Here is a 56,519-nt window from a genome sequence, read left to right on the forward strand (position 1 = left end):
AGTTTGAGAGAATAAAACCATGCAGTCGATCCGAAACGGCAAGACGCCGTCGTCCTCGTCCACGCCCGGCCGCGGCATCAGCCGCCGGATGGGCAATACGGGCATCGTCGTGATGCTCATTGTCTTCCTGGTGGCAGTCGTTTTCGCCGCCAACCAAAATGACGTTATCGGCTGGCTCGTGGTCATTGTGTCCCTGGGCTGGCTGTTCCTTGCTACGTTCGTGGTCTTCTCCGTTCGGAGCGCCACACGCAAGGCCACCGCAAAGCTCGCCGGTGCCGCCGCTGACCTTGCGCCCCGGGGCGGGGTGCAGGTTGTCGACGAAAGCACCACCGTCCGCGATAAGAAGCTGGACCACAGCTTCAAGATCATCCAGGTCCAGGCGAAGGTCATCGCCCAGAACCTGGACGCGGACCGGGAGATGGTGGACCGCGCCCTGGAAACCATCGAAATCACCGCGCACAACGGCCGTGGCATGATCAAGAAGGACGACGGCGGTTCCGTTGAAGGCACCGTAGTCGACTAGTTCCCGTTCGCCGCCCGGGACCGGCATAAGGTGTTCCGGGCCCGGTTTCGGGATGAACAGCTACTGAGGAGTATGCTTATTCGCGTGAGTTCGGCATCAACAGCGACTATGGACAGTTCCGGGAAACCACTGCGCATTGCGTCCGTGAACGTCAACGGCATCCGTGCCGCCTACAAGCGGGGCATGGCCGATTGGCTTGAAGCACGCGATGTGGACATCCTGTGCCTGCAGGAGGTCCGCGCGCCCGACGCCATCCTGAAGGACCTGCTCGGCGATACCTGGCATGTCCAGCATGCCGAAAGCCTCGAGGCCAAGGGCCGTGCCGGCGTCGCCATCGCCTCCCGCACCGAACCGGTGGCCGTCCGCGAACACATTGGCGACGAATACTTCGCGCGCTCCGGCCGCTGGGTGGAAGCCGACTTCAAGGTTTCCGTGGCGGGCGAGGAAAAGATCCTCACCGTCGTCAGCGCCTACGTCCACTCCGGTGAGGTGGATACGCCCAAGCAGGTGGACAAGTACCGCTTCCTCGACACCATGGCCGCCCGGCTGCCCGCGCTGGCCCAGACGAGCGACTTCGTGCTGGTGGTGGGGGACCTGAACGTGGGCCACACGCCCCTGGACATCAAGAACTGGAAGGGCAACGTCAAGCGGGCAGGCTTCCTGCCCGAGGAACGCGCCTACTTTGACCGCTTCTTCGGCGAGGAAATCGGCTACACCGATGTCCACCGCTCGCTGGCGGGCGAAGTCAACGGTCCGTACACCTGGTGGTCCTGGCGCGGACAGGCGTTCGACAACGACTCCGGCTGGCGGATCGATTACCACATGGCCACCCCGGAGCTGGCGGCACGGGCCGTCAACGCCGTCGTCGACCGTGCCCCCACGTACGACTCCCGCTTCTCAGACCACGCTCCAGTAGTGATCGACTACCAGTTCTAAGGGATTCCTTCCATGACATCTGAGTCTTCCAGCAGCCGGCGGCGCATTCTCTCGGGCATGCAGCCGTCCGCTGATTCCCTGCATCTGGGCAACTACCTCGGCGCCCTGGTGAACTGGGTCCGGCTCCAGGACGAGTACGACGCCTACTTCTTCATCCCGGACCTGCATGCCATTACGGTGCCCCAGGATCCGGAGGACCTGCGCAAGCGCACCCGCGTCACGGCGGCCCAGTACATTGCCGGCGGCGTCGACGTCGACAAAGCCACTCTGTTCGTGCAGTCCCAGGTGCCCGAGCACGCCCAGCTGGCATGGGTGCTGAACTGCCTCACCGGATTCGGTGAAGCCTCCCGCATGACGCAGTTCAAGGACAAGCAGCAGCGCTTCGGCTCGGATTCGGCCAGCGTCGGGCTGTTTACCTACCCGATCCTCCAGGTGGCCGACATCCTGCTCTACCAGCCGCACGGCGTGCCCGTGGGCGAAGACCAGCGGCAGCACGTAGAGCTGAGCCGGGACCTCGCCAAGCGGTTCAACTCGCGTTTCGGCGACACCTTCGTGGTACCCGAGGTGTTTATCCAAAAAGCGGCTGCCAAGATCTACGACCTGCAGAACCCGTCGGCCAAAATGTCCAAGTCCGCCGCGTCGCCGGCAGGGCTGATCAACCTCCTCGATGAGGACAAGGTCATAGCCAAGCGCATCAAGTCCGCCGTGACCGATGACGGCAGCGAAATCCGGTTCGACCGGGACACCAAGCCCGGGGTTTCGAACCTGCTGTCCATCTACTCCCTGATCAGCGGACGCAGCGTGGAAACCCTGGAGAAGGAGTACGAGGGGAAGATGTACGGACACCTGAAGGTGGACCTCGCCGAGGTGGTCACCGAACATATCCGGCCGATCCGCGAACGTGCCCTGCACCTGCTGGATGATCCGGCCGAGCTGGACCGGCTGCTGGCAGTGGGTGCGGCCAAGGCCCGGGAATCAGCCTCGGTCACGCTGGCGGACGTGTACAACAAGGTCGGCTTCCTGCCGCTGGGCAGCGTTACCGCCTAGGCCCATGAGAATCTCCGAATCCCTCGACCAGCCCATGGCCGGCGCACTGAACGGCAGCCACTCTCCCCAATGCACTGCGCGGTGCGTGGGTATAGTCATTGCGGTTCCGGAGCCCATGGCAAGCGAGCTGAAGGACGCACGTGCGTCCTTCGGCGATCCCATGGCGGCGTTGGTTCCGGCCCACATCACCTTGGTGACCACCACGGAGACCGACGACTGGGACGCCACGCTCCGCCACGTGCGCAGGGTCGCCGCGGCCCAGGAGCCGTTCCGGGTGACGCTGGAGGGAACCGCATCCTTCCGCCCGGTTTCGCCCGTGGTCTACCTGAACGTGGACGAAGGCTTTGATGAGTGCACGGCGCTGCACAAGGAACTCCAGAGCGGCCCGCTGGCCCGGGACCTGGCCTTCCCGTTCCACCCGCACGTCACCGTGGCACACGACGTCAGCGAGCAGAGCATGGACGAAGCAGTCAGCCGGCTCTGCAGCTATTCCGCCGGTTTTACGGTCGACTGTGTGGGTCTTTACGAACACGACGCCACCGGGCTGTGGAAACTGCATGAGCACGTCCGGCTCGGCGCCGGGAAGCAGCCGTCTTAGGAGTCTTCATTAGGAGTCTTCGTCCAGGTCCAGGTAGGTACCGGCCCACGCCGCGATGATCGCCGCTGCCCTGGAGGTCTGAGCCCGTTCGACCATCAGGTGGTCGCTGCCCTCCAGCGAGATGAAATTCCGCGGATGCCGTGCGGTCCGGAAAATTTCGCTCGCGTTGTCGATTCCCACTGTGTTGTCGGTGGGGGAATGCATCACCAAAAGGGGCAGGTGCAGCCCCCTGATGCTGTCCGTGAGGTCATGGCTGTTCAGGTCCTCGATGAGGTGCCGCCGGATCTCGAGTTCGCCGCCGCCAAGATCCACAGAGGCTGAGCCCTGTTCGGCGATGCGGTCCAGCTCCGATTCGAAGAGGTGCACCACATGGGAGGGGCGGAAGGGCGCGGCGATGGTCACCACTGCGTCCAGCCCGGGAACCCGGGAAGCCGCAGCCAGGACGGCGGCGCCGCCGAGCGAGTGGCCGATCAGCAGGGAGACGGGGCGGTGGGTATCCGCCATGAAACCGCACGCGCTGAGGACGTCGGCCACTTTGGTGCTGAAACTGCCGTCCTCCCACTTGCCGGTCGAACCGCCCAGCCCCGCTGCGTCATAGCGCAGCACACCAATGCCATGGCTGGCCAGCGCCTTGGAAATCCGGGACGCGGCGGCACTGTTCTTCCCCAGGGTGAAGCCGTGGCAAAAGACGGCCCAGGCCCGGGCTCCGCCGTCGGGAACATCAACGGTTCCCGCGAGGGTGGTCCCGTTGACCCCGGGAAATGACACAGATTCAAACGAAGGCATAACGCAACTCTATCGGGAACGCAAAAGGCGCCCGCCGGCGGTGGAAACCGCGGCGGGCGCCTTAGGTCGTGCGGGGGGACTGCTAGAGGGAGCGGGCCAGGATGGCCTGCTTGACCTCTGAAATGGCCTTGGTGACCTGGATGCCGCGGGGGCATGCTTCCGAGCAGTTGAAGGTGGTGCGGCAGCGCCACACGCCTTCCTTGTCGTTCAGGATCTCCAGGCGCATGTCACCGGCATCGTCACGTGAATCAAAGATGAAACGGTGCGCGTTGACGATTGCCGCCGGGCCGAAGTACTGGCCGTCGGTCCAGAACACCGGGCACGAGGACGTGCATGCGGCGCACAGGATGCACTTGGTGGTGTCGTCGAAACGCTCACGGTCCTCGGCGGACTGCAGGCGTTCCTTCGTGGGTTCGTGGCCCTTGGTGACCAGGAACGGCATGATTTCACGGTAGGACTGGAAGAACGGCTCCATGTCCACGATCAGGTCCTTTTCCACCGGCAGGCCCTTGATGGGCTCGACGAGGATGGGCTTGGACGTGTCCAGGTCCTTCAGCAGGGTCTTGCAGGCCAGGCGGTTACGGCCGTTGATGCGCATGGCATCGGAGCCGCAGACACCGTGGGCGCAGGACCGGCGGAACGAAACCGAGCCGTCGTGCTCCCACTTGACCTTGTGCAGGGCGTCCAGCACGCGGTCGGTGCCGTACATGGTCAGCTTCCACTCGTCCCAGTAGGCTTCGTCGGAAACCTCGGGGTTGTAGCGGCGGACCTTCAGAGTGATCTCGAACGAGGGGATTTCTCCGCCGATTGATTCGGGGAGGTCAACCTTCGAGGCCGGCTCGGCGATTTCGGTTGTCATTAGTACTTCCTCACCATCGGCTCGTAGCGCGTGAAAATGACCGGCTTGGTGTCCAGCCGAATGCCGGCGGTGTGCTCGGTATTCTCGGCTTCGTCGACCTTGTAGGCCATCGAGTGCTTCATGAAGTTTTCGTCATCGCGCTCCGGGAAGTCCTCGCGGAAGTGTCCGCCGCGGGATTCGGTGCGGTGAAGGGCGGCAACGCTCATGACTTTTGCCAGTTCCAGGAGGAAGCCAAGCTCCACGGCCTCAAGGAGGTCGAGGTTGAACCGCTTGCCCTTATCCTGGACGCTGATTTTCTGGTACCGCTCCTCGAAGGAAGCGATGTCCGCCAGGACCTGCTGGATGGTGTCCGCGGTGCGGAACACCTGCATGTTCAGGTCCATGGTGTTCTGCAGGTCCCGGCGGATTTCGGAAACCCGCTCGGTGCCTTCGGAATTGCGGACGTGGTCCAGCAGGTTGACCGTGTCCAGCTCGGCGTTCTCCGGCAGGTCCACGAAGTCCGCGGTCAGGGCGTACTCGGCGGCGTAGATGCCGGCCCGCTTGCCGAAGACGTTGATGTCCAGCAGGGAGTTGGTGCCCAGCCGGTTGGAGCCGTGTACGGATACGCAGGCTACTTCGCCGGCCGCGTACAGTCCGGGGATCACCGTGTCGTTGTCCTGGAGTACCTCGGCCTTGATGTTGGTCGGGATCCCGCCCATCACGTAGTGGGCCGTCGGGAACACCGGCACCGGCTCGGTGTAGGGCTCCACGCCGAGGTAGGTACGGGCGAACTCGGTGATGTCCGGAAGCTTCGCATCGATGTGCGCCGGTTCCAGGTGCGTCAGGTCCAGCAGGACGTAGTCCTTGTTCGGGCCGCAGCCGCGTCCCTCGCGTACCTCGTTGGCCATGGAACGGGCCACAATGTCACGCGGCGCCAGGTCCTTGATGGTGGGGGCATAGCGCTCCATGAAGCGTTCGCCCTCCGAGTTGCGGAGGATGGCACCTTCGCCGCGGGCGGCCTCCGACAGGAGGATGCCCAGCCCGGCCAGGCCGGTCGGGTGGAACTGGATGAACTCCATGTCCTCCAGGGGAATCCCCCGGCGGAAGGCGATGCCCATGCCGTCGCCGGTCAGGGTGTGTGCGTTGGACGTGGTCTTGTAGACCTTGCCGGCACCGCCGGAGGCGAACACCACGGACTTGGCCTGGAAGATGTGCAGTTCGCCGGTGGCCAGGTCATAGGAAATGACACCCGCAACCCGCTTCTGGCCGTCGAGGTCGACAACGGTGATGAGGTCCAGCACGTAGTACTCGTTGTAGAACTCGACGTTGTGCTTGACGCAGTTTTGGTACAGCGTCTGCAGGATCATGTGGCCGGTGCGGTCCGCGGCGTAGCAGGCGCGGCGAACCGGGGCCTTGCCGTGGTCACGGGTGTGCCCACCGAAACGGCGCTGGTCGATGCGGCCTTCAGGCGTCCGGTTGAACGGCAGGCCCATCTTCTCCAGGTCCAGCACGGCGTCGATGGCTTCCTTGGCCATAACCTCGGCTGCGTCCTGGTCCACGAGGTAGTCACCGCCCTTGACGGTGTCGAAGGTGTGCCATTCCCAGTTGTCTTCTTCGACGTTGGCCAGTGCTGCGCACATGCCGCCCTGCGCAGCACCCGTGTGGGAGCGGGTGGGGTACAGCTTGGTCAGTACCGCCGTACGCGCGCGCTGACCTGATTCGATGGCGGCACGCATACCGGCGCCGCCGGCGCCGACGATGACGACGTCGTACTTATGGACCTGCATAGCAGATGCTCTTTCTGTTGAAACTACTAGAAATTCGCGGGCGTACCCGTGGTTGTCCTGCGGCTGCCTTAGCTGCAGAACTCCTGGAGTGTTTGCCCCGCCGCGTCCGGAAGGCAGGGGTCAAAGGTGAAGATCACCAGGGTGCCGAGCACGATGATTACGAAGGTCGCGACGTAGAGGACGGTCTTGAGCCACATACGCGTGGCCTTCTTGTCTCCGTAGTCGTTAATGATGGTGCGGACGCCGTTGGTGCCGTGAAGCATGGCCAGCCACAGCATAACGAGGTCCCAGACCTGCCACAGGGGGCTGGCCCACTTGCCGGCAACAAAGCCGAAGTCGACTGCGTGGATGCCGTCGCCCAGAACCAGGTTCATAAACAGGTGGGTGAAGATCAGGACAACCAGGATCACGCCGGAGACGCGCATAAACAGCCAGGCGAGCATCTCAAAGTTGCCGCGGCCGGAGGAGTTGCGCGTGTACCGCGGGGCGATGCGTCCGGAACGGGGTGCTTCGAGGGCATGCGCTTCGTTAGTGGATGTGCTCATTGGTTATTAACCCCCGAAGACGTTGGGCAGGTGGCGAATGGAGAAGCCGATAACCGTAACGGCCCACAGGGCAACAACGCCCCAGAGCATCTGGCGCTGGTACTTGGGCCCCTTCTTCCAGAAGTCGATCAGGACTACACGCAGGCCGTTGAAGGCGTGGAACACAATCGCCGCAACGAGACCAAGCTCGCCGAGGCCCATAATCGGGTTCTTGTAGGATTCGATCACCACGTTGTAGGCCTCAGGCGAAACTCGCACCAATGAGGTATCCAGAACATGGACCAAAAGGAAGAAGAAGATCGCCACGCCGGTGATGCGGTGCACAACCCACGACCATTGGCCCTCACGGCCACGGTAGAGAGTGCCTGCTGGTAACTTCGACACTGAATTTTCCTCCCTGCATCGCAGCGGCGTTAGCGCGTGTTCCACGCAGTGATGACGCCGGTGCGACAGCGATATAAGCTCTACCATAATCTAGGCCGACGTGACCCGGCTTTCAATTTAGGTTGCCCTATGGTGTGACGCTGATTACATTGAACCGGCGTCGAAAAGCGTGTAGCGGCGGGTACCTCCTGAAGTACGGCCTGCGACTGGGCTAATCTTGGCTGTGATGAGTATTGAAAAGCCACAAGCCGCCACTGAGTCCGCTGTTCTTGACCGTTTTTACGGGGTCATCCCGGCGGGCGGTGTCGGCACGCGTCTTTGGCCCCTCTCCCGTGCGGCTGCACCCAAATTCCTCCACGACCTGACCGGTTCGGGTTCCACCCTGATCCGTGCCACCTACGAGCGCCTGAGTCCGCTCAGCGGGGACCGCGTCATGGTGGTTACCGGCGCCGTGCACCGGCAGGCGGTGCGGCAGCAGCTGCCCGAGATCTCCAACAAGAACCTGGTCCTGGAACTCGAGCCGAAGGATTCGGCCGCAGCGATCGGCCTTGCCGCGGCGATCCTCTATAAGCGGGATCCGCGGATCATCATGGGGTCCTTCGCAGCGGACCAGGTGATTGCACCGGTCGAGGTTTTCCAGGCAGCCGTCCGGGAAGCCGTCCACACTGCGGCGCAGGGCTACGTCGTCACCATCGGGATCGAGCCCACCCATCCCTCCACCGGTTTCGGCTACATCCGCGCCGGCGATCAGCTCCGGGTTGCCGGCGCTCCGAGCGCCCGCTCCGTGGTCGAGTTCGTGGAGAAGCCCTCTGCCGAGGTTGCGCAGACATACCTGGACAGCGGCAGCTACAGCTGGAACGCCGGCATGTTCGTGGCGCCGGTGGATTTGATGCTCAAGCACCTGGAAGCCAATGAGCCGGTGCTCTACTCCGGGCTGATGGAAATCGCCGATGCCTGGGACACCACGAGGCGCCGGGAAGTGGTGCGGAGGATCTGGCCCACCCTGCCCAAGATCGCCATTGACTATGCGGTGGCGGAACCGGCAGCGGCGGCGGGCGACGTCGCAATGATCCCCGGTGCCTTCAGCTGGGACGACGTAGGGGACTTTGCCGCGATCGGCCGCCTCAACCCGGCGGCCGAAAACAGCGACCTGACGGTGATGGGCGAAGGGGCACGCGTTTACTCGGAGAACGCGAGCGGAATCGTCGTTTCCGATACCAAGCGCGTCATCGCGCTGATCGGCATCGAGGACGTCGTCATCGTGGATACCCCGGACGCCCTGCTTGTGACCACGAAGGAACATGCGCAGGAAGTGAAGAAGGCCGTTGAACACCTGAAGGCCAGCGGCGACACGGACGTCCTCTAGCCCGGCCGCAAAGACCCGTCACGGGGCGTCGTTTCCGGCGGTGCACATTCCCGCATTAGCCGCGGAATTGGCTAACCTTGAGGTTGTGCAGACTATCCCATTGAGCAATTCTCCGATCCCTTCCCTACGGGGGAGCGTGGCGCCGCTTCTGGGTGGGCTGATTGAGTTCCGGCGGGACCTGCACGCCCATCCCGAGCTCTCGCATAAGGAATTCCGCACTACCGACCGCATTGTCGAAGCTTTGGAGCATGCGGGCCTGGCCCCCAAGCGCCTGGAGAACACCGGTGCCGTGGTGGATATCGGCGACGGGCCCATCCGACTCGCCGTCCGCGCTGACATCGATGCCCTTCCGGTGCTTGAGGAGACCGGGCTGCCGTACGCCTCGGAGCACACCGGCATAGCCCATGCCTGCGGCCACGACATCCACACCACGGTGATGCTGGGCGTGGCCAGGGTGCTTGCCGGGTTCGACGCCGCCGGCGAGCTGGGCGGCCGGGTGCGCGTGATCTTCCAGCCGGCCGAGGAAGTAATGCCCGGCGGTGCGCTCTCGGTGATCGAGCAGGGCGCGCTGGACGGCGTCCCGCGCATCCTGGCCCTGCACTGCGACCCCCGGGTGGACGTGGGGCAGGTGGGCACCCGCATCGGCGCCATCACCTCGGCGTCGGACACCATCCGGATTGAACTCACCGGGCGCGGCGGGCACACCTCCCGGCCGCACCTCACCGAGGACCTGGTCTTCGCGCTGGCCGAGATTGCCGTCAGCGTCCCGGCAGTGCTCTCCCGCCGGATCGACGTGCGCAGCGGCGTCTCAGTGGTGTGGGGGCAGATGCACGCGGGCTCCGCACCCAATGCCATTCCCGGACACGGGTTCATGGCCGGGACCATGCGATGCCTCGACGCGGAGGCCTGGCATGCCGCCGGCGAGCTGCTGGACAAGGTGGTCCGCGAAATCGCGGCGCCGTTCGGCGTCGACGTCCACCTGGAACACACGCGCGGCGTTCCGCCGGTAATTAACGCCGACGCCGAGATCAGCCTGATCGAGGCAGCGGCCCGCGCGGAACTGGGCGAAGACGCCGTCGTACTGGCCCCGCAGTCGATGGGCGGGGAAGACTTCGCCTGGATGACGCAGGCGGTTCCGGGAGCCCTGATGCGGCTGGGCACCCGCTCCCCGGGCGGCGAGACCTTCGACCTGCACCGCGGGGACTACAACCCCGACGAGCGGGCCATCAGCTGCGGCGTCAGCGTGATGGCCGCGGCTGCCCTGCGGGCTGCACGGGGCCTGCGGCACTAAAGCTGCGAGCCCCCGTTTCCGCCCGCCGGGCAGCGTAACCTGACGACACAATAGGGGCATCCGGTGCACCCGGAATCGTGACCGGACCATAGCAGTCCGCACCCTGTCCGAGGTGTCCCTTTGATAACAACATGTAAACAATGTTCCACCAGCACCGAATTTGGATTTGGTGTTGCCTTCGACACACTATGGTTATGTTGCTGCGGTCCAACGACGGACGGAGCGCTGCGCCGAGCGCTGCACCTTAGAGGGCACCGTACGGCGAATCCCATTTCTTTTCTGGAGGAACATTGAAGAATTACCCGCGCAGCTTTAAGCGCAATGCAGGCGTCTCCGCCGCCATGCTCGGCGTATCTGCTCTCCTGCTTTCCGGCTGCGGTGCTGCACCGGAAGAGGAAGAAGGCGGCGACGCAGCAGCGACTGACTTCACCGGTTGCATCGTCTCCGACGCCGGCGGCTGGGATGACCGCTCCTTCAACCAGTCCAGCTACGAGGGCCTGATGGCTGCCAAGGATGCGCTGGGCATTGAGACCCGCGATGCTGAGTCCCAGGCTCCCACTGACTTCACCAACAACGTTGACAGCATGGTCCAGGCCGGCTGCGACCTGACGGTTACGGTGGGCTTCCTGCTCTCCGACGCCACGAAGGCCGCCGCTGCGGCAAACCCCGACGTGAACTTCGCCATCGTCGATGACAACGCCATCGAGGCCGACAACGTCAAGCCGATCATCTACGACACGGCCCAGGCCGCGTTCCTTGCCGGCTACGTCGCCGCAGGTTCCTCCGAGACCGGCACCGTTGCCACCTACGGCGGCATGAACCTCCCCACCGTCACCATCTTCATGGACGGCTTCGCCCAGGGTGTTGAGCACTTCAACAAGGAGAACGGCGCCGACGTCAAGGTCCTCGGCACAGACTCCTTCGTCGACAGCTTCGACAACCGCGCAGCAGGCAAGACGCTGACCCAGAACTTCATCAACGAAGGCGCCGACGTCATCATGCCGGTTGCCGGTCCGGTGGGCCTGGGCACCATGGAGGCCGTGGTCGAGGCCAACGAGGGCGGCAAGAACGTCCGCGCCGTCTGGGTTGACTCCGACGGCTACGAAACCGCCGGCATCGGCGAGGAGTTCATCCTGACCTCCGTCATGAAGCTGATGGGCGACGCGGTGGAAGAGGTTGTCACCGAGTCCGCCGACGGCAACTTCAGCGCAGAACCGTACGTGGGCACCCTGGAGAACGGCGGCGTTGACCTGGCGCCGTTCCACGACCAGGAGGCCAACGTCCCGGACGAGGTCAAGACCGCGGTCGAGGACCTCAAGAAAAAGATCATCTCCGGTGAGATCACGATCGAATCCGAGTCCAGCCCGAAGCAGTAGCAGCGGGCCTAACTGCCCCCAGACAACCGCCATGTCCCGCAGTTGCGACTGCGGAACATGGCGGTTTGTCTGTGCCGGACAGCCCTACCTCCCACACAGCACTTTCAAGAACAGATTGGTTGGGGTTTTGTGAAACTCGAGCTTCAAGGCATCACCAAGCGATTCGGTTCGCTGGTGGCCAACGACCACATCGACCTGGTGGTCGAGCCGGGGCAGGTACATAGCCTGCTCGGCGAGAACGGCGCCGGTAAATCGACGCTGATGAATGTCCTCTACGGCCTCTATGAGCCGACCGAGGGAACGATCCTGATTGACGGACGGCCGGTAACCTTCAGCGGCCCCTCGGATGCCATGGCCGCCGGCATCGGCATGGTCCACCAGCACTTCATGCTGGTGCCGGTCTTTACCGTGGCCGAGAACGTGGCCCTGGGCAATGAGAAAACCAGGTTCGCAGGCATGCTGAACCTGGACGACACCCGCCGCCGGATCCGGGAGATCTCGGACCAGTACGGGTTCGACGTTGACCCCGATGCCCTCGTGGAAGACCTGCCCGTTGGCGTCCAGCAGCGAGTGGAAATCATCAAGGCTTTGATCCGGGACGCCGAGGTCCTGATTCTCGACGAACCGACAGCGGTGCTGACCCCGCGCGAAACAGACGAGCTGCTGGGCATCATGCGTCAGCTCACCAGTGACGGCAAAGGCATTGTCTTCATCTCGCACAAGCTGCGCGAGGTCAAGGCCGTTTCCGATGTCATCACGGTCATCCGCCGCGGCAAGGTAGTGGGCTCCGCCGAGCCCAGCGCCGGCACCACCGAACTGGCGGCCCTGATGGTGGGCCGTTCGGTCAGCCTGAGCCTGAACAAGGCTCCCGCCGTCCCGGCCGAGGAGACCTTCCGGGTGGAGAACCTGACGGTTGTCTCCGGCAGCGGCCAGCCGGTGGTTAACGGCCTGAGCTTCGGCATTGCCAAGGGCGAGATCCTGGCCGTCGCCGGTGTCCAGGGCAACGGCCAGACCGAGCTCACCGAAGCCGTCATGGGCCTGCAGGAACACGTAACCGGCTCCGTCATGCTCGACGGCAGGGAACTGGTGGGCCTGAAGACCCACAAGATCATCGACGCCGGCGTCGGCTTCGTGCCCGAGGACCGCAACGTGGACGGACTGGTCGGTACCTTCTCGGTGGCCGAAAACCTGGTCCTCAACCGCTATGACGAGCCGCCGTTTGCGCGCGGCCTGTCGATGAAACCGGCCATGGTCGGTGCCAACGCCGAGGAAAAGATCGCCGAGTTCGATATCCGCACGCAGACTGCGGCCACCCCGGCCGGCACCTTGTCCGGCGGTAACCAGCAGAAGGTGGTTATGGCCCGGGAACTGTCCCGGCCGCTCTCGCTGTTCATCGCCAGCCAGCCCACCCGCGGCGTGGACGTCGGCTCAATCGAATTCCTGCACCGGCGCATCATCGCCGAACGGGACGCCGGCACGCCGGTCATGATCGTGTCCACCGAACTGGACGAGGTCCTGGAACTTGGAGACCGCATTGCCGTGCTCTACGGCGGCCGCCTGATGGGCATCGTGCCCGGCGGCACATCGCGGAATGTGCTGGGCCTGATGATGGCCGGCATGACCGCAGACGAGGCGCTGGCCCGCGAGGCCGCGCCCGAGGAAATCCAACTTGAGGGAGGGGCGCAGTGAGCCCGGAAAAGTCCACCGCTGGTGGGCCAGCACCAGACCGCAAGACTTCGGCTGCCGATGAGGCACGCCTCGAAGTAGCTGCGGAAACCGCCGGAGGGCAGCTGGCACCGCCCGCTGCCGCCGTCGGCAGCACCGTAACGCCTGACCCGGGCAGCCACCGTGGCATCCTCGAACGGATCGTTACCGGAAACGGCCTGGTATCGGTTCTCGCCGTACTGATGGCCCTCGTTGTCGGCGGGGTGCTGATTGCCCTGACCAACGAGGAAGCCACCGAAGCGGCAGGGTACCTGTTCAACCGGCCCGGCGATTTCTTCGCCGCAGCCTGGAACGCCGCAGCCGGAGCGTACTACTCGCTCTTCCAGGGCTCGATCATTAACCTGGAGGCCGAGTCCTTCACCCGCGCGGTCTACCCCCTCACCCAGACACTGACCACCGCCACACCGCTGATCTGCGCCGGCCTCGGCGTGGCACTGGCGTTCCGTGCCGGCCTGTTCAACATCGGTGCGCAGGGCCAGATCATCATGGGTGCCACGCTCGCGGCCTGGGTCGGCTTCACCTGGCAGCTGCCCGCAGCGCTTCATATCCTCCTGGTAATCATTGCCGGCCTGCTCGGCGGAGCCATCTGGGGCGGTATTGCCGGCCTGCTGAAGGCCCGCACGGGCGCCCATGAGGTGATCGTGACGATCATGCTCAACTATGTGGCCATCCAGCTGGTGGCCTTCATGCTGACCACACCCGGTTTCCAGCGTGAAGGCAACAACAACCCGATCAGTCCGCTGCTGGCCGAAAGCGCAATGTTCCCCAAGCTGCTGGGCGACGGCTTCCGCCTGCACTGGGGCTTCATCCTGGCGATCGTTGCCACGGTGTTCGTCTGGTGGCTGCTCAACCGCTCCACCGTCGGCTTCGAACTGCGTGCCGTGGGCGCGAACCCCGACGCCGCCCGGAACGCCGGCATCAGCACCACGAAGGGCTACGTGGTGGTTATGCTCATCGCCGGCGCCCTGTCCGGACTCGCGGGCGTGTCCCAGGTTTCCGGGACCGAGCGCGTGCTGACCACCGACGTGGCTGCCAGCTTCGGCTTTGACGCCATCACGGTGGCACTGCTGGGCCGTTCGACTCCGTGGGGAACCTTCGCTGCCGGCCTGCTCTTCGGCGCCTTCCGCGCCGGAAGCGTCGCCATGCAGACCAACACCGGGACCAGCATCGACATTGTCCTGGTGGTCCAGTCCCTGATCGTGCTGTTCATCGCGGCGCCGCCGCTGGTGCGTTCGCTGTTCAGGATCCCGCCGCCCGGAGCCTTCCGCTCCGCCCGCAAGCCCGCCGCAGCCGCCGGAGGAGCAGCATGAGCACCGCAACCACCACCGCCCCCGCGCTGACCCCGGCGCCCGCCGCCCTTGTGCGCAGCTGGAAGACCCCCATACTGCTGGGCGTGCTCGCCCTGCTGTCACTGGTGTTCTTCGCCCTCGGGGCTCCGGCCACCGAGGTCACCTTCCGCCTGACCGATCCCGAGGCGGCCATTACGCTGCCGGACCTGGTCTTCTCCGCCAAGGCCTTCGGCTGGGCCGGTGCCATTGTGCTCGTCCTGGCTGCTGCCTGGGCTTTTGTCCTGGTCCGTTCGGGGCGGCGCGTGCCGCTCTGGCTCCCGGTGATTTTCGGCGTCGTATTCGTGGCGGCGTTCCTTTCGTGGTCGGTCGGCAGCGCCGGCACGCCCAACATTGCCCTCTACGGCCTGCTGGCCGGCAGCATCACCCTGGCCGTTCCGCTGATCTTCGGTTCGCTCTCGGGCGTCCTGTGTGAACGCGTCGGTGTGGTCAACATCGCCATCGAGGGCCAGCTCCTCTTCGGCGCCTTTGCCGCAGCCGTGGCCGGCACCGTATCCGGCAGTGCCTTTGTCGGTTTGCTGGCAGCAGCCGTTGCCGGTGTACTCGTCTCCCTGGTGCTGGCTATCTTCAGCATCAAGTACGTGGTCAACCAGGTCATTGTGGGCGTTGTGCTGAACGTGCTGGTGTCCGGCCTCACCGGTTTCCTCTTCTCCACCGTGCTCAGCGCGAACCCGTCCGAATTGAACTCGGCGCCGCGCCTGCCGAACATCCGGATCCCGTTCCTGGCGGACATCCCGATCATCGGGCCGATCCTGTTTGACCAGTCGCTGATCGGCTACCTGATGTACTTCGCTGTTGCCGCCGTCTACTTCGGGCTGTTCCACACCCGTTGGGGCCTGCGGACCCGTGCGGTGGGAGAACACCCCAAGGCGGCCGACACCCTGGGCGTCAACGTCAACCGGACCCGGTTCACCAACGTGCTGCTCGCCGGTGCAGTGGCCGGCGTCGGCGGCTCGTTCTTCACCCTCGTATCGGTCTCCAGCTTCGGCCAGGACATGACCGGCGGCCAGGGCTACATTGCCCTCGCGGCCCTCATCCTGGGCCGCTGGAACCCGCTCGGCGCCGCAGCGGCGGCACTGCTGTTCGGCCTGGCCACGAACCTGCAGTACGTGCTGGGCCTGCTGGGCACCCCCGTGCCCAGCCAGTTCCTGTCGATGCTGCCCTACGTGGTGACGATCTTCGCGGTGGCCGGAGTGGTGGGCAAGTCCCGCGGCCCGGCAGCCAGCGGCGTGCCGTACATCAAGGGATAGCTCTCAGGGGGACCTGCTGCCGGGAAACCGGCGGCAGGTCCCTCGTGGTTTCCGGTCCGACCGGACCGGGCACCGGAATTGGAAGGAAGACATGACACAGACGACCCCCGGCCAGGTGGACTGGGACCAGCTCCTGGACACCGCCCGCGCGGCCCTGGCCCACGCCTACGTGCCCTACTCGAAGTATCCGGTAGGCGCCGCCGCACTGACCGACGACGGCCGGATAGTTTCCGGCTGCAACATCGAAAACGCCTCCTACGGGCTGACCCTGTGCGCCGAGTGCTCCATGATCAGCCAGCTGCGCATGACCGGAGGCGGCCGCCTGGCCGCCTTCGCCTGCGTGGACGGATCCGGGAACGTGCTGATGCCGTGCGGCCGCTGCCGCCAGCTGCTGTACGAATTCCGGGCACCCGGGATGCAGTTGATGACCGTAAGCGGCATCCGGAGCATGGACGAAGTCCTGCCCGATGCCTTTGGACCGCAGCACCTTGAAGGACAGGACAACCAATGAGCGCTGAAAAGTTCGACGCCGTAGACATCATCGGCATCAAGCGGGACCGGGGCACCTTGACCCCGGAACAGATTGACTGGACCATCGACGCCTACACCCGCGGAGCAATCGCGGACGAGCAGATGGCCGCGCTGAACATGGCCATCCTGCTCAACGGGATGAGCCGGGCGGAAATCTCCCGCTGGACCCACGCCATGATCAATTCGGGGGAGCGGATGGACTTCTCCTCCCTTGGCAAGCCGACCTCGGACAAGCACTCCACCGGGGGCGTGGGAGACAAGATCACCCTCCCGCTGGCACCCCTGGTAGCCGTCTTCGGCGTCGCTGTCCCGCAGCTCTCCGGCCGGGGACTGGGCCACACCGGCGGAACGCTGGACAAGCTCGAAGCCATTCCCGGCTGGCAGGCGGCACTGACCAACGACGCGCTGATGGCCCAGCTGCGCGACGTCGGCGCCGTCATCTGTGCCGCCGGTGCAGGCCTGGCCCCGGCGGACAAGAAGCTGTACTCGCTGCGCGACGTCACGGGAACTGTGGAAGCCATTCCGCTGATCGCCTCCTCGATCATGAGCAAGAAGATCGCCGAAGGCACCGGCTCGCTGGTGCTGGACGTCAAGGTCGGAAGCGGCGCGTTCATGAAGGACGAGGCCCGTGCCCGCGAACTGGCGGAAACCATGGTGGCCCTGGGCAAGGACGCCGGCGTGAACACGGTGGCGCTGCTGACGGACATGTCCACTCCGCTGGGCCTGACGGCCGGCAACGCCATTGAGGTGCAGGAGTCCGTGGACGTCCTCGCCGGCGGCGGACCCGAGGACGTCGTCGAGCTCACGCTGGCCCTGGCCCGCGAGATGCTGACGGCCGCCGGTCAGCCCGACGCCGATCCCGAAGCGGCCCTGAAGGACGGCCGGGCGATGGACGTCTGGCGCCGGATGATCTCGGCCCAGGGCGGCGATCCGGATGCTGCGCTTCCGGTGGCTAAGGAATCCGAGACCATCTACGCGCCCGCCGACGGCGTGCTGGTGGAACTCGATGCCCTCTCCGTAGGCGTTGCAGCCTGGCGCCTTGGCGCCGGCCGTGCCCGCAAGGAAGACGCCGTCCAGGCCGGTGCGGGCGTAGTGATGCACGCCAAGCCCGGAGCCACTGTCCGGGCCGGAGAGCCGCTGATGACGCTGCTCACCGATACCCCCGAGAAGTTCGACCGTGCCCGGGAAGCACTGGCGGACGCCGTCGTTGTTGCTCCTGAAGGATCGCGTCCGGCGCGGAAGCTGATCATCGACCGGATCAGCTAGGGGGTCGGGGCTTCCGGGCTCCGGCGCCCCCGGGGTGCCGAGACCCCGGGTGCCGGGCCCTTTGGGCCCCGGAACGGCGGCAACGAAATTTCCGTGCTCGCAGAACTCGCAGGAAATATTAAAGCCGCCTTCCTCCGGGGCCCTCCGGGGCCCTCCGGGTCCGGCGCGCCTGCACCGCCATCCGGGGACCGGCGGTACCGGATCCCCTCGGTGGTGGGGTGCCTCCTCCAGGCCCCGGAGTGGCGGTGGGCCGGGCACAAGGGCATCGCCGGGGGCGTGGCATGCTTGTAAAGGACCGGATAGCTAAATTCAAGGAGCGGCAGCTGTTGGACGTTCTCAGTGCCACGGTGGACGGCATAAACAACTTCATCCTCTCCACAGCGGGGTCGCCGTGGGTCTACATCGGGCTCCTTGCCTGCTGCCTCATCGATGGCTTCTTCCCGCCGGTGCCCAGCGAATCCCTGGTGGTGGCACTGGCCTCGCTGGCGCTCAGCGGCGCCGGCGTGAATATCTGGCTGATCATTCCGGCCGCAGCCCTGGGCGCTTTCCTCGGGGACAACCTGGCTTATCTGCTGGGCCGGTGGATCGGAACCGAACGGTTCCGCTGGATGCGCACGCCGAAGATGCGCCGGTCCTTCGCATGGGCCCGCCATGAACTCGACAAACGCTCCATGTCACTGATCCTCGTGGCCCGGTTCATCCCGGTCGGCCGCGTGGTCGTGAACCTCACCGCCGGGGCCACGGGGTTCCCGCGGCGGCGGTTCATCTCCCTGACCGCGATCTCCGGAATTGTCTGGGCGGCCTACAGCGTGGCCATCGGCGCCATAGCCGGTGCCTGGTTCAGTGAACACCACCTGCTCGGCGTGGTGGTGGGCGTGATAGGCGCCCTGGTCCTGGGCCTGGTCATTGACCGCGTCATCACCATGGTCCGCGGGACCGGGCCGGGAGCGAAACACTACGCAGCGGACGACATGCCGAACGCCGACGACGACGAGAGCTCGCAGAAGGTCGCCTGAAACACCGTAGAGTTGCCGTGTGACTGAGCCTACAAACCTCCCCGAAAACTCTTCCCTCAACGTACGGAGCCTGCCGAAGGTGTCGCTGCACGACCACCTCGACGGCGGCCTTCGTCCGGCCACGATCGTTGAGCTGGCTGCCGCCGTCGGCCATACCCTGCCGAGCACCGACCCCGCCGGGCTGGCGGAGTGGTTCCGCGAATCGGCGGACTCCGGTTCGCTACCCCGCTACCTCGAAACCTTCGACCACACCATCGCGGTCATGCAGACACGTGAGTCCCTGATCCGCGTGGCCCGCGAATTCGTCGAAGACCTTGCAGCGGACGGGGTGGTCTACGCGGAGGTCCGCTGGGCTCCCGAACAGCATGTACGGGCCGGGCTGAGCCTGGACGAAGCCGTGGAAGCCGTCCAGGCAGGTATCGAAGAAGGAGTGGCGAACACGGAGGCCGCGGGCAGCTTCATCCAGGTGGGCCAGCTCATCACGGCCATGCGGCACGCCGACCGGGCCATGGAAATTGCGGAACTGGCCGTGCGGCACCGCGACTCCGGGGCCGTGGGCTTCGATATTGCCGGTCCGGAAGACGGTTTCCCGCCCTCGCGGTTCAAGGACGCCTTCACCTACCTCGCCGAAAACCAGTTCCCGGCCACGGTCCATGCCGGCGAGGCAGCCGGAATCGAGAGCATCGTGGACGCCCTGGTCCACGGCCGGGCACTGCGCCTGGGCCACGGGGTGCGCATCGCCGAGGATATCGACGTCGAATTCGAAGACAGCGGCACGCAGGACGAGCCGGAAGTCGGCATCGTGAGCATGGGCCGGGTGGCGAGCTGGGTCCGGGACCGCGGTATTGCCCTGGAAGTCTGCCCGTCATCGAACCTGCAGACCGGTGCCGTTGCCTCATTCGGAGAGGATATTGAGACCCATCCGATCGACCTGCTCTACCAGACCGGCTTCGCCGTCACCGTCAACACGGACAACCGGCTGATGAGCTCGGTGACCCTCACCGGCGAGTTCGAGCTGCTGATGGACACCTTCGACTACGACCTCGACGACGTCCTGGAACTGACGATGAACGCCGTCAACGCAGCATTCCTGCCGCTGGACGAGCGTGCAGCCCTGTCCGCGTATGTCACCGAGGGATTCAACCGCGCCCGTGGCTGAAATACCCCTGCCGGAGAACCTCGGCGAGCGGTTCACCCGCCTCGCCGAGGTTATCGGCGCTCTTCGGGAGCGTTGCCCCTGGACCCGCGCACTGACCCACGAGTCCCTGCTCGAGTACCTCGTGGAGGAAACCTACGAGCTCGTTGAAGCGGTGGAAGCCGGAACGTCCGGGCCCGGGCGTGCAGCGGAACTCCGCGGCGAGCTCGGAGACGTGCTGCTGCAGGTGCTGCTCCACGCCCGCCTGCAGCAGGAAGCCGGCAGCTTTTCCGTGGCTGACGTGATCGAGTCCCTCACCGCCAAGATGATCCGCCGCAACCCGCATGTGTTCCGCCCCGACGGGAGCCTTCGGGAAGACGGCGAAGAGTCCGGCATCGCGGCGATTGAACAGGCCTGGGACGAGGCGAAGAAAGCCGAGACACCCACCCGGACCTCGGCGTTCGAGGGAATTCCGGCCGGCCTGCCGGCGCTGCTCCTGGCCGCCAAAACACTGACCCGTGCCCGCCGCGCCGGCCGCCGGCTGCCTCCGCCCCCGCCCGGCGGCGCGGAATTCGCCGATGAAACCGAGCTCGGGGACGCACTGTTTTCGCTGGTCCGCCGCGCCTCCGACCAGGGGCTCGACGCCGAGGCGGCCCTGCGAGCGGCAGTCCGCCGGTACACGGCCGATGACGCCGGGACCTGATTGCAGCGCCGCCGCGCAGCACGGGCAGATCCGCCCAATCCCCGTGAAACAGGTCACTGGACCTTACTCGCAGCCGCGATTCTATTAGGCTAAGAGGCAGACACTGGAACCTGCTGTCCCAGCAGGACTGCGGTTTTCTCCCCATTCGTTCCAATGAACAGGAGCAATTCAATGGCCATCATCGATGCCATCCATGCCCGCGAGATCCTTGATTCCCGCGGCAACCCCACCATCGAGGTGGAGGTACTGCTCGACGACGACACGTTCGGCCGCGCAGCTGTTCCCTCCGGCGCTTCCACCGGCGCTTTCGAAGCCAACGAACGCCGCGACGGCGAGAAGAACCGCTACCAGGGCAAGGGCGTGCTGCAGGCCGTCGAAGCCGTGATCGAACAGATCCAGCCGGCCCTGCTCGGATACGACGCAGCCGACCAGCGTGCCATCGACCAGGCCATGATTGACTTGGACGGCACCGAGAACAAGTCCGGCCTGGGCGCCAACGCCATCCTCGGCGTCTCCCTCGCCGTCGCCCGCGCCGCAGCCGAATCCGCTGCACTGCCGCTGTACCGCTACCTCGGCGGTCCCAACGCGCACATCCTGCCCGTGCCGCTGATGAACATCCTGAACGGCGGCTCGCACGCCGATTCCGACGTCGACATCCAGGAATTCATGATTGTTCCCCTGGGGGCGCAGACCTACTCCGAGGGCCTGCGCTGGGGCGTTGAGGTCTACCACAACCTCAAGTCCGTGCTGAAGGAAAAGAACCTGTCCACCGGCCTCGGCGACGAAGGCGGCTTCGCTCCGAACCTGCCCTCCAACCGTGCCGCACTGGACCTGATCATCGAAGCCATCGAGCGTGCCGGCTACGTGCCGGGCAACGACATTGCCCTGGCACTGGACGTGGCAGCCTCCGAGTTCTTCAAGGACGGGTCCTACCTGTTCGAAGGACAGAACCGGACCGCTGCCGAAATGTCCGCGTACTACGAGGAACTGGTCCGCGACTACCCGCTGGTTTCCATCGAGGATCCGCTGGACGAGGAGGACTGGGACGGCTGGAAGACCCTGACCGCCTCCATCGGCGACAAGGTGCAGATTGTGGGCGATGACCTCTTCGTCACCAACCCCACCCGCCTGGAAACCGGCATTAAGAACAACTCGGCGAACTCGCTGCTGGTGAAGGTCAACCAGATCGGCACCCTGACCGAAACCCTGGACGCCATCACCATGGCCCAGCGTGCCGGCTACACCACCATCACGTCCCACCGCTCGGGCGAGACCGAAGACACCACCATCGCCGACATCTGCGTTGCCACCAACGCCGGCCAGATCAAGACCGGCGCTCCGGCCCGTTCCGAGCGGGTAGCCAAGTACAACCAGCTGCTGCGCATCGAAGAGGAACTGGACGACGCCGCACGCTACGCCGGACGCAGCGCCTTCCCGCGCTTCAACAACTCCAAGTAGCCGTACCGACGCAACGCCTGCGGCTCCCGTTTGGGGCCTTCAGGCGTTGCGGAACAGGCTCCGAACACCGCGGGTGGGTAACCTCAGAGGAGGGGACCCGCCCGCGGTCGTTTCTGTTACCGCCGGCATTTCGCCGGCACGGCTTTCTCCAGCTCAAATACAGCTCAAATACAGCACAGATACAGACAGGAAGCGCATGCCAACCCGACGCCCGAAGGTGCCCAGGCCAGCGGCCCCAGTGAACCCTGTCGGGGCGAGCGGCGGCGGGAAACCTCCCGCGGCGAAGCCGGCATCGGGAAAAACTGCAGCCTCGAAACCCGTCACGGGAAAGCCCGCAGCCGCGTCGAAACCGGCAGTGTCGAAACCGGCAGCGGCCAAACCGGCAGTGTCGAAACCCGCAGCCGCCAAACCGGCAGCGTCGAAACCCGCAGCCGCCAAGAAACCCGCAGCCGCCAAGAAGCCCGCAGCCGCCAAGGCCGCCGCCCAGCCGGCGACCCCGCGCTCCCGGAAGTTGTCAGCGTCGGATGCGCGCGCAGCAGTGCGTGCCCAGCTTTCCGGCGGAATCCGCCGCCAGTCCGAACCGGCACCGGAACACAAGGCCCCCGCAGCGGTGCCGGAGGTTGAAGCTGTGGACGAACTGCGTCCGGTACCGGCCAAGGCGTTCTCCGGCCGGTTGCTGGTGCTGGCGATGGTGATGGTCGCCATCACCGTCCTGCTTGCCCCGTCGGTGCGGACCTACCTCCAGCAGCGCTCGGATATCGCGGCGGCAAAGGCGGAAATCGCCGAGGCCGAAGCAACGCAGGCCGAACTCGAAGTCCAGCTGGGCCGCTGGGAGGACCCGGCCTACATCAAACAGCAGGCAAGGGACCGTATTTTCCTGGTGATGCCGGGGGAGAAACGCTACCTGGTCAAGGGCGACAACGGTGTGGAAGAAGCCGAGCAGCTTGCAGCTGAAGAGGAGTCCGACGACCTGCAGTGGGTCGATTCGCTCTGGGACTCGGTCAAGAAATCCGCCACGGCACAGTAATCTGGAGGCTGATAGAAGAAGCAGCCCGGGGCCCTTACCGGCCCCCACGGAAGGAACCTCCTGCATGACCCAGGACCAGCTCGCCCCCACCCAGGAAGACCTGGAAACCCTGAGCCGGCAGCTTGGCCGCCCGGTGCGCGACGTCGTCGAAATCGGCGCCCGCTGCGTCTGCGGCAACCCGTTGGTAGCCACCACGGCCCCCCGGCTGAGCAACGGCATACCTTTCCCCACCACGTATTACCTGACGCACCCGGTCATCACGGCCGCGGTATCCCGGCTGGAAGCCGCAGGGATGATGACTGACATGACCCGTCGGCTGGAGGAAGACCCCGAGCTGGCGGAGCGGTACCGCAGTGCCCATGAGCACTACCTCCGGGTCCGCGACGAAATCGGGGAGCGCACCGGCACCGGGCCGGTACCGGAAATTGACGGGGTTTCCGCCGGCGGGATGCCTAACCGCGTCAAATGCCTGCACGTGCTGGTCGGCCACTCCTTGGCGGCCGGACCCGGGGTCAATCCGCTGGGCGACGAAGCGCTGGCCGCGATTGAGCAGTGGTGGACAACCGACCGCTGCTACTGCGAAGGTGCTTGGGATACCGCGGCACCGGCTCCGGCACGCGACCTTAGCCGCCACACCAAAACGCAGGGCCTAAGCCCGGAAGAGCTCGAGAGCAAGAAGGCCGCCCGCCGGCAGGCAACGGACGCCGCAACCAACGAGGGGGAACTGTGACAGGCCAGGAAGACAGCCGCACTCCAGGGAAGCGGGTTGCAGCCATCGACTGCGGCACCAACTCCATCAGGCTCCTCATTGCGGATATCACCCGGGACGATCACGGTGCAGCGCAGCTGACCGACGTCGTGCGCCTGATGCGGGTGAACCGGCTGGGGCAGGGCGTGGATGCCAGCGGGCGGCTGGCCCCGGAAGCACTGGAACGTACCTTTGCCGCCGCCGAGGAGTATGCGGCCCTCATCCGCGAGCACGGTGCGTCACGCGTCCGGTTCGTAGCCACTTCCGCCAGCCGCGATGCGGAAAACCGGCAGGAGTTCGTTGACGGAATCCGCGAACGCCTCGGCGTTGAACCAGAAGTCATCAGCGGAGACGAAGAAGCGGCTCTTTCCTTCGCCGGCGCGGCAAGCGTATTCGCAGGCGGGAACGGCGCCAAAACGCTCGTAGTGGACCTGGGCGGCGGCAGCACCGAATTCGTCCTCGGTGACGGCTCCGGTGTCCTTGCGGCCAAGAGCACCGACATGGGCTGCGTGCGCTTTACCGAACGGCACCTGCTCTCGGATCCGCCCACCGAAGCGGAAATCGCCGCGGCGAGGGCGGACATCCTGGACATGATTGCCTCCGCACTGGCCACCGTGCCGCTGGCCGAAACCGACCGGCTGGTGGGTGTGGCCGGGACCATCACCACGGTCACCGCCGCAGCCCTGGACCTGCGCGAGTACTCCCCGGACGCCATCCACGGGACCGAGCTGAGCCGGGAGCAGATCGACGCCACGGCTGACGCCCTGCTGCGCCGGGACCGGTCGGCACGGGCCGCACTGCCGTACATGCATCCGGGCCGGGTTGACGTTATCGGCGCCGGGGCGCTGATCTGGCGCACCATCGTGGACCGTGTCGATGAATTGACTGACGGCCGCGTGGCTTCGGCGTTCGCCAGCGAACACGACATCCTTGACGGCATTGCCCTGAGCGCGTGAGTGCTCCGGGAACCGCCCCCGGCCGCCGCCGTGGAGGCGCGGCACGCCTCGCAGCCGCTGCTGCCGCTGTGCTCTGTGCCGCAGTGGCGCTGCCGCTTCTGTCACCCGTGCCCGCGCACGCGGATGGGTGGCGGGACAAGCAGTACTGGCTGGCCGACTACGGCGTGACCGAAGCCTGGAAGACCACCAAGGGCGCAGGAGTGAAGGTGGCCGTCATCGACACAGGCGTCGACGCAAGCCACCCGGACCTTGCGGGCGCCGTCGTTGGGGGATTCGATGCCTCAGGGGCCGGCGACCCCAGTGGCGCCAAGGGACTGGGCAGCACACCCGGACACGGCACGCTGGTGGCAACCCTGCTGGCCGGCCGGGGGCACGAGGCGCCGGTAGAAGACAAGGAAGCCAAGGATGCGAAGGAGGGGGATAAAAAGGACGGTAAGGAGAAGGAGGGCGGGGATAAGCCCGCCGACCGTCCCGACGGCATCATCGGGGTGGCCCCCGAAGCCGAGATCCTCGCGGTGTCCACCTGGATAGGCGGGACCAACCCCGGCGGAGTGCCGATTGACATGCAGATCCCCACCGCGGTCCGCTGGGCAGTGGACAACGGCGCACGGGTCATCAACATGTCCCTCGGCAGTACGTCGACCGCCTGGCCGGAGAGCTGGGACGACGCGTTCCTCTATGCCGAGCAGAATGACGTGGTGGTTGTCGCAGCGGCCGGCAACCGCGGCAAGGGCATGGTCCAGGTGGGAGCGCCGGCCACCATTCCCGGTGTCCTCACCGTCGCCGGGCTGAACCGGCAGGGCGAAGCGAGCCAGGACTCATCCTCCGAAGGCATCAGCATCGGCGTAGCCGCACCGGCGGAAGACCTGATCGGCGGACTGCCCGAGGGCACCTCCCGGTATGCCGTTTGGGAAGGAACATCAGGCGCTGCACCGCTGGTTTCCGGCGTCGCCGCACTCATCCGTGCGGCCCATCCGGAAATGAGTGCCGCAGACGTGGTCAACCGGATCGTCAGCACTGCACGGGACGCCGGTGCCCCCGGCACGGACACCATCTACGGGTACGGCATCCTGGATGCCAATGCGGCCGTGAACGCCGATGTTCCCTCTGTTACCAGCAACCCGCTGGGCACCATTGCCGAATGGATCCGGGTGCACCGAAGGGTGGCGGATGCGTCCCCGGGGGCGGCGGACATTCCCGCGCCCACGGTTCCGGACCTGCCGGAGCCCGAGGTCCCAACGGCACGGGAACCGGTTGCCGCGGACGGCACCCTGCCCGCCGCCGTCGTGCTGGGATTCGGTGGCCTCCTGGTGGCGGTGTTGGTGGCCGGCACCGTTCACGTGGGCCACGTCCGACGTCGTGCGGCGGCGGCCGGCGGAACGGAGAGCACCGAGGCCGGAAGCCTCGACGAGGCCGGGGTCCGGTAGCAAAACGCCCGGAGTGTCGTTTGTCAAATGGTTCGTGAAGACTTTCACAAACTCAGGTAGGATTGGGGCATGGCATCGAACAAGCAGTTATCTGATCGTCCCCGCGTTCTGGTCGTCGGCGGTGGTTACGTCGGTCTGTACGTGGCCAAAGACCTCCAGAAGAAGGTAAAGGAACAGGGAGGGATTGTTACGGTAGTGGATCCGCTGCCGTACATGACCTACCAGCCTTTCCTCCCCGAGGTCGCCGCAGGCACCATTGAAGCCCGCGACGCCGTTGTATCCCACCGCATGCACCTGAAGAACACAGAGCTGATCACCGGCAAGGTCACTTCCATCAACCACGCCGCCCGCACCGCGACCATTGAGCCGGGTGACGGCAGCGAGCCGTTCGAGCTGCCCTACCAGGACGTCGTCCTGGCCGCCGGCTCGATCACCCGCACCTTCCCGATCCCGGGCCTCGCCGAGGCCGGCATCGGCATGAAGAGCATTGAAGAAGCAATGGCCACCCGCAACCACGTGCTCGAACGCATTGAAACCGCGTCGCTCATGCCCGTGGGACCGGAGCGCGAACGCGCCCTGACGTTCGTCGTCGTCGGCGGCGGCTTTGCCGGCATCGAAACCCTGACCGAACTTGAAGACATGGCCCGCGACGCGGTCCGTATCAATGACCGGCTTCGCCGCGAGGACCTGCGCTTCGTCCTGATCGAGGCCATGGGCCGGGTTATGCCCGAGGTCAAGCCCGACCAGGCCGAGTGGGTTGTCTCCAGCATGCGTGAGCGCGGCATCGAGGTTCTGCTGAACACCTCGCTGGCATCCGCCGAGGGCGGCGTCCTCAAGCTGATCAACATGGCGGACAAGTCCCCGGCCGGCGAGTTCGGGGCAGACACCCTGATCTGGACCGCCGGTGTGCAGGCCAACCCGATGGTCCGCGCCACCGACTTCCCGATCGACGAGCGCGGCCGCGTCCGTGCCAACGCCGAACTGCGCATCACCGGCGACGACGGCCCCCTCGAAGGTGCCTGGGCTGCCGGCGACGTCTCCGCCGTACCGGATCTTTCCGGCGGCGGCGTTGGCGGTTTCTGCGTTCCGAATGCGCAGCACGCCGTCCGCCAGGCGAAGCTGCTGGCCAAGAACATCATGGCCGCCCGCTACGGCGTCGGTGACGTCGAGGAATACAACCACAAGAGCCTCGGCGCCGTTGCGGGCCTGGGCCAGTACAAGGGCGTTGCCAACATCATGGGCTTCGGCCTGAAGGGCTTCCCGGCCTGGCTGGCACACCGTGGCTACCACGGCCTGGCCATGCCGATGTTCGAGCGCAAGTTCCGCGTCATCACGGGCTGGCTCCTGAACGTGAGCTACGGCCGCGACCTGACCTCGCTGCGCAACCTGGAAGATCCGCGCCGCGGCTTCGAGGAAGCAGCAACGCCGGCCAAGAAGCCGGCCGCGAAGGCCTAGCCTTCCGCGTCTATTCGCAGACAACGACGGCGGTCCTCCACCGGGAGGGCCGCCGTTGTCGTGTTTCCTGCCGTACCCGCGTTTCCAGTAGGCTTGGAAGGCAATTACAGAGCCCCAGTAGCCCAATTGGCAGAGGCAACCGACTTAAAATCGGTGTGTTGTCGGTTCGAGTCCGACCTGGGGTACTTCAGTCCCTTATGGGAGTAGCGCGGCGGCCCAACACCGGCCGTCCAGCCTGTTGCCACGGTGGACCGAATCATCGTTTAGTCACCGGAAACTCTGAAAAGTCATGCGAGCAGGTCGTAGGCGTCGATCCAGTCGGAATCCTCGCGCCGGATCGTGGTCACCGCGGCGGCCGGCACCCACTCATCCGTGACCACACCGTCCGGCTCCGCATGGAACAGGACATACTCCTGCGTCCAGGCCAGCGCTTTGCCGTCACTCATGGCTCCGTCAGGGAATCCGGCCTGGATGTACGGCTCACGCCGGTACGGGGCGTGTACGACCCGCCCAGGCGGGCATGACCCGCCGCCGGACAGGCTGTAGGGCGTGGACATGACATCAACTTTATTCACCCCGGGATGATGTCACCCGGCGGTGACTGGGGGAGGGCGAGGGGTACGCGGGTGTGAGGTAACTGCAGACGGTGTGAGAACGGGGTATTTATCGCTGGGGGGATCTCTTCGGCGGCCAAACGACACCATTTCGCCCTTTATGCTTGGATCTGGCTCATAAGTGATCAATCTGGGGGATGCCGTGGCGCAGCAGTTAGTAGAAAACCGACGACCGGCGCAGCGATCAGCGGCGATTGACGCGGTCCGTGTCCTCGGAATCGTTGCTGTTGTCGCGGGCCATGTGTTCGAAGGCGCCTTTGTCCTCAAGGGATTGTTTACGTGGCACGTGCCCGTCTTCTTCTTCCTGACAGGCTATCTATGGACAACCAATAGGTCCTTTGTTGCAGAGGTGGGGAAACGGGTGCGAACGTTGATTGCTCCCTACGCTGCTTGGCTCGTTCTAATCTCTGTGCCGTTTTTGACTGCAATGGGCTTGCTTGGAAAACTTGATGCTTCCAACCTAATGCCCATCATTCTCGGCGGATCCTACCTTGGCAGCCCGTTCTCAGCCTTCTGGTTCATCACTGCCTTATTTGTTTCTTCCCTGACTTTCCGGATTTTACGAAAGGGTCCGCCCATCACACAGTTGGCGACCGTTATACTCGCGTTGGCTCTGGCGGCGACCGTTGGGCCGACTTTGGCCGCAGTTCCGCTCAGTGTGGGTGTTGCAATTCCATGTGTAGCCTTCTTGGCAGCTGGGGCTGCGGCTAGAAGTTACCGCCCCCGGATTGCCCGACCGGCTCCTGTAGCAGTCATTTTGCTAGTGATGTCTGCGGTATTGATCATCGCAGGGATTTCTGCACCACTTGACATCAAGAACGGTGATTTTGGGACACCTGTCTTAAGTATGCTCGTGGCTGGTGGAATCAGTTTCGGCCTAGTCCTTGCCGCTGAATCAATCCTTCCTAACTTGGGAAGGGTCGCCAATAAGTCCGTCACCACCTTGGCGCTGTGCGGTCTGATGGTCGTATTCACTCATGCTTTCGTCATCTGGATTCTGCGCTTAGCTACGTTGAGCGATTGGGGCGTTTTTGCGATTGCCTTGCTTGCCCCGTGGGGGGCAGCGGTGGTCGTCAGCAGGTCTCGACTCTCCCCCCTGCTCGTTGGTTCTCCATACAAGCCCGCGCCGACCCCGTGACCTCCGTTTGGGGGGGGGCACTTGCCGTTGATTTAAACAGGAACGTACTCCGGCATGGAGGTTGACGGGGTTCTCTGCCTCGCCACGACTCCGTTTATTGGAGGTGAGTGATTCGAGCTAGGCTTTAGGGGATCGGCCCGACTGGATAAGGAAAACAGTGAGTCTTGGAATAATACTGGCCGGAATTTTAGGGGCAGGGCTGGGTTGTTTCATCGCCTTCTCGTGCTCTCCGTACAAACGGCTGGCAATCGCTGGGGCAATCGCTGTTCCACAGTTCATCCTCCCGGGGCTGCCAGAGTCCACGTCGGTATTCCAGCTCTGGGTGCTCCTCATGGCTCTGGCCCCAGGGTGGGAGCGGGCAGGCTTGCGCTCGATATATGCCAAGCTCCTGATACTCCTTGCGATTCTCTCCGCGCTTGCCGCCCTCTGGTCGCCGCTGCCGGTGATCGCCATGATCAATGCCGCTCAAATAGCGTCGTTGGCAATTCTCGCCGCCTATGCCGCAGCATTGTTCAAGGAAAACCCTGACGGGATGGCAAAGATATTCGGCTGGCTCGGCGCCGGGGTGGTCGTGCAATCACTGCTGGTAATCCTCTTTCGCCTCCGACCAGATGTGGAGATGTCATTTCTCCGGTCGGCCGTCGGCCGCATCCTTATCGGCACTGAAAAGCTGGGAAACTTTTTCGGCGGGTCCCCGGACAACGTCTTTGACGTGACCAAGTCGGGCGGCGTATGGGTCAACGCGAACACGGCGTCGATGTTCCTCGGGGTGGCAGCGTGTGCATTTGTAGCAGCGGCGATCAGATTCCAAAAGAACCCATTCTTCCTCGTGGCGCTCATTGCTGCTTCTGCAGTAGTTCCTACGGGGTCAAAGTCAGGGCTGACGCTACTGCTGATGATGCCGCTAATTGGCCTCCTCGTTCCACTTTTGGCCCGCGGATCGGGGCGCCTATGGATACCGCCAGTCATTGCCATCGCCTATCCAGCTTTCCTGCTGTTCAAGCACATACTTGACGAGCGCATCCCCGAGTCCCTGGTGAGCGACTCCGCTTCGTCTCTTGGGACGCGTGGGGTCATTTGGGAAGCGGCGGGAACGCTGTTCGTTCAGAACCCCTTCCTTGGCCTAGGTTTCGGCGGGTGGGGTGAATACTTCTACTGGGCTAGCGGCGGTGCACTCGGACGCACATACCCGCCTCACAACATCTTCATCGCCGCGTGGTCAGACATGGGAACTGTAGCAGCGGTCGTTCTGGTCGTGTTCGTGGCGGCGGTACTGCTGGCGCACATTCGACTTACATCCCAAACCCCCAAGCGTGAATCATTCGCTTGGGGGTTTGGGCTTGCCGCATTCCTCTGGTTGTTCATTCATGGAATGGCCGATGCGGTCACCTTCTACGGCGACCTCCGGACTATGCTCATCCCTGCACTGCTGCTGGGCTTACTCATGGCCCAGTCGCGTCAGGGGGTTGCTCCTAGCCCAGACAGCAACCTTTCAAGCCTGCCGGCGGGCGCTTCCACTTAGGGCCATACGTTGCCGCTGTAGAGGTCTTTCCAGGCGCCTGCTTGGGCGAGGGCTTTGGCTCCCGTGGCGACGGTGCCTTTGCCGACGGACACTGTGACCATGTCCCCATTTACCGGAGTAAGAATAGCAATGTCAACGACAAGGTTCGCGCCATTGACTCGCACGGGGTGGGTACCGGGTCGCTCGATGAGTTCCGGAGTCGCTGGGAGCCGCGCAGCGTTACCCCCAAGGATGGTCAGCCCGGTCACGCCCGTGTTGGCGAACACCAGTCCAGTTTGTTGGTGACGTTGGAAACCGCGACCTCGCCCACTGTGATCGTGAATGTGGCTTTGTAGAGGTTTATTAGCCTGAGCCCACCCGTCAAGGTGATGGTGGCGGCGGTCCGCGCCGAAACGAGGCAACGCCCGCCCTGCACGCGACCTCCATTGACGGTCAGCGAACCGACCGGGGATAGGTCGCCAATGTCGATCCAGTTTGAGTTTGCTGTGTCGTCGGTTGTGAGGTTGAGGTCACTCAACGTCACAGTGCCGAGCGTGACGGACGGCGCCTCCAAAAGGATGCAGTTTCCGCCGACAGCCTGGAGGGTGGGTGACGTTATTTCCAATCGTTTGACGGTCGCCCCGGCGATTGTGCGGAGGGAAACAGCGCGACGGGTGGCGAGACCGTCAATCTTGACTCGGTGCACGCGTAATAGGTCGAGGGTTCCGGTTGCATCCATACCTATATTGACGGCGCGCTGGCCCACACCGCCCCGGAGTGTGATGTCCGAAAGGTTGACTTCCTTCGCGCCCTTGGCCAGATTGCCGAACACCTGGCACGATGATGCCTGGTCGCCCACGGTATCCACGTCCGAGACATTGAGGATGCCATGGGTTCCGTTGTCGGTGTTGGCTTCACCGTTGTCGTCTCCGAGCCAAACCGCGTTTTGTGAATGGCGGCCACGGATATTCTCAACCGTAATGTCGTCAACACGGCAATCCTTGCCTGCGAGTACCTTGACGAGGTTTGCCCCGCCGGATCGGGCGTTGATGTCCCAGATGCGCACGTCGGTTACGTCGCCGTAAACGTCGTTGTAGGCCGCGTAGTCATTGCCTGTGATCGCTACGGCGTCGTCGTGGGTTATGCCCCTGATGTGGTGGACCCGCCCACCGGAGGCAGGGCCCTGGATGTGGACGCCGTCTGAGTTGGTGTCCAGGAAGTTCAGGTGGTCAATCTCGAAATCGGTTACGTCGCCGACATTGACGCAGTATTTTCCTGCCGCCGTCTTCCATGTCTGCCCTGTAATGCGAAGACCGTCTACGCGGCGGTAGCGGGAGCTGTGCAGGTTCGGTCCCGAGCCTCCGAATGTGCCCCGGTCCCAGTCGCCGCCTACGACGGTGATGTTCTTGTCCCGTGTCCCTGTGGCGGTGACGGCGGCGTTCTGGATCATGTTCATGCCCACAGTCCCACCGTGTTTGATGGTTGTGCCTGTCGCGTCGAGGTGGGTGTTCGAGTGGGCCACCAGTGGGGCGGTGATGACAGCGGAGCCGAGCAGGCGCTTTACGCCAAGCGCGGACGGTTGTGCCAGCCACGCATTGATCGCGGACGTTGGGGTTGCGGGAGTGACCGTCAGCTGGCTCGCGAAGGACGCTCCGAGGGCGTCCAACACTGCGCTCGGGAGTTTGAAGTTCTCGTCTACTGAGACGAGTCGACTCTCGGACGCATACGCTGCAAGGGCTTCTTTGGTAGGTACCGTGTTCGGACCTGCGGGCCCCGGCTTGCCCTGAAACTCGCCAGCGTCTGCCTTGGCTTTGACCTCCACTGCTGCTGCATAGGCAGCATCCGAGGCAGCGATGATGGAACGCACCGTGAAGATGGGGATGGCGGGTAGCAGCCCGGACTTTGCCACTGCCGACTGGGCCGGGAGTTTGAACCCGCCCGCGTTGTTGATGTACCCGTAAGCGTCAGCCTTCGGCGCGGTGCCGATCGGGCGTCCGTCCATCGCGAACACTTCCAAGGGGGTCGAATACGAGGTGTCCGACTCGGCGTAGAACTGGACGACGGCACCGGGCTGGGGTGCGCGACCGTTCGTAGTCAGCAGGGCGTCATAAGCGTAGAGCTCCAAAGGGGCCTCCAAAAGGGCATGAAAAAAGGCCCCCGGTGGAGGCCCCGGATGGGTGGAACGTCGGAAGGTTAGGCGCGGTGCTTGGCGTCCTGCGAGTAGGAGTCCGGAGACTTGGCTAGGCCGAGCAGTCAACCAACCTGCGGCACCTTTGTCTCGATCAGGCGGACCACGATGTAGTAGCCACCGATGCACGCCGAGTCGATCAGCGTCGAAAGCGCCTGTTGCCCCTCGACGTCGATGTTCAGCCCGACCTTGGCGAGGACGCCGAGGATGGAGCCGACAACGATCGGAACAATGGTGCGGATCAGGGATGCGACGAACGGGTTCATTTGGCCGTTGAGGAGTTCGGGCGTATGCGGCAGAACATCAAAGCCTGGCAGGACTCCGGCACCATGGGGCCGCGGAAATCGAAGGACCTCGTGGATAAGGTGGACCTGTTCATCGCCACCGGACTCCGCCCCGGGGAGCTCCTCGCGCTGCCCTGGGAGGACGTCGATCTCAAAGCCGAGCCCGCCACCATAGAGGTCACCGGCACGATCAAGCGAACGAAGGCGCAGAAGCTGCACCGGCAGGCGTACCCAAAAACGGAGCACGGCAAACGCATCCTCGGCCTGCCCGACTTCGCCGTGAAGATGCTCGTCCGCCGGAAGCTCGCCGAGGAGCCGGGCAGCAACCCGATGGGCTTGATCTTCCCGTCCCGCGCCGGCGGGGTCATTGATCCCGGGAACTTCCGCCGGCAGTGGCGCGAGGCCCGCGGGGAGGAGTTCGAATGGGTGAAGCCGTCCAGCTTCCGGAAGGCGGTCACCACCCTCATTGAGCGCGAGGCGGGGTCGGTCGTGGCATCCCGGCAGCTGGGCCACTCCTCGGACCTGGTCACGGTGCGGCATTATATTGAGCGGAACCGGGCGACGCCGGACACCACGGGCATCCTCGAGCAGTTCGGCCAGGCCTCGGGGGAGGGGTAGTCACCGGAAACGGCTCAGAGTTATCGGTTAGTCACCGGAAACGCTGGGACCGGCTCGGGTCCGGGCGGGTGGCATCGGGCACTTTGTCCGGCTGCGGCCCACGAACGGCGGGCAAGAAGGGCCATACCGGGACTCATCCGGGTGGTCTGCGGGTGCTCCCGAAAGTGCCAACTGATCTACGGTGTGTTGTCGGTTCGAGTCCGACCTGGGGTACCAGCATTTCGGCACCAAATACTCCGCACCTTCTGCGGGGAATGCCCGCAGGAATTTCCCGGGTAACCCGATGCGGGCCCTTGGCAGCCTAGCCGCGCGCTGACCGGTTGCGGTGCCGCAGCAGGAGCCCGCCGGCCAGCAGGCCGAGGATAACCACAGCCGCGACCGCCGGAAGGACCAGGTCCGAGCCGGTGCGTTCCTCATCCACTGCCTCCGTGGAGGACGGCGAGGGGGAGGGCGTGCGGCTGGGACCCGGAGACGGCGTGCCGGTCTGTTCCGTAAGCACGCCGGCGTCACCGGTTCCGCCGGGGGTGCCGGCGGGGGTGCCCGGTGCAGGCGTGGGCTCCACCGGATCCGGTGTCGTGTGCGCCGGTACCTGGGGAACCGGAGCCGGAACCGGGACGGCCGGGACCGCTTCCGAGTAGTGGCCGGTTGCAGGATCGTAGCTGCTTTCGCCCGGGTTGTAGGACGGAACGGGCACAGCGGGGCTGTAGGTGCTGACGACGCACGTCTCCACCCCGTCGACGACGGCGGGAAGGGACCCCGGCGCGCACTCCAGCGCCTGTGCCGGAGCGGCCGGCCCCATCAGGAGCATGGCCGCGACAGGAAGTGCGGAAGCGGCAGTGGACAGGCGTGGAATGTGCATTTATTTCCCCCAAGAGAACAGTTCTATGGCCATCGTATAGGCCCGGCCCACCGTTCCCGGCAAGGGCACGAATGCGTGAATATGACGAGTGTTACAAGGCTGTAACCGAAGCCTCTTATATTCGTCACAATGTTCAACTAGCTTTTCTTCTAATCAGGAACACCTGGTAATTGCGTTAAAGGCACCCGCCTTTCGATCGGGGAGAAACTTTTATGACTGCACTACGCACTGCCGGCGGATTGGGCCAGGGCACGGGATACGCCCGCACCGCCAAAATCGCTGCACTTGGACTCGGTTTTGCCTTGTTTGCCAGCGGCTGCAGCGGCGGTGGAGACTCGTCCGCGGAAGATAATGCGGGAGCTGCAGAGACCGAGACCGCCGCTGCCTCGGTCCTGTCCTGCCCGGAAAGCCAGGGGGGAACGGGGGAAGACCCGGGTGCCAAGGGTGATCCTGCGGCAGTGCCCGCCTCCACGGGCACCACGGACGTACCGCTCAAGATCGGTACGCTGCTGCCCACCACCGGTTCGCTTGCCTACCTCGGCCCGCCGGAGATTGCCGGCACCAACCTGGCAGTTAAGGAAATCAACGACGTCGGTGGCGTCCTCGGCAAGGACATCGAAATTGTCCACCGTGACTCCGGTGACACCACCACGGATATCGCCACGCAGTCGGTAAACGACCTGCTCAGCCAGGGCGTCAGCGCCATTGTCGGTGCAGCGTCCTCTGGCGTCTCCAAAACGGTGATCGGCAACATCACCGGTGCAGGCGTCATCCAGTTCTCCCCGGCCAACACCTCACCGGACTTCACCACTTGGGATGACAACGGACTGTACTGGCGGACCGCACCCTCGGATCTCCTGCAGGGCCGGATCCTGGGCAATTACATCATGTCCTGTGGCGCGCAGACCGTGGGCATGGTCGTGCTTAACGACGCCTATGGCACGGGGCTGCAGAGCAACATAAAGGCCTCGGTTGAAGACGCCGGCGGCCAGGTGGTGGCGTCGGAGATGTTCAATGAGGGCGACTCCCAGTTCAGCAGCCAGGTGGACTCAGTTGTGGCCGCAAAGCCCGACGCCATCGTGGTGATCAGCTTTGACCAGGCCAAGAGCATCGTGCCGCTGCTGACGGCCAAGGGTATTGACTCCAGCCAGTTGTTCTTTGTGGACGGCAATACGTCGGACTACAGCAAGGATCTGGACGCCGGAACCCTTGAAGGGGCGCAGGGAACCATTCCCGGAACCTTCGCATCGGAAAACTTCAAGGAGTCCCTGCTTGGAGTCGATCCGGCGTTGAAGGACTGGTCCTACGCGGGTGAAAGCTATGACGCCGTGACCCTCTTGGCGCTCGCCGCCGAGGCCGCGGGCAGCACCGATGGCAAGGCCATGGCCGCCCAGTTGGAGAGCGTCTCCGGCGAGGGCGAGAAATGCTACGACTTTGCCGGCTGTGTGACCATCCTGCGCGGCGGCGGAGACATCGATTATGACGGCTACTCCGGACCGATCACGTTTGATGAGAACGGAGATCCCACGGAAGCCTTCATCGGTATCTACCAGTACGACGCTGACAACGTGCCGCAGCCGAGCCGCTCCGAATCGGGCCAGCTGTAACTGAAGTAGAAAAGCAAGGAAGAAGCCCCCGCCGGTTCCGGCGGGGGCTTCTTCCTTGCTGACTGTCCTCTGACGATGTCTCCCGGGAGGGGGTGGAGTGTTACGCGGCTCCCGGACCCTTCCTTAGGCCGGGAGGGACTAGGCCGTCTCGGCCAGGGTGCCCAGGTAGAGCTGGATGACCTTCGGATCCTTCATGAGTTCGCGCCCGGTACCGGTGTAGGCGTCCCGGCCCTGGTCCAGCACGTACGCCCGGTCACAGATCTGCAGGCAGCGGCGGGCATTCTGTTCCACCATGATCACGGAGACTCCTGCCCGGTTGATCTCATGCACCCGCAGGAACGCCTCGTCCTGCTTGACGGGGGAGAGGCCGGCGGAGGGTTCGTCCAGCAGCAGCACGGCGGGATCCATCATCAGGGCACGGCCCATGGCGACCATCTGGCGTTCACCGCCGGACAGGGAACCCGCCCGCTGGGCACGGCGCTTGGCCAGCTCGGGGAACACGCCGGCCACGAAATCGAAGCGTTCCCGAAAAGTCCTGGGCGCCTGGTAGACGCCCATCTGCAGGTTCTCCTCGATGGTCAGGGAGGGGAAGACATTGTTGTTCTGCGGAACGAATCCCACACCGCGGCTGACGAGCTTGTTGGCCTTGAGCCCGGTAAGGTCCTGGCCGCGGACCACTACGGTCCCGGAATGCACCTTGACCAGGCCGAACATCGCCTTGAGCAGGGTGGACTTGCCGGCACCGTTGGGTCCGATGATCCCGATCAGCTCTCCCCGGCGGGCTTCGATGCTGCAGCCGTTGAGGATGTTCACCCCGGGGATGTACCCCGCCACGAGGTCGGTCACCTTGACCACCGAGTCGCCGTCAAATGCCTCCGCGCTCATGCCTGGTCCTTCCGCTCGTCGTGGCGCCGGGCCGATGCCCCGGCAGATTGGGTGGCGGGTTCGGTTCCCACCGAGGACTCGGCGTCGTGCTCCAGCTCCGCCTCCAGTTTTTCGAAACCCTCCGAATCGGCGAGGTCCACGTCATGGTGGGCGCCCAGATAGGCGTCGATCACGGCTTGGTCCTTCATGACCTCGGAAGGCGGCCCCTCGGCCACCACTTTGCCTTCGGCCATGACCACCACCCAGTCGGCAATGTGGCGGACCATGTGCATGTCGTGCTCGACGAAGAGGACGGTCATACCCTCGGCCTTTAGGTTCTTGATGTGGTCCAGCAGGGACTGGGTCAGCGCCGGGTTCACGCCGGCCATGGGCTCATCCAGCATGACCAGTTTGGGGCGGACCATCAGGGCCCGGGCCATCTCCAGCAGCTTGCGCTGCCCGCCGGAGAGGGACGCTGCATAGTCGCCCCGCTTGGTGTCCAGCTTGAACTTGGCCAGCAGGACGTCGGCCTGTTCGGTGATCTCCTTTTCCCGCTGGCGCCACAGCGGAGGCAGCAGCGCCCGCCGGAGGGATTCCCCCGGCTGGGCGGTGGCACCCAGGCGCATGTTCTCCAGGACGGTCAGCTTGCCCATGACCTTGGTCAGCTGGAAGGTGCGGACCATGCCGAGGCGTGCCACCTTGTAGGCGGAAACCCCGGCCAGGTCTTTGCCCTCGAACTGCCAGGTGCCCGACTGGGGCGTGTCGAAGCCGGTCAGCAGGTTGAAAAGAGTCGTTTTCCCGGCACCGTTGGGGCCGATCAGTGCGGTGATCTTATGCCGCGGAATCTCCACGTGCTCAACATCCACGGCGTTGATTCCGCCGTAGGTCCGGGTGACGTTTTCCGCCACCAGGATCGGATCCCGCTTGGCACATCCCGGGCCGATCCCACCTTGTGCGATGGGACGGGTGTCGTCCATGTATTCGTTGGCCGCGGCCGCCGGAGTGACGGGACCGGCGTGGGGTGCTTCAGCTTCCGTACCGGCTGCGTGCGCCCCTGAGGCGCGCGCTTCCGCCCGGGGCTCATCTGCTTGGTGGCTCATGCGAACGACAGCTCCTTCTTGTTGCCCAGAATGCCCTGTGGCCGGAAGATCATCAGCAGCATCAGGGCTACGCCAACAAGGATGTAGCGGATCTGGCCTGCCTGGGTAGTGGTGATGAACGTGATGTACCCGGATTCAATGGCGCCGTAAAGCAGACCCTGCGTGACGGAGAGGATGGCCCAGAAGATCATCGACCCCAGGACCGGTCCCAGCACGGTGGACATTCCGCCCAGGAGCAGGGCCGTGTAGAGGTAGAAGGTCAGCTCGGTCCCGTAGTTTGCCGGCTGCACGGCGTCCCGGGGGAGGGTGAAGATGATTCCGGCCAGCGAGCCCAGGAGTCCGCCGATGACCAGCGCCTGCATTTTGTAGGCGTACACATTCTTGCCCAGGGCACGGACGGCATTTTCGTCCTCCCTGATGCCCTTGAGCACGCGGCCCCAGGGGCTGCGGATCAGCATCCACACCAGGAGGCAGGCGAGGGCCACCAGGCTCCAGGCCACCAGGCGGATCCAAAGGTCCCGCTCGTTCATGGAGACGGGGCCGAGGCTGTAGGAGCCGGCCGGTATGGGGTTTAGGGCGTAGAAGCTGCCGGTAAACGCGGCGAGGCCGTTGGCGGATCCGGTCACCGGTGTCATGGAGTTGGTGGTGACGATGTACCGGATGATCTCGGCGGCGGCAATGGTAACGATGGCAAGGTAGTCCGCACGGAGGCGAAGCGTGGGTATGCCCAGGATGACGGCAAACACCGCGGATGCCAGTAGGGCGATCAGCAGCGCCAGCGGCAGCGGGGCATTGAAGGAGAGGATCGGTATGGCGAAGCCGTAGGCGCCGACGGCCATGAATCCGGCCTGGCCGAAGTTCAGCAGGCCGGTGTAGCCGAAGTGCACGGCCAGCCCGAGGGCGGCCAGTGCGTACGCGGCCGTGGTGGGGCTGATGATTTCGGTGAAGGCACCGAGAAGAATGTTGGCGAAATCCATCTGTAGCTAAGCCCCTAACCTATGCGCTCGCGGCGGCCGAGGAGTCCCTGCGGCCGGACCAGCAGGACAAGAATCATGATGACCAGGGCGCCCACGTATTTCAGGTCCGCCTCCAGCCAGAGGGTGGAGATCTCCACGAAGAGGCCTACCAGGACGGATCCGACCAGTGCCCCGAACACCGTGCCGAGGCCGCCGAGGGTCACTCCGGCGAAGATCAGCAGCAGGATCTGCTGGCCCATGTTGAAGGACACGCCTGGGCGGTAGTACGCCCAGAGGATGCCGCCCATAGCGGCAAGGGCTCCACCGATGACCCAGACGAGCCGGATGACCCGGTCCACGTCAATGCCCGACGCCGCGGCCAGGGCGGGGTTGTCCGCCACCGCGCGGGTGGCCTTGCCGATCCGGGTGCGCAGCAGCAGGAGCGCGACCACCAGGATGACCGCCAGGCTGACGATCAGGGACACCAGGGTATTCCGGGGAATGGACACGGGGCCGAGTTCCAATATCGGGCTTTGGGAGCCCGGCAGCTGCTGGGTTCCGCCGCCGAAGAAGAACAGGACGGTGTAGCGCACTGCCACGGCGAGGCCGATGCTGACGATCATCATGGGCACCAGGCCGGTGCCGCGGCGTCGCAGCGGCTTCCAGATACCGGCGTCCTGCACGTAGCCAAAGGCCGCGCCGCCCACTACCGCCAGCGGAAGTGCGACCCAGAGCGGCATGCCCAGTGAGGCGAAGGCGAAGGCCAGGATGGCGCCCAGAGTCACCATTTCTCCATGGGCGAAGTTGGTCAGGCCGGTGGTACCGAAGATCAGCGAGAGACCAACGGCGCTCAGCGCCAGCAGGAGTCCGAAGCTCAGGCCCGCCACGGCGCGCTCGAGCAGCAGGGACCCGAAGCTTTCCTCCTGCAGCACGATGCCTTCACCCAGCAGGAACAGGGTGGTGATGTTGGTGGTGTTGGCAAAGGTGACGGTGCGCGGGTTCTCCTGGCCTTCCGCCAGGGCGACACCGTCCGGAAGGGTGGATTCGTCCAGTTCCACTTCATACGCACCCTGCTGCGGGACGCCGATGGACCAGGAGCCGTTTGCCCCGGTGACGGCTTCGCCCTCGTACCCGTTGCCGGTCGCGGTGATTTTCACCCCCTCCAGCGGGGTGCCCTCATTCTTGATGACGCCGCTGATCCGGTCGCGGTAGTCCGCCCCGGGGGCGGGACTAGTGGCTGACGGCGAGGCGTCAGGCGTTGCCGTTGTCGCGGACGCGGCTGGAGCCGCGAGCAGCAGGGCAGCGAACATTGCTGCCACCGCCGCCAGCATCCCCAAGTACCGGGTCAGCGCCGATGTTCTTACCAAGTTCTGAAACCTCCACGCAGGGCTGCGGAACCGAAGAAGCGGCGCGCAGGCGGGCAGATGTGACACGGGTCACCGATTGGGGAACATGCTACCCACGATTTGTTTCAGGCAGTGACGTTTATCCCGGCGCGCATGTCGCGATCGGGTAACGAGTCCGTTTCCACAGGCAAGGGTCCGGGTCGCTCCGGGACCCGCATGTACCGAACTGTTACCCGGAAGCACTGAATTTCCGGGAATCCCCGGCCCCCGGTGATCGTTGTGATTGGTAGGCTGGGCTGAAACAGCCCCCCAGATGGAGGACAGATTCAATGGCACTTGGCGGAAATCCGGTTTTCAACGGTAAAAACTTCCGTTCCCAGACCCGCGGCGGCACCGCCACGGGTTCACTGGCAACTGACAACAGCTACATGACCCCGCAGCAGCTGCAGGACCTTTACACGGCTCCTTCGGCGAAGCCGTCGGACATGGGCCGCATGACCTACGACGACGTCATCATGAAGACGGTCTTCTGCCTGGCAATGGTCCTGGTAGGTGCAGCGGTCCCCACCTTCCTGCTGCCGGGGATCGGCGGCGGCCTGATGATCCTGGGTGCCCTGGGCGGATTCGTCCTGGGCCTGGTCAACGCCTTCAAGCGTGAGCCGGTTCCGGCACTGATCCTGGCCTACGCGTTCCTTGAAGGTATGTTCCTCGGTGGCCTCACCGCTGTCCTGGACGGGATGTACCCCGGCGTCGGGCTCCAGGCCGTGCTGGGCACGCTGGCGGTCTTCGGCGTCACGCTGGTGCTGTTCCGCAGCGGCAAGGTCCGGGCCACGCCGAAGGCAGTGCGTTTCTTCATGATCGCCATCATCGGCTACGCGGTCTTCTCCCTGCTCAACGTCGGCCTGATGATCTTCGGCGGGGTACAGGACCCGTGGGGCCTGCGCGGAGCCGAAATCTTCGGGATCCCGCTGGGCGTCTTCATCGGCGTCCTGGCCATTGGACTGGCGGCGTTCTCGCTGATCATGGACTTCACGTCCATTGAACAGGGCGTCAAGGCCGGCACCCCGGAGCGTTACTCCTGGACTGCAGCGTTCGGCCTGACCGTCACGCTGGTGTGGCTGTACGTGGAGATCATCCGTCTCCTGTCGATCCTGCGCGGCAGCGACTAATCTGCGCGGTAATGACTGAACGGTAGTACTCCCGGAAGGACCGCAGGCGCAAAGCCTGCGGTCCTTCCGTTGTTAAGCCGCACCGAACACTGCCGCACCCGCCCGCCAATATGGGCCCGGACTCTGGGCACAGTAGGCAGGCGGACGTAGCATGGCGGCGGGGCGTCCCGCCGCGGGGCCGGCCCCGGGGCAACTGTGCACGAAGGACGGGCGGGACGGCGCACTGCGCGGGGCTGACCGCAGTTGGAGAAGGAGTCTTCTATGGCCGAACCAGAGCAGCAGTCGGTGGTTAACGAGCTCGTCTCCGCCCTGCTGGCCGGAACGGACACGGACGTATTCCTCGCCGAAGCGGCCGCTACCGCCGCCCGCCGGTTGGGCCTGTCCCCGCCGGACGGCTGCTCGATTGCCGTTGAGCGCAGCCGCCGGCCGCTCCTTACCGCCCGGACCCACGGACTGCCCCCCACCCCATCCGAGTATGGACCAGGCAGCCCGGCCGGCACGGTGCTGGGCGGCGGACCCGACGTCGTGCTGCCGGACCTCGCCGCGGAACGGCGATGGGCGGTCCCGAACGAGGCCGACGGGGCCGTCGGCTCCGGCATCCGGTCGATTGCCGCCGTCGCCCTGCCGCTGGAGGGGGGCCGCGCGGTCCTGTGCTGTTATGCCGCGCGGCCATACGCATTCGAACCGGGCGGGATTGCCGGTGTGCGTGCCGTTGCCGCCGAAATAGCCAAGGTCCTCCGCCTGGTGCTGCTACTTGATGCGCAGGCGAACCGGGCGGCGAACCTGCAGGCGGCGCTGGAATCGCGGACGGTCGTGGACCTGGCGGCGGGCATCATCATGGGGCAGAACGGGTGCAGCCAGCAGGCAGCGATCGATATCCTCCGCAGCGTCTCCAACAGCCGCAATATTAAAATCCGCAACGTCGCGGCCGGGGTGGTGGCTGCCGTAAGCGATCGGGTGAGTACCCATTTCGATGAGTGAACACCGGGGCGCGCGGGTAGGATTGTGCGGCATGGACGCAACCGGCAGCGAATCGACGGAGGCCTACCCGGCCACCGGCCCGCAATACGAAATCAGCCGCGGCGGCGCCCGCGCCGTCATCGCATCCCTGGCCGGCGCACTGCGCAGGTACACGGTTGACGGCGTGGACCTGGTGCAGACGTACCCGGACAGCGCCATTCCTCCCTCCGCCAATGGCGTGCTCCTTGCGCCCTGGCCCAACCGGGTAGCGGACGGACGCTGGACGCTGGACGGGAAAACCCAGCAGCTGGACATCACTGAGCCCTCCCGCGGGCATGCCAGCCACGGACTGCTGCGCAACACCGGCTACACGGCCCTGGAACAGGTTCCCGGCGCCGTGGAACTGAGTGCCGAAATCTTCCCGCAGCACGGGTATCCGTTCCACCTGCTGCACCGGGCCCGCTACAGCCTCGACGACGACGGCGGACTGCACGTGCGCCAAAGCCTGACGAATGTGGGTGTCGAGGCCGCACCCGTTGCCCTCGGCGCCCATCCGTTCCTGCGGCTCGGCGATGTACCGACCGAAGACCTGGTGCTGACGGTTGCCGCGTCCACCGTGCTGACCGTTGATGACCGCCTCATCCCCAACGGCCGGCAGCAGCCTTCCGGAGCGGCGGACCTCCGGTCCGGAACACGGCTGGGGGAGCTGGAGCTGGACAGTGCCTATACGGACCTGTCCTTCGATGACGATGACACCGGCATCCACCGGCATGTACTGACGGCACCGGACGGACGCACGGTCAGCCTCTGGACCGGCGCCGAATGTGCTTATGTGCACGTGTTCGTGACTGACAAGTTCCCCGGCCAGCGGTGCGCGGTGGCCCTTGAACCGATGACGGCACCGGCCAACGCCCTGAACTCGGGGGAGGGGCTGGTCTGGCTGCCACCGGGGCAGGCCTTTTCGGCCCGGTGGGGCATCCGCGCCGAGCCTGCCGGCGTTAACAGCCGGGGATAGGCACGTAAAGACGGGTCCCGGCGAAGCCCGGTATGGAAAGATGGCCCCATGAAACCCCACGTACGCCGGACAGCTGCCCCCCGTGTGCTGCAGGCGGCGGCGGCTAATTCCAACCGGAACAATGACGAAGTCCCCTTCGCCCTGCGGGTAAGTGCCGCCTGGGCCTGGCGCGTCGGAGTTGTGTTGATTGTCGGCGCCGGGCTGGTCTGGATCCTCAGCCACTTCTCGCTGCTGATTATCCCGCTGATGATCGCGGCGCTGCTGGCCGGGCTGCTGTCACCGGTCTCGAACTGGCTGCGGCGGAACCGGCTCCCCGGCGGATTGTCGGTGGCCGTGACCATCGTGGCCTTCCTCGCCGTCATTACCGCCGCGCTGACCCTGGTGGGACGCCAGCTCGCCCTCGGGTTCCGGGACCTCTGGGGAGAAACGCTTGCGGGGGTCCGCCAGGTCCAGGAGTGGTTGTCCTCCGGTCCGTTGAACATCTCCGCCGGCCAGATGGACTCCTTGTTCGATGAAGCCACCAATACCCTGCAGAACAACTCGGCAAACATCCTTTCCGGAGCCCTCAGCGTGGGCAGCAGTGCCGGACACTTCGCCGCAGGCATCCTGCTGACCCTCTTCGCCCTGGTCTTCTTCCTGCTGGACGGCCGCCGCATCTGGGAATTCACCTCCGGGCTGCTGCCGCGCAGGGCACGCCCCGCCGCCTACGGAGCCGGAATCCACGGCTGGGAATCCATGGTCAACTACGTCCGGGTGCAGGTGGTGGTGGCACTCATCGATGCCATCGGCATCGGCGGCGGAGCGGCCCTCATCGGTGTTCCGCTGGCACTGCCGCTCGCGGTCCTGGTGTTCCTGGGCTCGTTCGTGCCGTTGGTGGGCGCCTTCGTCACCGGCTTCGTGGCCGTCCTGCTGGCGCTGGTCGCGAACGGCGGAATCAACGCATTGATCATGCTGGGCATTGTCCTGCTGGTGCAGCAGCTGGAATCCCATATCCTCCAGCCGCTGGTTATGGGCCGGGCCGTATCCCTCCACCCCCTGGCGGTGATCCTGGCCGTCACGGGCGGAACCCTCGCCGCAGGGATCCCCGGAGCCCTGTTCTCCGTGCCGCTGCTGGCCATCCTCAACACGATGATCCGGTACATTGCAGCGCGCGGCTGGGAGGATGACCCGGCCATGGATCAGGAGGGGGAAGAGGACGACGACGGCCGTTCCCCCGCACCGGGGGAAGACGCTTCCGGCACGGAGGATGCGGGCACCGAGGAAACATTGGCTACAGAGGAAGAGCGCAGCCCATGACCGATCTCGCCAACCTGCCCGTCACCCTGGACGACATCCGGGCGGCGGCGAAGCTGCTAGACGGCGTTATTGCCCACACACCCGTAGAGATGTCACGGGCCCTGGCGCGGGAGACCGGATCCCCGGTCTACCTCAAGTGTGAAAACCTCCAGCGTGCGGGCTCCTTCAAGGTCCGCGGCGCGTACGTCCGCATGGCTAAGCTGTCCCCCTCCGACAAAGCGCGGGGCGTCGTAGCGGCTTCCGCCGGGAACCATGCCCAGGGGGTGGCGGTGGCAGCGGCCCGGCTGGGCATCGCCGCCCGCATCTACATGCCGTTGGGGGTGGCGCTGCCCAAGCTGGCCGCCACCAGGGGGCACGGCGCGGAAGTCATCCTGCACGGCCATACCGTGGACGAAGCCCTGGCGGAGGCCCAGCGGTACGCCGACCAATCGGGTGCCGTTTTTGTCCACCCCTTCGACAACGTGGATGTGGTGGCCGGGCAGGGGACCATCGGGCTCGAGCTCCTGGACCAGATACCTGATCTGGACACCGTGCTGATGGGGGTGGGCGGCGGCGGACTGCTCGCCGGCGTCGCCGTCGCGCTCAAATCCCGCGCACGGGAGCTGGGGCGCGAAATCCGGATCATTGGCGTGCAGGCGGAAAACGCGGCGTCGTATCCGCCGTCGCTGGCAGCTGACGCCCTGGTGCCGCTTACCCGCGTCAGCACCATCGCGGACGGCATCGCCGTCGGAAGCCCCGGACAGCTGCCGTTCTCGATCATCCGGGAACTGGTGGACGATGTAGTGACCGTGAGCGAGGATTCCCTGGCCCGCGCGCTGATTTTCCTCCTCGAGCGTGCCAAGATGGTCGTGGAACCGGCGGGGGCCGTGGGAGTCGCAGCCCTGATGGACGGGAAGATAGAAAACCCCGGGAACACAGCGGTGATCCTCTCCGGCGGCAACATTGATCCGATGCTGATGCTGAAGGTGATCCAGCGTGGACTGGCCGCTGCGGGCCGTTACCTGGTGGTCCGTATGCTCCTTGATGACCGTCCCGGGTCATTGGCCACCATTTCGCGGATCATTGCGGAATCGGATGCCAATGTCACCGGCGTAGACCACACAAGGGTAGGAGGATCCATCAGCATGGGAGATGTCGCCATCACCATCAACATGGAAACCAAGGGGCACGAGCACTGCGAACTGGTGCTGAAAAACCTGCGCACCGTTGGTTTCCAGCCCGTAGTGCTGACGGGTTAAGCCCATGGCTGCCTCCCGCGTACGAACCGCACTGACCGGCTCGCTGCTGTTTGCCGCCGCACTGTGGGCGGTGTACCTGCTCACGATCCTCATCAAACCGATCGTTTTTCCGCTGCTGGGAATCCTGCCGCGGCAGCTGGAGGGGCTCGACGGCGTGGTGTTCGCGCCGCTGCTGCATGCCGGGCCCTCCCACCTCCTGGGCAACACACTGCCCCTGATTGTTTTTTCGTTCCTGACCCTGCTCGAAGGGGTCCGGCGGTTCGTCTCGGTGCTGGCCATCTCCTGGCTGTGCTCCGGAGTCGGGGTGTGGCTGTTCGGCAGCGGACTGACCGTGGGTGTTTCGGGCGTGGTGTTCGGATTGTTCGCGTATCTGATCGTCCGCGGCTTCTATAACCGGAACCTCGCCCAGATCCTGCTCAGCGGCGTGCTGTTCCTGATCTACGGATCAATTCTCTGGGGTATTTTCCCCACGTCCTGGGGCGTCTCGTGGCAGGCACATCTGTTCGGGGCAGCCGGCGGGGTGCTGGCCGCCGTCGTGCTGCGCCGGGAGGCGCCAACACAAAGGCGGGCCCTCCCGTAGGAGAGGCCCGCCTGCAGTTCCTGGGTGGAAAAACCTAAGCGACGTACGGCTTGGCGGAGATGATTTCCACGGTGATGCTCTTGCCGTTCGGCGCGGTGTACGTGGTGCTGTCCCCGGCCTTGAGGCCCTGGATGGACGCACCCAGCGGAGACTTTTCGCTGTAGACGTCGATGCTGCCGTCACCGGCAATCTCGCGGCTGCCCAGCAGGAAGGTTTCCACGTCGCCTGCGACGCGCGCTTCCACCAGCATGCCCGGCTCAACTACGCCGTCATCCGCCGGGGATTCACCAACATGTGCGGTTTCAAGGAGCTGGGTCAGCTGGCGGATGCGGGCCTCGGTCTTGCCCTGCTCTTCCTTCGCTGCGTGGTAGCCGCCGTTTTCCTTGAGGTCGCCCTCAGAGCGTGCCTGCTCGATGCGGGCAACAATCTCCGTCCGTCCGGGGCCGGACAGATGCTCAAGTTCCGCCTTGAGGCGGTCGTAAGACTCCTGCGTGAGCCAGGCGACAGGTGCGCTGTTGGTTGACACGGGTATCTCCTTATATAAACGTCCGGGCCATCGATTGGTCCGGCATGGCTGGATGCCCGCCGGCCGGATTGGCCTGACAAGCAAAGACCCCGCCGGGCGGAGGCCGTCTGGTTTGGAATCTCAACCAAAGACCAGCCGGTCACCTGGGCGGGGCATGTCGTGCTTTCCATACTAGTTTGCCCGGGGGCTTAACCCAATATGCGGGACGAACGGGTAACGGGGGCTAATCCCCGTCCACGATCCAGCAGCTATTCACCCCGCCGGTGACCGCCGGGGAGTCCGTGCGGAGTTCAACCTGCCGGGTGCTGCTTTCCGGTGCGTCCGGACCCAGGATTACTGTCTTCCAGCCTACGACGGCGTAGCTTTCGTTGAGCGCCTGAATGGCGCAGGCAGCGGTACTGCCGGCCGATTTGTCGACCTTGAAATCCACCAGCACGCGTCCGTCCTCCGGAAGGCTGAAGCCCACGTCCTTCGACGTCACCGTTCCGGTGGAGGAGGGGATGTTCATCCACGCAGCGGCCACTACGCCGGCAGTCACAGCAGTGGACACCGCGATGATGCGCGCCCGCCGGGACAGGCGCCGCTTGGGGGTGCCGTAGCGATTGGCTAATCTGGACTGGGACGTGGAAACGTCCGGCTGCTGGGGTGCCGACGTCTCGGGACGAGTTTCCGAAGTACTCACACGCCTATTTTAGCCGTCGATTCCATCGTCATAATCCGCTTACATCAGGAGTTGCCTTGTCTGCCCGCGAAAGCACCGAATCCCGGCCCACCGCACCGCTGCGCCTGCTCGCGGTGCATGCCCACCCTGACGACGAGGCCAGCAAGGGCGCTGCCATGATGGCGTCCTACGCCGCTGCCGGTGTCGAGGTAATGGTGGCCACCTGCACCGGCGGTGAACGGGGCTCCATCCTCAACCCCGGCGCCGAAAGCGACCCCGCCGGCAAACGGGACCTCGCCGGACTGCGCCGGAAGGAAATGGCGGCGGCACGGGCTGCCCTGGGAATCCGGCACCGCTGGCTGGGCTTTGCCGACTCAGGCCTGCCCGAGGGTGATCCGCTGCCGGACCTGCCTTTCGGGTGCTTCGCCCTGCAGCCGCTGGAACGGGCAGCGGCGCCGCTGGTGAAGCTGGTCCGTGAGTTCCGCCCGCACGTGATCATCAGCTATGACGAAAACGGCGGTTATCCGCACCCCGACCACATCATGGCCCACAAGGTCGCCGTGGAAGCCTTTGCCGCCGCCGGCGACCCGGCACGGTATCCCGGGACCGGTGCTGCCTGGGAGCCCCTGAAGCTCTACTACGACCGGGCGTTCAACCCCGAGCGGTTCCGCGCACTGCACTTTGCGCTGGAAGAGGCCGGCCTGCAGTCCCCGTACGCCGAACGGATCGCCGCCTGGCAGGAAACCGACACGGAAGGCCACCAGCCGCCCGTGCCCGTGCACTCCACCACCACCCAGATCGAATGCGGGGACTTCTTCGAGGTACGGGATGAGGCCCTGCGCAGCCACCGCACGCAGGTCGATCCGGACGGGTTCTTTTTTGCGGTCAGCCCCGACCTGCAGCGCAAGGTCTGGCCCTGGGAGGACTACTCCCTGATCGAGTCCCGGGTGGAAACCGAGCTGCCCGAAACGGACCTGTTCGCTGGCATACGATAGACCCTAGGAACCAAAGGTTCCGCCGCAGTATCGGCGACTAGAGAGATATACCGTGAACTTCCTGTACAGCCTGGCTACGGCCGTTACCCCGGCACCGGACGAGACCCTCGCGCCGGGAGTTGCCGCAGAAGATGTCACCCCGGGCACGCTGGGGTTCCTCTTTACGCTCTTTGTGGTGATCGCGATCATTTTCCTGATCCGCGACATGACCAAGCGCATCCGCCGGGTCCGCTACCGCGAACAGGTGCTGGCCGAGCAGGAAGCCGCTGCCGCCGCGGATCCGGAAGCTTCCGGGCGCCCGGAGGCCTCCCGGACGGCGCTTTACCTGGACAAGGCCGTGGACGATCCGGCGGACCGGGACACCACCTGGGACCACCTGCGGTAGCGGGCACGCCATGGCCGAGAGACTGAGGAACCAGGCTTCGGCCTATCTGCGCCAGCATGCGGACAATCCTGTTGACTGGTGGCCCTTCGGCGATGCGGCCTTCGCCGAAGCCCGGCGCCGGAATGTTCCGGTCTTTATCTCGGTGGGCTATGCAGCCTGCCACTGGTGCCACGTCATGGCGCATGAATCGTTCGAAGATGCCGCAACGGCGCAGTACCTGAATGAGAACTTCGTCTCGGTGAAGGTGGACCGCGAGGAACGCCCCGACGTTGACGCCGTGTACATGGCTGCCACGCAGGCCCTCACCGGACAGGGTGGCTGGCCCATGAGCGTGTTTACCCTTCCGGACGGCCGCACCTTTTACGCCGGCACCTATTTCCCGCCCCGCCAGCTGCAGGGTATGCCCTCCTTCCGGCAGGTAATGGAAGCGGTTTCCTCCGCCTGGCGGGACCGTCCGGAGGAAGTCGAGACAAGCGCGGCACAGATTGCCGCGCACCTGGCCTCCGCCCAGGCTGGAAACCGCCGGCTCGTCGGCACCCTGGAGCTGGCCGCCGAATCCGGGCCGCTCTCCGGTGACGTGCTTGCGGCCGGCGTCGAGGCCGTGGCGGAGCAGGAAGATCCCCGTTTCGGCGGACTGGGCGGTGCGCCGAAGTTCCCGCCGTCACCCCTGCTGCGGTTCCTGCTGGTTTACGGATCCACTGACCGCCCGGCGGCTGAGGCCGCCGCGTCCGTGGCCGGCCGCACGCTCGAAACCATGGCCCGCAGCGGACTCTACGACCAGCTTGAAGGCGGTTTCGCCCGGTACACCGTGGACCGTGCCTGGGCCATCCCGCACTTCGAAAAGATGCTTTACGACAACGCCCAGCTGCTGCGCCTCTATGCCCATTGGAGCCGCTCGGCACCCACTTCGGACCAGCGGCGGCTGGCCCTGCAGGTCAGCGCCGATACCGCGGACTGGCTGGCGAAACGGCTGCGTGTGGAGGGGGGAGGGTTCGCGTCCTCGCTCGACGCCGATACCCTCGTTGACGGGCACCGCCGGGAGGGTGCCACCTATGTATGGACACCCGATGAGCTCCGCACCGTCCTGGCCGGTTCCGGGGCGGACGCTAACGCTGTGCTCTCCCTGCTGGACCTTGAAACCGGGCGGATGGAGGACGGCGCGTCCACCCTGCATTTCGGGCGCAGCCTGGAGCCGGAGGAGGAGCAGCTCTGGCAGCGCGTGCGGCCCGCGCTGCTGGCCGTGCGGGACCGGCGGCCCCAGCCCGAACGCGATGACAAAGTGGTGGCGGGATGGAACGGCCTGGCCATCGCCGGCCTGGCCGATGCCGCGCTGGCCCTCGGCGACGCCGGGGACCCAGGGGAGAAGGCAGCCGGCCTGCTGGACCTGGCCCGGGAAGCTGCCGGCTACCTGCTGCGCGTCCACCACCGAAACGGCCTGCTGGCACGGGTTTCCCATGCCGGCACCGCCGCTGGAATTGAAGGCCTGCTTGAAGATTATGCCGGTGCCGCGGAGGGGCTGTTTGCGCTCTACGCCGCCACCGGTGAGGAGCAGTGGTACCGCGCCGCAGAGGAGCTGGTGCTGGCCGCCGAGCAGCGCTTCATCGTGGACGGCGTCCTGCAGGACACCGCAGTGCGCACGGACCAGCTCGCAGCCGCACAAGGGTCGCTCTCCGCAGCCGATCCGATGGACGGACCCACTCCCAGCGGCACCGCATTGTTCGCCGGCGTACTGGTGACCTACGCGGCCTATTCCGGGTCCTCGCGGCACCGTGCCATTGCGGAAGCGCTGCTCGCCCACGTGCAGCTGGTGGCGGCGCGCGCACCGCGGGCCGGGGGCTGGGCCATGTCCGTTCTCGTGCAGGCACTGGAGGGACCGCGCGAACTGGCCGTCACCGGCAGCGACCCTGCCCTGGTGGGGCAGCTGCTCCGGGCCGGGCGGACGGCGGGCGGTCCCGCCGTCGTCGTGGCGTCCGGACCCGGCGGGGAAACGTCGGTGCCGCTGCTGCGCGACCGGCCCGCACCGGACGGGGGAGCGCTGGCCTACCTGTGCCGCGGTATGGTCTGCAGCCGCCCGGTGTCCACTCCGGAGGACCTGGCGGCCCAGTTCCGCGCACTGCGTTCCTAGCTGCTCCTAGCCGGCCACCGACCGGACGGCCATCAGGATGGCTGCGTAATGGGCAGCGAAGCCGGCCAGCGTAAAGGCGTGGAAGATCTCGTGGAAGCCGAACCACTCCACGGAGGGGTTCGGCTTCTTCATTGCGTACATGACGGCACCGGCAATGTACATTGCACCGCCGATGCAGATGAGCAGGGCTGCGGTGGGGTTGGTCCGGTAGAAATCCGGAATGTAGAACAGGGACGCGCAGCCCAGGGCAATGTACACGGGTGTGTAGAGCCAGCGGGGGGCATTCAGCCACAGGAGCCGGAACGCGACACCGACCAGGGCGCCGGCCCAGATGATCCACAGCAGGGTCACGGCACTGTCCCGGGGCAGCAGGGACCAGGCCAGCGGCGTGTAGGAACCGGCAATCACCAGCATGATGTTGGTGTGGTCCAGGCGTTTCAGGACCGTTTTGACCTTCGGCGACCAATTGCCGCGGTGATAGACGGCGCTGGTGCCGAACAGCAGCACCCCGGTAAAGGCGTAGACCGCGGAGGCGATCCGGGTGTCGGCCGTGGGAGCGAGAACCACCAGGATGATCCCGGCCACCAGGGCGAGCGGCGTGGCGCCGGCATGCAGCCAGCCGCGCAGCCGGGGCTTGATTTCGAGTTCTTCGGCAACGGCCTCGACGGCGCTTTCCAGGGGGCCCGGTGCGGCCTTCGATTCGGGGTCATGCTGGGCCGGAACCCTTGAGGCAGGGGCATTGAATGGTGACGAATCCATAACGGAAATTCTAACCTACGTTCGGGTAACTTACGGATCCGTAAGCCTCCGCCCGCACCGATCTGCGCTTCGGCAAGCCGAGCTAGCGGTAGCCTAGGAGAAGATTTTTATCCTTTGGGCAGACCCGGGGCAGCGGGACCGTTTGTCGGTGCCCGCTCCGGATCCCAGGCACGTGAGGCAAACAATGAAATTCCCCGGTGTTGTCTACGCCTACTACGAGCGTAAGCTGCGGCGGTCCCTGATCGGAGACCGCATCCCCGAACACATCGGGGTAATGGTGGATGGAAACCGGCGGTGGGCCAAGCTTGCCGGTGCGCCCACCAGCGACGGGCACCAGGCCGGAGCGGACAAGATCCTGGAGTTCCTGGGCTGGTGCCAGGAACTCGGTGTGCGGATGGTGACCCTGTACATGCTGTCTACGGACAACCTCAACCGTGATGCGGACGAGCTGGAACCGCTGCTGGACATTATCGGCAACACCCTGGACCGCCTGGGCGAAGAGGGCAACCTTCGGGTCCAGCCGGTAGGGGCCCTGGAGATCCTCCCGTCCCGGCTGGCCAAGCAGCTCACCGAGCTTGGCGAAAGCACCGGCGACGCCGATGGGCTGCATGTGAACGTGGCCATCGGTTACGGCGGACGGCGGGAAATCGTGGACGCCGTCAAGGAACTCCTGCGGGACGCCGAAGCCGAAGGCAAGGGGATCGCGGAGGTAACCGAGGAAATCTGCGACACCAGGATTTCCGAGTACCTCTATACGCGCGGCCAGCCGGACCCGGAACTGGTGATTAGGACCTCCGGTGAACAGCGCCTCTCCGGCTTCCTGATGTGGCAGAGCGCCTACAGCGAGTTCTACTTCTGCGAAGCGCTCTGGCCGGATTTCCGGCGGGTGGACTTCCTCCGCGCCCTGCGTGACTATGCTAGCCGGCAGCGGCGCTTCGGCTCCTAACGATTCTCCTGCGGCCGCAACAGGCCATGACAGGCCATGACCGGCCGTGTCCTGCTGCGGGGCTGCGCCTAGCGGGCGTACTTTGGTGCTATCGACCGGCAGCGGCCGGCCGGTATATGAGCACCAATGCAACACCTTATGGAATACATCCAGCGACCGGGGCCCTGGGGCGCCCCTGACGGGAGTTCCACGTGGCAGCTGAACAGAAAGTGCAGGAACCGGAACGGGCCAGCTTTGTGCTGGACACCTCGGTGCTGCTGTCCGATCCGCGGGCGGTCCTCCGCTTTGCCGAACACGAGGTGATCCTTCCGCTGGTGGTCATCACCGAGCTGGAGCGCAAGCGGCAGGATCCCGAGCTTGGCTATTTCGCGCGGAATGCGCTGCGGCTGCTGGATGACCTGCGGATCCGGCACGGCGGGCTCGGGGCACCCGTCCCGTTGGGGGAGAGCGGCGGAACGCTGCGGGTGGAGCTGAACCACATCTCCACCGATGTGCTGCCCGCGGGCATCCGCGGCAGCGACAATGACAGCCGGATCCTCGCCGTGGCCAAGAGCCTGGCCGACGGCGGCCGGAACGTGACGGTGGTGTCCAAGGACCTGCCCATGCGCGTGAAGGCCTCGGCTATGGGACTGGCGGCGGATGAATACCGCAACGAGCTGGTCCGGGATTCGGGCTGGACCGGAGTGGCGGAACTGGAAATCTCCGACGCGGACATGGCCCTCCTGTACGACCACCAGCCGCTGCTGATCCCCGAGGCCGCGGACCTGCCCGTCAACACCGGCACGGTGCTGATGGCCGGGCGGGCTTCGGCGCTGGGACGGGTGGGAGCAGATAAGCGGCTGCGGCTGGTCCGCGGGGACCGGGACGTCTTCGGGCTGCATGGACGATCGGCGGAACAGCGGCTGGCCATCGACCTGCTGATGGACCGGGAGGTGGGCATAGTTTCGCTGGGCGGCCGTGCGGGTACGGGTAAGTCGGCGCTGGCCCTGTGTGCCGGGCTGGAGGCAGTGCTCGAGCGCAGGGAACACCGCAAGGTGATGGTGTTCCGGCCGCTCTACGCAGTGGGCGGGCAGGAGCTGGGCTACCTGCCCGGCACGGAGTCCGAAAAAATGGGTCCCTGGGGCCAGGCGGTCTTCGACACCCTGGAGGCGCTGGTGTCCGTGGAGGTGGTGGAGGAGGTCCTGGACCGCGGCATGCTCGAGGTGCTGCCCCTGACCCACATCCGGGGCCGGTCACTTCATGACGCCTTCGTGATCGTGGACGAGGCCCAGTCCCTGGAGAAGAATGTCCTGCTCACGGTCCTGTCCCGAATCGGGCAGAACTCGAAGGTGGTTTTGACCCACGATGTCGCGCAGCGGGACAACCTGCGGGTGGGCCGGCACGACGGCGTGGCGGCCGTGGTCGAGACGCTCAAGGGCCATCCGCTGTTCGGGCACGTGACGCTGACACGCTCGGAGCGTTCCCCCATCGCGGCACTGGTGACCGAACTGCTGGAGGAAGGCCAGATCGGCTGAGTTGTCCACAGCGGCACCGCTGCGTCCCGGAACTGCGTCCGCTGTGGGTACGGTGTGCCCATGATCCAGATCCTGGCGGGTTACTACGGGGCGGGTACGGCCGGTGCGGCTGGTGCATCAGTTGCCGTGGTCCTGCTGGGCGCGGCACTCGTTTGGTTCGCCGCTGTCGCCGTCCGGCTGGCCGTGACCGATATCCGCACACGCCGCCTGCCCAATGCGCTGGTCCTGCCGTCCTATCCCATAGCCGGCGGACTGCTGGGCGGTGCCGCGCTCGCCGCCGGGGAACCGGACCGGGTGGCTGCCATGCTGCTGGGTGCCGCCGCGCTGTGGGCCGGGTTTTTTGCCCTGCGGCTCCTGAGCCCGGCCGGCCTGGGCTTCGGGGACGTCAAGCTTGGCGGACTGCTGGGCCTTTACCTGGGGTTCCTCGGCGCCGGCCACGTGCTGGCGGGGGCGGTGGCTGCGTTTGTCTTCGGCGGGCTCTGGGGGGTGGCCCTGATCCTCACGGGGCGGGGAACGGCGTCGTCCGCCGTGGCCTTCGGGCCCTTCCTCCTCCTGGGGGCCGCCGTCGCCATGCTGGCCCCTGCCCTACAGTAGGACCATGCCTACCCCCGATTTTGTCCTGTCCCTGCGCGAGCGGATAGGACACGATCCGCTTTGGCTTCCCGGCGTTACGGCAGTGGTATTCAACGCCGAAGGGCAGGTGCTCCTGGGCCGGCGTGCGGATAACGGCCGCTGGGCGCTGATCACCGGAATACTCGAACCGGGCGAGGAGGCAGGGCCGGGAGCCCTGCGCGAGGTGGAAGAGGAAACCGGTATCCGGGCCGAGCTGGAACACCTCATCCACGTCGGCGCCCACGGGCCGGTCACCTTTCCCAACGGGGATGTCTGCTCCTTCCTGAACCTCGCCTTCAGCTGCAGGTACGTTTCCGGAACGGCACGGGTGAACGACGACGAGTCCACCGAGGTCGGCTGGTACGCCCTGGATGCCCTGCCGCCCCTGAGCGAGAGGCACCGGATGCTCATTGACGTGGCCCTGGCTTCCGACGGCGTGCCCGTCTTCGACCGCTGATCCGCTGATGCGCTGCACGGCGAGGGCCGCCCCGCAGCAGCGGAGCGGCCCTTTGCCAGCCGGGCGCAGTTGAAGCTGCTACTTCTCCCGGTAGGGGTTCTCCGGTGCCTGTGCAGGAGGCTCTTCGGCTTCCGCGGATCCGGTTTCAGCAGGCCCGGTTTCAGCAGGCCCGCCTGCGGGTCCGGCGGGCTTCGGTCCGGTTCCCTTGAGCGCGGCCAGGCGTTCGGCCTCCAGTCGGTCCGCCTCCGGGCCGGCGACGGCTTCTCCGCGGGCCACCATTCCGGCGACGTCGGACAACGGAATCTGCTTCAGGAAGAAGGCCAGGACCAGCGCGATGACCAGGAACGGGATCAGGTACCAGAAAACGGGGGCCAGCGAATCGGCATAGGCGGTGACAATGCCGTCCCGGATCGGTTCCGGCAGATCGTTCATGACGGACGGCTGCAGGGTCGCGGTGGCCTCCCCGGCCGCGGAAGGATCGAAGCCGGCCTTGGTGAAGACCTCATTCAGATTGTCCGAAAGGCGCGAGGTGAACATGGCACCGAAGATGGCCACGCCCAGGGAGGCACCGACCTCGCGGAAGTAGTTGTTGCTGGAGGTCGCGGTGCCGATCTGGTCCACAGGGACGGAGTTCTGCACCACCAGGACCACCACCTGCATGATGTAGCCGAGTCCGGCGCCGAAGA

56 protein-coding genes and 1 tRNA gene (1 of these 57 running past the window's edge) are annotated in these 56,519 nt (G+C 65.3%); 39 read left to right on the forward strand and 18 right to left on the reverse strand.

Translation table 11 applies throughout. From position 1 onward, the window contains the following. The first annotated feature begins 19 nt into the window (after positions 1 to 19). The 4 genes from LOC60_RS09705 to LOC60_RS09720 all read left to right on the forward strand — a co-directional run bounded on the left by LOC60_RS09705 (position 20) and on the right by LOC60_RS09720 (position 3,104). A complete protein-coding gene (locus LOC60_RS09705; RefSeq protein WP_230024712.1) occupies positions 20 to 523 on the forward strand; it encodes a hypothetical protein in 504 nt (167 codons plus the stop codon). A 108-nt stretch (positions 524 to 631) separates the two neighbouring features. Continuing rightward, a complete protein-coding gene (locus tag LOC60_RS09710) occupies positions 632 to 1,459 on the forward strand; it encodes an exodeoxyribonuclease III (protein WP_230024713.1) in 828 nt (275 codons plus the stop codon). Positions 1,460 to 1,471: 12 nt separating this feature from the next. Further along, on the forward strand, positions 1,472 to 2,506 hold the full coding sequence (gene trpS / locus LOC60_RS09715) for a tryptophan--tRNA ligase (protein WP_230024714.1): 1,035 nt from the start codon (positions 1,472 to 1,474) through the stop codon (positions 2,504 to 2,506). A gap of 4 nt (positions 2,507 to 2,510) precedes the next feature. Further along, positions 2,511 to 3,104: a 2'-5' RNA ligase family protein gene (locus LOC60_RS09720; RefSeq protein ID WP_230024715.1), complete on the forward strand. Its 594-nt coding sequence runs from the start codon at positions 2,511 to 2,513 to the stop codon at positions 3,102 to 3,104. A 9-nt stretch (positions 3,105 to 3,113) separates the two neighbouring features. Here LOC60_RS09720 and LOC60_RS09725 read toward each other — a convergent pair whose 3' ends face one another. From LOC60_RS09725 to sdhC, 5 genes are all read right to left on the reverse strand, one after another. Then, positions 3,114 to 3,890 (reverse strand): alpha/beta hydrolase family protein, encoded by a 777-nt coding sequence (locus LOC60_RS09725; protein ID WP_230024717.1) that lies wholly within the window; start codon positions 3,888 to 3,890, stop codon positions 3,114 to 3,116. A gap of 82 nt (positions 3,891 to 3,972) precedes the next feature. Further along, positions 3,973 to 4,749 carry a succinate dehydrogenase iron-sulfur subunit gene (locus tag LOC60_RS09730; protein ID WP_230024718.1) on the reverse strand — a complete coding sequence of 259 codons (777 nt, stop codon included), beginning with the start codon at positions 4,747 to 4,749 and terminating at the stop codon, positions 3,973 to 3,975. Beyond that, positions 4,749 to 6,515 (reverse strand): succinate dehydrogenase flavoprotein subunit, encoded by a 1,767-nt coding sequence (gene sdhA, locus LOC60_RS09735; RefSeq protein ID WP_230024719.1) that lies wholly within the window; start codon positions 6,513 to 6,515, stop codon positions 4,749 to 4,751. Before sdhA ends, LOC60_RS09730 begins: the two co-directional genes overlap by 1 nt. A 68-nt stretch (positions 6,516 to 6,583) precedes the next feature. Continuing rightward, positions 6,584 to 7,060, reverse strand: a complete 477-nt coding sequence (locus LOC60_RS09740) for a succinate dehydrogenase hydrophobic membrane anchor subunit (protein WP_230024720.1) — start codon at positions 7,058 to 7,060, stop codon at positions 6,584 to 6,586. A gap of 6 nt (positions 7,061 to 7,066) precedes the next feature. After that, positions 7,067 to 7,444 carry a succinate dehydrogenase, cytochrome b556 subunit gene (gene sdhC, locus LOC60_RS09745; RefSeq protein WP_146363726.1) on the reverse strand — a complete coding sequence of 126 codons (378 nt, stop codon included), beginning with the start codon at positions 7,442 to 7,444 and terminating at the stop codon, positions 7,067 to 7,069. A gap of 226 nt (positions 7,445 to 7,670) precedes the next feature. On the opposite strand from sdhC, the gene LOC60_RS09750 reads away from it, so the two are divergent. From LOC60_RS09750 to eno, 12 genes are all read left to right on the forward strand, one after another. Then, positions 7,671 to 8,810: a mannose-1-phosphate guanylyltransferase gene (locus LOC60_RS09750; protein WP_230024721.1), complete on the forward strand. Its 1,140-nt coding sequence runs from the start codon at positions 7,671 to 7,673 to the stop codon at positions 8,808 to 8,810. A 100-nt stretch (positions 8,811 to 8,910) separates the two neighbouring features. Continuing rightward, entirely contained in the window at positions 8,911 to 10,101 is a 1,191-nt protein-coding gene (locus LOC60_RS09755; protein ID WP_230024722.1) for an amidohydrolase, read from the forward strand. A 290-nt stretch (positions 10,102 to 10,391) separates the two neighbouring features. Further along, positions 10,392 to 11,477 carry a BMP family lipoprotein gene (locus tag LOC60_RS09760; RefSeq protein WP_442860402.1) on the forward strand — a complete coding sequence of 362 codons (1,086 nt, stop codon included), beginning with the start codon at positions 10,392 to 10,394 and terminating at the stop codon, positions 11,475 to 11,477. A gap of 129 nt (positions 11,478 to 11,606) precedes the next feature. After that, positions 11,607 to 13,166 carry an ABC transporter ATP-binding protein gene (locus LOC60_RS09765; RefSeq protein ID WP_230024724.1) on the forward strand — a complete coding sequence of 520 codons (1,560 nt, stop codon included), beginning with the start codon at positions 11,607 to 11,609 and terminating at the stop codon, positions 13,164 to 13,166. Beyond that, a complete protein-coding gene (locus LOC60_RS09770) occupies positions 13,163 to 14,512 on the forward strand; it encodes an ABC transporter permease (RefSeq protein WP_230024725.1) in 1,350 nt (449 codons plus the stop codon). Before LOC60_RS09765 ends, LOC60_RS09770 begins: the two co-directional genes overlap by 4 nt. Beyond that, on the forward strand, positions 14,509 to 15,798 hold the full coding sequence (locus LOC60_RS09775; protein WP_230024726.1) for an ABC transporter permease: 1,290 nt from the start codon (positions 14,509 to 14,511) through the stop codon (positions 15,796 to 15,798). The genes LOC60_RS09770 and LOC60_RS09775 overlap by 4 nt, the downstream gene beginning before the upstream one ends. A gap of 91 nt (positions 15,799 to 15,889) precedes the next feature. Then, the gene (locus tag LOC60_RS09780) at positions 15,890 to 16,309 is read left to right on the forward strand and encodes a cytidine deaminase (protein WP_230024727.1); all 420 of its coding nucleotides are present in this window, start codon (positions 15,890 to 15,892) and stop codon (positions 16,307 to 16,309) included. Beyond that, positions 16,306 to 17,595 (forward strand): thymidine phosphorylase, encoded by a 1,290-nt coding sequence (locus LOC60_RS09785; protein ID WP_230024728.1) that lies wholly within the window; start codon positions 16,306 to 16,308, stop codon positions 17,593 to 17,595. Before LOC60_RS09780 ends, LOC60_RS09785 begins: the two co-directional genes overlap by 4 nt. Positions 17,596 to 17,942: 347 nt before the next feature. After that, the gene (locus LOC60_RS09790) at positions 17,943 to 18,611 is read left to right on the forward strand and encodes a DedA family protein (RefSeq protein WP_230024925.1); all 669 of its coding nucleotides are present in this window, start codon (positions 17,943 to 17,945) and stop codon (positions 18,609 to 18,611) included. A 19-nt stretch (positions 18,612 to 18,630) separates the two neighbouring features. Next, positions 18,631 to 19,770, forward strand: a complete 1,140-nt coding sequence (locus LOC60_RS09795; RefSeq protein ID WP_230024729.1) for an adenosine deaminase — start codon at positions 18,631 to 18,633, stop codon at positions 19,768 to 19,770. Beyond that, positions 19,763 to 20,449: a MazG nucleotide pyrophosphohydrolase domain-containing protein gene (locus LOC60_RS09800; protein ID WP_331460799.1), complete on the forward strand. Its 687-nt coding sequence runs from the start codon at positions 19,763 to 19,765 to the stop codon at positions 20,447 to 20,449. Before LOC60_RS09795 ends, LOC60_RS09800 begins: the two co-directional genes overlap by 8 nt. Before the next feature lie 171 nt (positions 20,450 to 20,620). After that, positions 20,621 to 21,907: a phosphopyruvate hydratase gene (eno, locus tag LOC60_RS09805; RefSeq protein WP_230024730.1), complete on the forward strand. Its 1,287-nt coding sequence runs from the start codon at positions 20,621 to 20,623 to the stop codon at positions 21,905 to 21,907. Here eno and LOC60_RS16410 read toward each other — a convergent pair. Further along, positions 21,891 to 22,394 carry a pentapeptide repeat-containing protein gene (locus LOC60_RS16410; RefSeq protein ID WP_442860403.1) on the reverse strand — a complete coding sequence of 168 codons (504 nt, stop codon included), beginning with the start codon at positions 22,392 to 22,394 and terminating at the stop codon, positions 21,891 to 21,893. The genes eno and LOC60_RS16410 overlap by 17 nt on opposite strands. 207 nt (positions 22,395 to 22,601) lie before the next feature. Between LOC60_RS16410 and LOC60_RS16415 the strand changes: the two genes are divergently transcribed. From LOC60_RS16415 to LOC60_RS09835, 6 genes are all read left to right on the forward strand, one after another. Then, complete coding sequence (locus LOC60_RS16415; protein ID WP_231713353.1) at positions 22,602 to 22,934, forward strand: septum formation initiator family protein; 333 nt, start codon at positions 22,602 to 22,604, stop codon at positions 22,932 to 22,934. A 64-nt stretch (positions 22,935 to 22,998) separates the two neighbouring features. After that, a complete protein-coding gene (locus tag LOC60_RS09815) occupies positions 22,999 to 23,664 on the forward strand; it encodes a DUF501 domain-containing protein (RefSeq protein WP_230024732.1) in 666 nt (221 codons plus the stop codon). Beyond that, complete coding sequence (locus tag LOC60_RS09820; RefSeq protein WP_230024733.1) at positions 23,661 to 24,638, forward strand: Ppx/GppA phosphatase family protein; 978 nt, start codon at positions 23,661 to 23,663, stop codon at positions 24,636 to 24,638. The genes LOC60_RS09815 and LOC60_RS09820 overlap by 4 nt, the downstream gene beginning before the upstream one ends. After that, positions 24,635 to 26,065 (forward strand): S8 family serine peptidase, encoded by a 1,431-nt coding sequence (locus LOC60_RS09825; protein WP_230024735.1) that lies wholly within the window; start codon positions 24,635 to 24,637, stop codon positions 26,063 to 26,065. Before LOC60_RS09820 ends, LOC60_RS09825 begins: the two co-directional genes overlap by 4 nt. 69 nt (positions 26,066 to 26,134) lie before the next feature. Then, a complete protein-coding gene (locus LOC60_RS09830; protein WP_230024736.1) occupies positions 26,135 to 27,520 on the forward strand; it encodes an NAD(P)/FAD-dependent oxidoreductase in 1,386 nt (461 codons plus the stop codon). 111 nt (positions 27,521 to 27,631) lie between these two features. Next, positions 27,632 to 27,705 (forward strand) — tRNA-Leu (locus LOC60_RS09835). A 102-nt stretch (positions 27,706 to 27,807) separates the two neighbouring features. Here the strand turns inward: LOC60_RS09835 and LOC60_RS09840 are convergent. Next, positions 27,808 to 27,966, reverse strand: a complete 159-nt coding sequence (locus LOC60_RS09840) for a hypothetical protein (RefSeq protein WP_230024737.1) — start codon at positions 27,964 to 27,966, stop codon at positions 27,808 to 27,810. Between the two features lie 289 nt (positions 27,967 to 28,255). Here LOC60_RS09840 and LOC60_RS09845 point away from each other — a divergent pair, with 289 nt between their 5' ends. Together LOC60_RS09845 and LOC60_RS09850 are read left to right on the forward strand one after the other, a co-directional pair. Beyond that, the gene (locus LOC60_RS09845; protein WP_230024738.1) at positions 28,256 to 29,272 is read left to right on the forward strand and encodes an acyltransferase family protein; all 1,017 of its coding nucleotides are present in this window, start codon (positions 28,256 to 28,258) and stop codon (positions 29,270 to 29,272) included. A gap of 157 nt (positions 29,273 to 29,429) precedes the next feature. Beyond that, positions 29,430 to 30,794 carry an O-antigen ligase family protein gene (locus LOC60_RS09850; RefSeq protein WP_230024739.1) on the forward strand — a complete coding sequence of 455 codons (1,365 nt, stop codon included), beginning with the start codon at positions 29,430 to 29,432 and terminating at the stop codon, positions 30,792 to 30,794. Positions 30,795 to 31,038: 244 nt separating this feature from the next. On the opposite strand, the gene LOC60_RS09855 is transcribed toward LOC60_RS09850, so the two are convergent. Both LOC60_RS09855 and LOC60_RS09860 read right to left on the reverse strand, forming a co-directional pair. Continuing rightward, positions 31,039 to 32,898, reverse strand: a complete 1,860-nt coding sequence (locus LOC60_RS09855; protein WP_230024741.1) for a hypothetical protein — start codon at positions 32,896 to 32,898, stop codon at positions 31,039 to 31,041. Between the two features lie 128 nt (positions 32,899 to 33,026). Beyond that, positions 33,027 to 33,227 (reverse strand): hypothetical protein, encoded by a 201-nt coding sequence (locus tag LOC60_RS09860; protein ID WP_230024742.1) that lies wholly within the window; start codon positions 33,225 to 33,227, stop codon positions 33,027 to 33,029. A 24-nt stretch (positions 33,228 to 33,251) separates the two neighbouring features. On the opposite strand from LOC60_RS09860, the gene LOC60_RS09865 reads away from it, so the two are divergent. Then, positions 33,252 to 33,863: a tyrosine-type recombinase/integrase gene (locus LOC60_RS09865; RefSeq protein WP_230024743.1), complete on the forward strand. Its 612-nt coding sequence runs from the start codon at positions 33,252 to 33,254 to the stop codon at positions 33,861 to 33,863. Between the two features lie 301 nt (positions 33,864 to 34,164). On the opposite strand, the gene LOC60_RS09870 is transcribed toward LOC60_RS09865, so the two are convergent. Then, on the reverse strand, positions 34,165 to 34,722 hold the full coding sequence (locus tag LOC60_RS09870) for a hypothetical protein (protein WP_230024744.1): 558 nt from the start codon (positions 34,720 to 34,722) through the stop codon (positions 34,165 to 34,167). 212 nt (positions 34,723 to 34,934) lie between these two features. Between LOC60_RS09870 and LOC60_RS09875 the strand changes: the two genes are divergently transcribed. Next, complete coding sequence (locus tag LOC60_RS09875) at positions 34,935 to 36,329, forward strand: ABC transporter substrate-binding protein (RefSeq protein ID WP_230024745.1); 1,395 nt, start codon at positions 34,935 to 34,937, stop codon at positions 36,327 to 36,329. Between the two features lie 138 nt (positions 36,330 to 36,467). Here the strand turns inward: LOC60_RS09875 and LOC60_RS09880 are convergent, their stop codons facing one another. The 4 genes from LOC60_RS09880 to LOC60_RS09895 form a co-directional block, all read right to left on the reverse strand. Then, positions 36,468 to 37,214 carry an ABC transporter ATP-binding protein gene (locus LOC60_RS09880; RefSeq protein WP_230024746.1) on the reverse strand — a complete coding sequence of 249 codons (747 nt, stop codon included), beginning with the start codon at positions 37,212 to 37,214 and terminating at the stop codon, positions 36,468 to 36,470. Beyond that, a complete protein-coding gene (locus tag LOC60_RS09885; protein WP_230024929.1) occupies positions 37,211 to 38,170 on the reverse strand; it encodes an ABC transporter ATP-binding protein in 960 nt (319 codons plus the stop codon). Before LOC60_RS09885 ends, LOC60_RS09880 begins: the two co-directional genes overlap by 4 nt. 119 nt (positions 38,171 to 38,289) lie before the next feature. Further along, the gene (locus LOC60_RS09890; RefSeq protein WP_230024748.1) at positions 38,290 to 39,270 is read right to left on the reverse strand and encodes a branched-chain amino acid ABC transporter permease; all 981 of its coding nucleotides are present in this window, start codon (positions 39,268 to 39,270) and stop codon (positions 38,290 to 38,292) included. A gap of 14 nt (positions 39,271 to 39,284) precedes the next feature. Next, positions 39,285 to 40,580, reverse strand: coding sequence for a branched-chain amino acid ABC transporter permease (locus LOC60_RS09895; RefSeq protein ID WP_230024931.1), 1,296 nt, complete (start codon positions 40,578 to 40,580; stop codon positions 39,285 to 39,287). Between the two features lie 344 nt (positions 40,581 to 40,924). Between LOC60_RS09895 and LOC60_RS09900 the strand changes: the two genes are divergently transcribed. From LOC60_RS09900 to LOC60_RS09925, 6 genes are all read left to right on the forward strand, one after another. Then, positions 40,925 to 41,764, forward strand: coding sequence for a Bax inhibitor-1/YccA family protein (locus LOC60_RS09900; RefSeq protein WP_230024749.1), 840 nt, complete (start codon positions 40,925 to 40,927; stop codon positions 41,762 to 41,764). 261 nt (positions 41,765 to 42,025) lie between these two features. Next, a complete protein-coding gene (locus tag LOC60_RS09905; protein ID WP_230024750.1) occupies positions 42,026 to 42,745 on the forward strand; it encodes a GAF and ANTAR domain-containing protein in 720 nt (239 codons plus the stop codon). 31 nt (positions 42,746 to 42,776) lie between these two features. Beyond that, positions 42,777 to 43,739: an aldose 1-epimerase family protein gene (locus LOC60_RS09910; RefSeq protein ID WP_230024751.1), complete on the forward strand. Its 963-nt coding sequence runs from the start codon at positions 42,777 to 42,779 to the stop codon at positions 43,737 to 43,739. A 48-nt stretch (positions 43,740 to 43,787) separates the two neighbouring features. Beyond that, the gene (locus LOC60_RS09915) at positions 43,788 to 45,035 is read left to right on the forward strand and encodes an AI-2E family transporter (protein ID WP_230024752.1); all 1,248 of its coding nucleotides are present in this window, start codon (positions 43,788 to 43,790) and stop codon (positions 45,033 to 45,035) included. Beyond that, positions 45,032 to 46,273 carry a threonine ammonia-lyase gene (ilvA, locus tag LOC60_RS09920; RefSeq protein ID WP_230024753.1) on the forward strand — a complete coding sequence of 414 codons (1,242 nt, stop codon included), beginning with the start codon at positions 45,032 to 45,034 and terminating at the stop codon, positions 46,271 to 46,273. The genes LOC60_RS09915 and ilvA overlap by 4 nt, the downstream gene beginning before the upstream one ends. A gap of 4 nt (positions 46,274 to 46,277) precedes the next feature. Next, entirely contained in the window at positions 46,278 to 46,853 is a 576-nt protein-coding gene (locus LOC60_RS09925) for a rhomboid family intramembrane serine protease (protein WP_230024755.1), read from the forward strand. 34 nt (positions 46,854 to 46,887) lie between these two features. On the opposite strand, the gene greA is transcribed toward LOC60_RS09925, so the two are convergent. Further along, on the reverse strand, positions 46,888 to 47,379 hold the full coding sequence (gene greA / locus LOC60_RS09930) for a transcription elongation factor GreA (protein WP_230024756.1): 492 nt from the start codon (positions 47,377 to 47,379) through the stop codon (positions 46,888 to 46,890). A gap of 223 nt (positions 47,380 to 47,602) precedes the next feature. Next, the gene (locus LOC60_RS09935; protein ID WP_230024757.1) at positions 47,603 to 48,061 is read right to left on the reverse strand and encodes a DUF4307 domain-containing protein; all 459 of its coding nucleotides are present in this window, start codon (positions 48,059 to 48,061) and stop codon (positions 47,603 to 47,605) included. 56 nt (positions 48,062 to 48,117) lie between these two features. Here LOC60_RS09935 and mca point away from each other — a divergent pair, with 56 nt between their 5' ends. The 3 genes from mca to LOC60_RS09950 are packed head-to-tail and all read left to right on the forward strand — an operon-like array spanning position 48,118 to position 51,545. Next, positions 48,118 to 49,035, forward strand: coding sequence for a mycothiol conjugate amidase Mca (mca, locus tag LOC60_RS09940; protein ID WP_230024758.1), 918 nt, complete (start codon positions 48,118 to 48,120; stop codon positions 49,033 to 49,035). Positions 49,036 to 49,087: 52 nt separating this feature from the next. Continuing rightward, positions 49,088 to 49,420, forward strand: coding sequence for a hypothetical protein (locus LOC60_RS09945; RefSeq protein ID WP_230024759.1), 333 nt, complete (start codon positions 49,088 to 49,090; stop codon positions 49,418 to 49,420). Positions 49,421 to 49,430: 10 nt separating this feature from the next. Further along, a complete protein-coding gene (locus LOC60_RS09950) occupies positions 49,431 to 51,545 on the forward strand; it encodes a thioredoxin domain-containing protein (RefSeq protein ID WP_230024760.1) in 2,115 nt (704 codons plus the stop codon). A gap of 6 nt (positions 51,546 to 51,551) precedes the next feature. On the opposite strand, the gene trhA is transcribed toward LOC60_RS09950, so the two are convergent. Next, a complete protein-coding gene (gene trhA, locus LOC60_RS09955; protein ID WP_230024762.1) occupies positions 51,552 to 52,304 on the reverse strand; it encodes a PAQR family membrane homeostasis protein TrhA in 753 nt (250 codons plus the stop codon). 184 nt (positions 52,305 to 52,488) lie between these two features. Here trhA and LOC60_RS09960 point away from each other — a divergent pair, with 184 nt between their 5' ends. The 4 genes from LOC60_RS09960 (at position 52,489) to LOC60_RS09975 (ending at position 55,833) form a co-directional block, all read left to right on the forward strand. Beyond that, the gene (locus LOC60_RS09960) at positions 52,489 to 53,250 is read left to right on the forward strand and encodes an isoprenyl transferase (RefSeq protein WP_230024763.1); all 762 of its coding nucleotides are present in this window, start codon (positions 52,489 to 52,491) and stop codon (positions 53,248 to 53,250) included. Positions 53,251 to 53,441: 191 nt separating this feature from the next. Next, positions 53,442 to 54,764: a PhoH family protein gene (locus LOC60_RS09965; RefSeq protein ID WP_230024764.1), complete on the forward strand. Its 1,323-nt coding sequence runs from the start codon at positions 53,442 to 53,444 to the stop codon at positions 54,762 to 54,764. 60 nt (positions 54,765 to 54,824) lie between these two features. Further along, positions 54,825 to 55,358 carry a prepilin peptidase gene (locus LOC60_RS09970; RefSeq protein ID WP_230024765.1) on the forward strand — a complete coding sequence of 178 codons (534 nt, stop codon included), beginning with the start codon at positions 54,825 to 54,827 and terminating at the stop codon, positions 55,356 to 55,358. 4 nt (positions 55,359 to 55,362) lie between these two features. Then, a complete protein-coding gene (locus LOC60_RS09975; protein WP_230024766.1) occupies positions 55,363 to 55,833 on the forward strand; it encodes an NUDIX hydrolase in 471 nt (156 codons plus the stop codon). A 78-nt stretch (positions 55,834 to 55,911) separates the two neighbouring features. Here the strand turns inward: LOC60_RS09975 and LOC60_RS09980 are convergent, their stop codons facing one another. Beyond that, positions 55,912 to 56,519: the 3' end of an MDR family MFS transporter gene (locus LOC60_RS09980; protein WP_230024768.1), read on the reverse strand. Its footprint extends 1,126 nt past the window's final position; only the last 608 of its 1,734 coding nucleotides appear in the window; the start codon falls outside the window, past its right edge; it ends in the stop codon at positions 55,912 to 55,914.

Source organism: Arthrobacter sp. zg-Y769 (assembly GCF_020907405.1).
Lineage (GTDB): Bacteria > Actinomycetota > Actinomycetes > Actinomycetales > Micrococcaceae > Arthrobacter_B.

Excerpts from the sequence above, each read along its gene's own strand:
- LOC60_RS09705 (WP_230024712.1), top strand. The coding sequence starts at position 20 with ATGCAGTCGATCCGAAACGGCAAGACGCCGTCGTCCTCGTCCACGCCC.
- LOC60_RS09710 (WP_230024713.1), top strand. The coding sequence starts at position 632 with ATGGACAGTTCCGGGAAACCACTGCGCATTGCGTCCGTGAACGTCAAC.
- trpS (WP_230024714.1), top strand. The coding sequence starts at position 1,472 with ATGACATCTGAGTCTTCCAGCAGCCGGCGGCGCATTCTCTCGGGCATG.
- LOC60_RS09720 (WP_230024715.1), top strand. The coding sequence starts at position 2,511 with ATGAGAATCTCCGAATCCCTCGACCAGCCCATGGCCGGCGCACTGAAC.
- LOC60_RS09725 (WP_230024717.1), bottom strand. The coding sequence starts at position 3,890 with ATGCCTTCGTTTGAATCTGTGTCATTTCCCGGGGTCAACGGGACCACC.
- LOC60_RS09730 (WP_230024718.1), bottom strand. The coding sequence starts at position 4,749 with ATGACAACCGAAATCGCCGAGCCGGCCTCGAAGGTTGACCTCCCCGAA.
- sdhA (WP_230024719.1), bottom strand. The coding sequence starts at position 6,515 with ATGCAGGTCCATAAGTACGACGTCGTCATCGTCGGCGCCGGCGGCGCC.
- LOC60_RS09740 (WP_230024720.1), bottom strand. The coding sequence starts at position 7,060 with ATGAGCACATCCACTAACGAAGCGCATGCCCTCGAAGCACCCCGTTCC.
- LOC60_RS09750 (WP_230024721.1), top strand. The coding sequence starts at position 7,671 with ATGAGTATTGAAAAGCCACAAGCCGCCACTGAGTCCGCTGTTCTTGAC.
- LOC60_RS09775 (WP_230024726.1), top strand. The coding sequence starts at position 14,509 with ATGAGCACCGCAACCACCACCGCCCCCGCGCTGACCCCGGCGCCCGCC.
- LOC60_RS09780 (WP_230024727.1), top strand. The coding sequence starts at position 15,890 with ATGACACAGACGACCCCCGGCCAGGTGGACTGGGACCAGCTCCTGGAC.
- LOC60_RS09785 (WP_230024728.1), top strand. The coding sequence starts at position 16,306 with ATGAGCGCTGAAAAGTTCGACGCCGTAGACATCATCGGCATCAAGCGG.
- eno (WP_230024730.1), top strand. The coding sequence starts at position 20,621 with ATGGCCATCATCGATGCCATCCATGCCCGCGAGATCCTTGATTCCCGC.
- LOC60_RS16415 (WP_231713353.1), top strand. The coding sequence starts at position 22,602 with ATGGTCGCCATCACCGTCCTGCTTGCCCCGTCGGTGCGGACCTACCTC.
- LOC60_RS09815 (WP_230024732.1), top strand. The coding sequence starts at position 22,999 with ATGACCCAGGACCAGCTCGCCCCCACCCAGGAAGACCTGGAAACCCTG.
- LOC60_RS09830 (WP_230024736.1), top strand. The coding sequence starts at position 26,135 with ATGGCATCGAACAAGCAGTTATCTGATCGTCCCCGCGTTCTGGTCGTC.
- LOC60_RS09840 (WP_230024737.1), bottom strand. The coding sequence starts at position 27,966 with ATGAGTGACGGCAAAGCGCTGGCCTGGACGCAGGAGTATGTCCTGTTC.
- LOC60_RS09860 (WP_230024742.1), bottom strand. The coding sequence starts at position 33,227 with ATGAACCCGTTCGTCGCATCCCTGATCCGCACCATTGTTCCGATCGTT.
- LOC60_RS09865 (WP_230024743.1), top strand. The coding sequence starts at position 33,252 with ATGCGGCAGAACATCAAAGCCTGGCAGGACTCCGGCACCATGGGGCCG.
- LOC60_RS09870 (WP_230024744.1), bottom strand. The coding sequence starts at position 34,722 with ATGCACATTCCACGCCTGTCCACTGCCGCTTCCGCACTTCCTGTCGCG.
- LOC60_RS09875 (WP_230024745.1), top strand. The coding sequence starts at position 34,935 with ATGACTGCACTACGCACTGCCGGCGGATTGGGCCAGGGCACGGGATAC.
- LOC60_RS09880 (WP_230024746.1), bottom strand. The coding sequence starts at position 37,214 with ATGAGCGCGGAGGCATTTGACGGCGACTCGGTGGTCAAGGTGACCGAC.
- LOC60_RS09885 (WP_230024929.1), bottom strand. The coding sequence starts at position 38,170 with ATGGACGACACCCGTCCCATCGCACAAGGTGGGATCGGCCCGGGATGT.
- LOC60_RS09890 (WP_230024748.1), bottom strand. The coding sequence starts at position 39,270 with ATGGATTTCGCCAACATTCTTCTCGGTGCCTTCACCGAAATCATCAGC.
- LOC60_RS09895 (WP_230024931.1), bottom strand. The coding sequence starts at position 40,580 with ATGCTGGCGGCGGTGGCAGCAATGTTCGCTGCCCTGCTGCTCGCGGCT.
- LOC60_RS09900 (WP_230024749.1), top strand. The coding sequence starts at position 40,925 with ATGGCACTTGGCGGAAATCCGGTTTTCAACGGTAAAAACTTCCGTTCC.
- LOC60_RS09905 (WP_230024750.1), top strand. The coding sequence starts at position 42,026 with ATGGCCGAACCAGAGCAGCAGTCGGTGGTTAACGAGCTCGTCTCCGCC.
- LOC60_RS09910 (WP_230024751.1), top strand. The coding sequence starts at position 42,777 with ATGGACGCAACCGGCAGCGAATCGACGGAGGCCTACCCGGCCACCGGC.
- LOC60_RS09915 (WP_230024752.1), top strand. The coding sequence starts at position 43,788 with ATGAAACCCCACGTACGCCGGACAGCTGCCCCCCGTGTGCTGCAGGCG.
- ilvA (WP_230024753.1), top strand. The coding sequence starts at position 45,032 with ATGACCGATCTCGCCAACCTGCCCGTCACCCTGGACGACATCCGGGCG.
- LOC60_RS09925 (WP_230024755.1), top strand. The coding sequence starts at position 46,278 with ATGGCTGCCTCCCGCGTACGAACCGCACTGACCGGCTCGCTGCTGTTT.
- LOC60_RS09950 (WP_230024760.1), top strand. The coding sequence starts at position 49,431 with ATGGCCGAGAGACTGAGGAACCAGGCTTCGGCCTATCTGCGCCAGCAT.
- trhA (WP_230024762.1), bottom strand. The coding sequence starts at position 52,304 with ATGGATTCGTCACCATTCAATGCCCCTGCCTCAAGGGTTCCGGCCCAG.
- LOC60_RS09960 (WP_230024763.1), top strand. The coding sequence starts at position 52,489 with ATGAAATTCCCCGGTGTTGTCTACGCCTACTACGAGCGTAAGCTGCGG.
- LOC60_RS09970 (WP_230024765.1), top strand. The coding sequence starts at position 54,825 with ATGATCCAGATCCTGGCGGGTTACTACGGGGCGGGTACGGCCGGTGCG.
- LOC60_RS09975 (WP_230024766.1), top strand. The coding sequence starts at position 55,363 with ATGCCTACCCCCGATTTTGTCCTGTCCCTGCGCGAGCGGATAGGACAC.